Source organism: Pseudomonas sp. CGJS7, assembly GCF_036961695.1.
This window is the reverse complement of record NZ_JBAMDI010000010.1, coordinates 1-57,671: the sequence shown is the minus strand read 5'-3', so window position 1 is coordinate 57,671 and position 57,671 is coordinate 1. Positions and strand designations below refer to the sequence as shown.

Genomic DNA, 57,671 nt, shown 5'->3' with positions numbered 1-57,671 from the left:
GGCCGCTCGGTCGCCGGCCTGGCCGCCGAACTGCCGACCAGCGCGCCCAAGCTGAGCGCCGCACAGGCGCTGGATCTGGCCAAGAGCGCGGTGCTGGGCAAGCGCGCCGGCGCGCTGCAGGTGCGCAACGAAAGCAGCCAGAAGATGATCTACATCGACGACAACGGCCGCGCGCACATGGCCTACGTCGTCAACTACTTCGCCGATGCGGCCAAGGGCGGCGAGCCGACCCGTCCGTTCGTGATCCTGGAAGCCAACACCGGCAAGGTGCTCAAGCAGTGGGAAGGCTTGAACCACGCCCTGGTCGGCACCGGCCCCGGCGGCAACACCAAGACCGGCCAGTACGAGTACGGCACCAACTTCGGCTACAACGACGTCACGCAGAGCGGCAGCACCTGCACGATGACCAACACCAACGTGAAGACCGTGAACCTCAATCACGGTACCAGCGGCACCACCGCCTTCTCGTACACCTGCCCGCGCAACACGGTCAAGGCCATCAACGGCGCGTTCTCGCCGCTCAACGACGCGCACTACTTCGGCCATGTCGTCTTCGACATGTACAACAGCTACGTCGGCACCCCGCCGCTGACCTTCCAGCTGAGCATGCGCGTGCACTACAGCAACAGCTACGAGAACGCGTTCTGGGACGGCTCGGCGATGACCTTCGGCGACGGCGCCACGCGCTTCTATCCGCTGGTGAGCCTGGACGTGTCGGCGCACGAAGTCTCGCACGGCTTCACCGAGCAGCAGTCGGGCCTGGTGTACTCCGGCCAGTCCGGCGGCATCAACGAAGCCTTCTCGGACATGGCCGGCGAGGCCGCCGAGTACTTCATGAACAACACCAACGACTTCCTGGTCGGCGCGCAGATCTTCAAGGCCAGCGGCGCGTTGCGTTACATGGACGACCCGACCCGCGACGGCCGTTCGATCGGCCATGCCAGCAACTACACCTCCGGCATGGACGTGCACTACTCCTCCGGCGTGTACAACCGCGCGTTCTACACCCTGGCCAAGCGGGCCGGTTGGGATACGGTCAAGGCGTTCAAGGTCTTCGCCAAGGCGAACAAGGACTATTGGACCCCGAGCACCGACTTCAACAACGGCGCGTGCGGCGTGGAAAAGGCCGCGACCGACCTGAGCTTGGCCAAGGCCGACGTGACCGCCGCCTTCGCGGTGGTCGGCGTCACCTGCCCGACCGGCCCCGGTCCGGGCCCGGGCACCAAGTACACCAACGACACCGACTACGCGATCAACGACAACGCCACCGTCGACAGCCCGATCACCGTGTCCGGCCGTACCGGCAATGCGCCGACCAACGCGCAGGTGTCGGTCAACATCATCCACACCTACCGCGGCGACCTGAAGGTCGACCTGGTGGCGCCGGATGGCTCGCTGTACAACATCAGCAACCGCGCCGGCGGCAGCGCCGACAACCTCAGCGGCACCTTCACCTTCAACCTCTCCAGCGAACCGCTCAACGGCACCTGGAAGTTGCGCGTGAACGATAACGCCAATGCCGACACCGGCCGCATCGACACCTGGAGCATCACGTTCTGATCCTGGCGGGCGATTGCGCATGATCGCCCCGCGGACCCCGGCTTCGGCCGGGGTCTTTTTTTGCCTGGATCTTGCTCGCGCGCGTCGTCGGCCGTTGGGCGCGGCGGCGATGGCGCGAGCGTTAATCGATATGAATCCATGCCGCGTTCGAACACGCGGATTCTGACTGGCTCATGGCAACAACGGCGCGGACTTCGATTGCATCGATGTCGTCCATCGCGATGAATCGCAAATGCGCAGCGCGTCGCAATCGACATCGATCGCGTGCGATCGTCTGCGCGCATCGATGCCGCGCATTCATGCGATCAATGTCGCGATCTGGAATCGGCTTCGCACTTGAACTCGATTACGCATCGATACGCAGCTTCATCGCCGCCGCGCATGGCGATATTTCTTATCCCGTGGCGTAACCGAACAGCCAGCGCACTCGCGCCGCCATCGCATCGCCACCTCGCCATCGCCTTCCGACCGCCTGCCGATCCTGATCGGCCGCGATGCCGTGGCTTCGCCTGAAAAACCTGAAAACAAGCAGGAAACCACTAAAACAACGGAGTGCTCCCCCATGAAATCGCGCAAATGGATGTATCTGGCCAGTCTGCTGACGTTCGTCGGTCTTGTCGGTTCCGCACACGCGGCCGATAAAAATTCCGTATCGCCCGGCACCGGCGTAAGCCCCATGATCATCGGCGGCGACAACGTCGCCAACGGCAAATATCCGTTCATGGTCACCGTTCAACTCAAGGGCTTCGGCGGCGACAACGCTTACGACCGTCACTGGTGCGGCGCCTCGCTGATCTCGCCGTGGCTGGTGCTGACCGCGGCGCATTGCGCGGAAGGCTTCGAGAGCGAGAACCTGTCGGTGATCGCCGGCCGCACCGTGCTGACCAACGACAAACAAGGCGTCGCCGCCGACGTCGACGGCATCTACGTGCATCCCAAGTATCTGGCCGGCGACCAAGGCTACGATGTCGCGGTGCTGGTGCTGAAATCGCCGATCACCAAGATCAAGCCGATCGAACTGGTGACCGCCGGCACCGATGCGCTGGAACGTCCCGGCACTTTGCTGACCAACATCGGCTGGGGCAACACCATCCAGCAAAATCCGTTCCCGCCGGGCGGCAGCGGCGTGAGTTCGCCCAACCGTCTGCAAGGCGTGGATCTGCCGGTGGTGTCTTACGCCGAATGCGCGTTCGCCTATCGCAACAGCCGCATCACCGTGACCGAAGGCGTCGACATCTGCGCCGGACGCACCGGCAAGGACGCCTGCCAAGGCGATTCGGGCGGCCCGTTGTTCGTCGCCCTGCCCGACGGCAAGCGCTTCATCCAGGTCGGCGTGGTCAGCCGCGGCGAAGGCTGCGGCTCCACCGGTTATCCGGGCATCTTCACCCGCCTGGCCAATCAGGACATCTCGGCGTTCATCGCCAATCCGTTCAGCGGCGTCAAACTCGCGCGCAAGGCGCGTTGATCGCATCGCGCACGCCGGTCCATAAGGGCCGGCGTGCGCGACACCGGCCGTTGCGCCGCCGCAACCGCCCGTCCAGCCCCCCACACCGTCATTCCGGCGAAAGCCGGAACCCATTTTGACTTTGCTCTAGCTCACCCGATCCAGCAGCTTGCGATCCAGGCTTGCCACGCCGCGAGTCACAAGCGACGCCAATCGAAACGGCGCGAATCGCAAGAGCAACCCGAGCTCAAAGCGTCACGATCGGCTTGAACCCGCCATAGATCATCCGCATGCCATCGAACGGCATGCTCTTGGCATCCATATTGGTCAAGCGCGGATCGCTCATCACCTTCTTGTTGATCCGGTCGCGCGCGGCCCGCGATTTGTAGACGATCCACGCGAACACCACCACCTCGCCCGGCTTGCGCTTGACCGCCTGCGGGAACGAGGTGACCTTACCCGGCTGGACGTCGTCCTCGACCGCTTCGATGTAGGCCACCGCGCCGTGCTCCATCCAGACCTTGCCGGCCTTGCGCGCCAGCTTGCGATAAGCGGCGATATTCTTCTCGGGCACCGCGAGTACGAAACCATCGACGTAGCTCATGCGTCCTCCTGGGGACCAGCCCCGTGGCGAATAGGCGACAGCGCCGCGAAACCGCGCTGCCGCGTGCGGGATTCGATACCTGCCCGACTATCCTCCGCCGTTTCTGCGTACCCCAGTGTGATTTGTCACTTCGGCGCGGGCGTGCCGGGGGCGCCAGCGCAAAGAAAACGCCGCACGTGGGCGGCGTTTTCGTGTTCGCTCAAGCGCGTTGCCGGGTGAATCGGGTAGCTGCTTGCGCTTGGAATCGCCGGTAAAGCGGCGGTGCGCGCATCGGTGGAGCGGAAATCAAAATGGCTTCCGGCTTTCGCCGGAATGACGGTATTGGAGGGGAGAAATGACGATTGGTGGACGACGCGGGCTTGTCGGCCGCGCTTATTCCACCGCGATCGCTTCGATCTGAATACGCAGATTCACTTCCATGTTGAACCCCCAATCCTTGCCCGCGCTCATGCCGAAATCGTCGCGCTTGAAGCTGCCGCTGGCGTCGGCGCCGCAGACTTCGCGCTTGTACATCGGGTGCGGCATGCACTTGAACTTGCCGATGGTCAGCTCCACTGGCTTGGTCACGCCGAGCAGGGTCAGTTCGCCTTCGACCTTGCCGGGCACGCCGTCCTTGAAGCCGGCCAGCTTGCCCTTGTAGGTCGCGGTCGGGAATTTGGCGGTGTTGAACAGGTCCGCGCCGAGGGCGTGTTCGTTCATCGCATCGAAGCCGTAGTCGATGCTGGTGGTGTCGACGACGACCTCGACGGTGCCGGTGCCGGCCTTCTTGTCCAGCGTCACCGTGCCTTCGGATTTGTTGAACTTGCCGCGCCAGTTCGACAGGCCCATGTGATCGGCTTCGAAGCTGGGAAAGGTGTGGCTCGGATCGATCTTGTAGGTGATCGGCGCGGCGGTGGCGGCTCCGGCGAACGCGACCAGCGAAGCCAGGGCGCAAAGGGCGAATTTGTTCATGGGGCAGGTCCATGGCGGGAAGTCGCGGGCACGCTACCACCGCCGGCTTGCGTCCCGCAATCGCGTAAATGCGCAAAATCGTAGCGTTCTGCAATGCGTCGCACTGACGGTGCGATGCAGCATTTCCGCTGAATAGCGACGGCGGCGGACTCGGATCGCGATCGCCGCCGCGACTCGCGGCGCCGACACTGCCGGAGCAAAAAAAACGCCGCCCGAAGGCGGCGTTCGATCCGATGCCGGCGGCCGAATCAGGCGTCCGGCTGCGGCGTCTGCGGCGCTTGGGTGGACGCGTCCGCGGCCGGCGCCGCGGGCAGCTCGCCTTCCGCGCCCTCCGCGCCTTCTTCGGCATCGTCCAGCGACGCGTCGACGCGCTCGATGGTCTGCAAGGTCTCGTTGTCGGCCAGGCGCATCAAGGTCACACCCTGGGTGTTGCGGCCGACTTGCGAGATTTCCGCCGCGCGGGTGCGCACCAGGGTGCCGCCGTCGGAGATCATCAGCACTTCGTGGTGATCGCTGAGCTGGATCGCACCGACCAACGCGCCGTTGCGCTCGGTGGTCTTCAGCGCGATCACGCCCTGGGTGCCGCGGCCCTTGCACGGGTATTCGTCGACCGGCGTGCGCTTGCCGAAACCGCGCTCGCTGGCGGTGAGGATGTCGCCGTCGCCGTCGATCACGATCATGCTCACCACCAGCTCGCCGCTGGCGAGCTTGATGCCGCGCACGCCGCGGCTGTTGCGGCCGGTGGAACGCACGCCGCCCTTGCCGCGACGGGACTTGTCGGCGCCTTCGCCCTCGCCCGCCGCTTCCACGCCGTCCTCGGCGCCTTCGGCGTCGGCCGAGTCGTCGCCGGCATCGGCTTCATCCTCGCGACCGCCTTCGGAGAAGCGCACCGCCTTGCCGTTGCTGGCGAACAACATGACGTCGCGTTGACCGTCGGTCAGCGCCACATCGACCAGGGCGTCGCCGTCGTCGAGGCTGATGGCGATCTTGCCGCGCGCCAGACGGAACTTGAACTCGGTCAGCGGCGTCTTCTTGACCATGCCGTTGCGGGTGGCGAAGAACACGAAGTGATTTTCGTCGTACTCGCGCACCGGCAACACGGCCTGGACCTTTTCGTCGGCTTCCAGCGCCAGCCAGTTGATGATCGGACGGCCGCGCGCGTTCGGGCCGGCTTCCGGCAACTGATGCACCGGCAGCCAGAACACCCGGCCGGTGCTGGTGAAGGTCAGCAGCGTGTCGTGGGTGTTGACCAGCCACAGCTTGTCGATGAAATCCTCATCCTTGGTCGCCGCCGCGTTGCGGCCCTTGCCGCCGCGCTTCTGCGCGCGGTAGGCGCTGACCGGCTGACGCTTGGCGTAACCCGAATGCGACAGGGTCACCACCACGTCTTCCGGCGCGATCAGGTCGAGGATGTCGAGGTCTTCTTCGCTGGCGCGGATTTCGCTGCGGCGCGCGTCGCCGAATTCTTCCTTGAGGTTGCGCAGCTCGGTGCGGATCACTTCCAGCAGCACGTCGGGATTTTCCAGAATCTCGATCAGGCCGCGGATGGTGTCCAGCAGCAGCTTGTATTCCTCGGTGAGCTTTTCCTGCTCCAAGCCGGTCAGGCGGTGCAGGCGCATTTCCAGGATCTGGGTGGCCTGGGTATCGGTGAGCTGGTAACGGCCGTCGTGCAGGCCGAACTCGGCGCCGAGCTCTTCCGGACGCGAGGCCTCGGCCCCGGCCGCGCCGAGCAGCGCGCCGACCAGACCCGGTTCCCAGGTCTTGGCCAGCATCTTCTCGCGCGCCTCGTTCGGATTGGCCGAGGTCTTGATCAGCTCGATCATCTCATCGATGTTGGCCAGCGCGACCGTCAAGCCTTCCAGGATGTGCGCGCGCTGACGCGCCTTGCGCAGCTCGAAGATGGTGCGGCGGGTCACCACTTCGCGGCGGTGACGGATGAAGGCCTCGATGATCTGCTTGAGGTTGAGCAACTGCGGGCGGCCGTCGACCAGCGCCACCATGTTGATGCCGAACACCGACTCCATCTGCGTCTGCTGATAGAGGTTGTTGAGCACCACTTCGGCCGATTCGCCGCGCTTGACCTCGATGAAGATGCGCATGCCGTCCTTGTCGGACTCATCGCGCAGCTCGCTGATGCCTTCCAGGCGTTTTTCCTTGACCAGCTCGGCGATCTTCTCGATCAGACGCGCCTTGTTGACCTGGTACGGGATCTCGGTGACGACCACGGCCTCGCGGCCGGTGTCCTGATTGACTTCGATCTCGGCGCGCGCGCGCATGCGCACGCGGCCGCGGCCGGTGCGGTAGGCGGCGATGATGCCGGCGGTGCCGTTGATGATGCCGGCGGTCGGGAAGTCCGGGCCGGGGATGTATTCCATCAACCCGTCCACGCTCAACTCCGGATCGTTGATCAGGGCGATGGTCGCCTCGATCACTTCCGACAGGTTGTGCGGCGGAATGTTGGTGGCCATGCCCACCGCGATGCCGGCCGAGCCGTTGACCAGAAGGTTCGGCACCCGGGTCGGCATGACCGTGGGTTCGAGTTCCTTTTCGTCGTAGTTGGGCTGGAAATCGACGGTTTCCTTGTCGATGTCGGCCATCAGCTCATGGGTGAGCTTGGCCATGCGCGACTCGGTGTAACGCATCGCCGCGGCCGGATCGCCGTCGACCGAACCGAAGTTGCCTTGGCCGTCGACCAGCAGGTAGCGCAGCGAGAACGGTTGCGCCATGCGCACCAGCGTGTCGTAGACCGACTGATCGCCGTGCGGGTGGTACTTACCGATCACGTCGCCGACGATACGCGCCGACTTGAAGTGCGGCTTGTTGCTGTGAGCGCCCAGTTCGCTCATCGCGTACAGCACGCGGCGATGCACAGGCTTAAGGCCGTCTCGAACGTCGGGGAGCGCACGGCCGACGATCACGCTCATGGCGTAATCGAGGTAGCTGCGGCGCATCTCGTCTTCGAGATTGACCTGGATGATTTCCTTGGCGAGTTCGGCCATCAGGGTTCCGTTGCAGGCAGTGATTCGGACGACCCGGACGAACGGCGGCGCTCCGTTGGGAACACCGAGGACGGAGCCGAAACTTGAGTCCCGGCGGGCCGGTCCTGCAGCTCGCTCGGGGCGGCATCAATGAGACATGAAATCATAGCACAAAACCCGGTTTCACGCGGGCCTGATTCCTACGCAGAAACAAGCACTTGGCGGGGATTTTCAGCTGCATTGCAGCATGGCGTGCGGAGGCGGCGGCGGTGGGGCTGGGGGCGCGGTTTACGGGCGTGGATACGGGGCGGTTTTTGAGCGGCGATCCGGGCGGATTTTGCGGTTGGTTTTGGCGGGGTTTGGGGCTGCGACAGCGCCCTGATCTTTAGCGCCATCCACCGGCCGTCATTCCCGCGAACGCGGGAATCCAGTGACTTTGGTGGCAGCCCAAGTACGGAAGACCGACACGGGACTTCAAACGTTCTCGCATGAAAGTCGCTGGATTCCCGCGTTCGCGGGAATGACGGACTGGTGGGATGGCGCTGAAGGCTCTGGATTCCCGCCTTCGCGGGAATGACGGTAGGTGGGTTGCGCGACGCCTCTTCAAGCCGTCATCCCCGCAAAGGCGGGGATCCAGGGCTTCATCGCGACATAAAACTCGAAGTCGTCGAAGCGCCGGCAAAACCGCACGCGTCGCAATCGCCCCTACCCCGCGCCCCTCAGCCGCCGAACGCCGCCTTCATCGCCGCAGCGTCCGGCCGCTCGATCACCCCACGCTCGGTGACGATGGCATCGATCAACTCGTGCGGGGTGACGTCGAACACCGGGTTCCAGGCGCCGACCCGTTCGGCCGCGGTGCGCGTGCCGCCGACGGCGAACAGTTCGCCCGGATCGCGTTCCTCGATCTCGATCAGATCGCCCGAGGCAGTGTCCATATCGACCGTCGACGACGGCGCGGCGACCATGAACTTGACCCCGTTGTGACGCGCGGCGATGGCCAGTTGATAGGTGCCGATCTTGTTGGCGGTGTCGCCGTTGGCGCAAATCCGGTCGGCGCCGACGATCACCCAGCCGACCTTGCCGGTCTTCATCAGGTGCGCGGCCGCCGAGTCGGCGATCAGGGTCGGCGCGATGCCGTCCTGTTCGAGCTCCCACACGGTCAGACGCGCGCCCTGCAGCCACGGCCGGGTCTCGCCCGCGAACACCTGGGCGACGCGGCCCTGGGCCACGCCAGCGCGGATCACGCCCAATGCGGTGCCGAAGCCGGCGGTGGCCAGCGAGCCGGTGTTGCAGTGGGTCAGCACGCCGGTGCCCGGCTCGATCAGGGCCGCGCCGAGCGCGCCCATGCGCCGGTTCGCGGCCAGGTCTTCATCGGCGATCGCCTGGGCTTCGCGCTCAAGAATGTCGCGCCAGTCCGATCCGGCCGCCGCCAGCACCCGCCGCATCCGCGCCAGGGCCCAGGCCAGATTGACCGCGGTCGGGCGCGCGGCGTTGAGCCGCTGCATCGCCGGTTCAATCGCGACCAGCGCGCTGGCGCCGTCGCCCGCTTCGACCCCGCGCGCGGCCAACACCACGCCCCAGGCCGCGGCGATGCCGATCGCCGGCGCGCCGCGCACGGTCAGCGCGTGGATCGCCGCGGCGACCGCGTCGCTGTCGGCGCAGGTGACGTATTCCACCGCGAACGGCAGCTTGCGTTGATCCAGCAGTTCCAGGGCCTGGCCGGTCCAGCGGATCGGACGGATGCGGTCGTAGCGGTCGAAATCGATGGTGTCGTTCATGCCCGCAAGTTTAACGGATGCGGATGTCGGTTCTGTAATCGCACGGCGGGCGGCGCTTCTGACGCGGACAAGGCCGCCGCCGATGCGCCCGTCTGGATCCCACAGCGGTAAAACACCAACCCCGAATACGACAACGCCCCGGCGGAAACCGGGGCGCTGCGAAGAATCAGGCAGGCCGACTCAGTTGACCTGGAACTGGCCGCGGCAACCGTTGCTGACCCACACGCCGTTGCGGTCCCAGCCCCAGCTCTGGCCTTCGATGCACGGCGAGTTGGAGTTCTGCCGGATCAGGCGAACATCGCGGCGCACGGTCACGTTGCAGCGGTTCTGGCGATTCTTGTTGGAATCGCAATTGATCACCTGATTGCCGCCGCCCCAACCGCCGCCGCCGCCGTTCCAGCCGCCACCGCCGCCGTTCCAACCGCCGCCGCGACCGCCGACCACGAACTCGGCGCGGCAACCGTTGCTGACCCAGATCTCGCCCGGACGCGTGCCCCAGCTGCGGCCTTCCACGCACGAGGAATCGGAAATCTGCCGTTGCAGGCGCGCGCGGTTGCCGTTCATGGGGCAAGCGCGGTAGCGATTGTTTTCCGAATCGCAGCGCACCACTTCGCCGTTGCCGCCACCGCCATTCCAGCCGCCACCGCCGCCGTTCCAGCCGCCGCCACGGCCGAGTTCGAACTCGGCGCGACAACCTTCGGCCACCCAGATGCCGCGACGGTCGTAGCCCCAGCTGCGGCCTTGGATGCACTGGGCCTTGGACAACTGCCGGTTCAAACGCACGCCGCCGCGGGTGTCGGCATCGCAGTAACGCTGACGCCCGCCATCGGATTCGCAACGGATCGAATTGCCGCCGTAACCGTAATCCTCGCCGTACTGCGGCGCGGCCTCGACCGCGCCCGCGGACAGCCCCAGACCGACGGCCAAACCCAGGCCGGAAACCATGCGTGCGGACATTTCGTGCTCCTTGTCGTTGTCGATTTGGCGAGGACTCTAGCGGAGCCCGCTTAACGCCAGCTCAAGATTCCGGCAGTTCGAGCGCGGAGTCCGAAACGGCGCCGAAATGTTCATCCGGCACTAATACTGCGCCCCAAACCGCTGCAAAACTCCGCCGTTAGTCGCATGACCTTCGGCCTAGGCGCAGGTATCGCTGCGCGAACCTGCGGAGCGCAATCAGCCGCCGCCGCGCTTGTAGTCGAGTTCGAACTCGGCCCTGCAACCGTTTTCCACCCACACCCCGTGCGGGTCGTAACCCCAACTGCGGCCTTCGATGCATTCGGACTTGGACAACTGCTTGACCATGCGCACGCCCGAGCCGGTTTCGCTGTCGCAGCGGCGCGCGCGGCGGTCCAGCGATTCGCAGCGCAGCACATTGGCCGGCGCGGCCGCGGCGGGTTGCGGTTCGGCTTCCACGCCGAGCAAACGGAACTCGGCGCGACAGCCGCCGGACACCCACACGCCGCTCTCATCCGCGCCCCAGCTTTGGTTGCGCAGGCAAGGTTGTTTGGACAGTTGCTGAGCCAGCGCCACGCCGGCGTCGGTCTTGGCCGCGCAATGGTTCCAGCGGCCGCCGCGAGACTCACACTTGATCACCCGCGCGCCGGTGGTGCTGGTGGCGCCGCTGCCGCCCTTGCCGAACACGAAGTCGGCCGAGCAGCCCTGCGAAACCCACACGCCGCCGCGATCGGCGCCCCAACTGGTGCCTTCCACGCAGGGCTTGCCGGAAGTGCGGCGGATCAAGCGCACGCCGCCGCGGGTGTCGGCCGGGCAATGGACGATTTGTTCGTCGTTGGAGGCGCAACGCAGCACGTCGCCGCCGAACAGCCGCTCGCCCGCGGGATCCGCGTGCGCGCTGCCCGCGCACGCCGCGGCGGCGAACGCGAACCCATGAATCGCGGCTTTCACATTGCGCATGCATCGCCCCCGCACCCGATGCGGTCACTCTAACCGCGAACGGCGAACTTGCAATCAAAAACGCGGGATCGGCCGCTGGGGTTAAGCGGAAGGTTCATCGCGGTCAAGCACGCGTGAAATCGAACGCCAACACCGCCGAGATTCGTTCGCTGTCGAGCATCGCCATCAGCAGCCGGTCGATGCCCATGGCCACGCCTGCGCAGCCGGGAAAACCCGCGGCCAGGGCGTTCAACAAGGCTTCGTCGCGCGGCGGCGCGAGCGCGCCGCGTTGCGCGCGCACGGCGCGGTCGCGGTCGAAGCGCGCGCCCTGCTCTTCGGCGTCGGCCAGTTCGTGGTAGCCGTTGGCCAGTTCCAGCGGGCCCAGATACAACTCGAAACGTTCGGCCACCGGCCAGCCGTCGCCGTCGTCGCGCAGCCGCGCCAGGGCGCATTGCGAGGCGGGATAGTCGTGGATGGCGAGCAGTTCGTCGCGGCCGAACTGCGGCTGCAGGCGATGGGTCATCAGCAGGTCGAGCCAGTCGTCGCGGTTCAAGCCCTGCGGATCGATGACCACATCGCCGAGCGCGGCGCGCAGGGTTTCCTCGCTGGCGCTGAACGGGTCCAGGCCCAGGCGCTCGCGGTACAGATCGCGATAGGCGACTTCGCGCAGCCGCGCATCGCGGCCGACCAAGGCCAGCGCGGCGCGCACCAGTTCGGCGGTCTCGCCGATCAGGCGACGATGGTCCCAGCCGAGCCGGTACCACTCCAGCATGGTGAATTCCGGGTTGTGGCGGCCGCCGGCTTCGCCGTCGCGGAACACCCGGCCCAGCTCATAGCAATCGCCGAACCCGGCGGCGAGCAAACGCTTGAGCGGAAACTCCGGCGAGGTGCGCAGCCAGCGGGTGCGCGGCGCGCCGTCGGTGCGGCCGCTGAACTGCAGAGAGAACGAGGCGATGTTGGGATCGGTGTTGCCGGCCACCGACAACACCGGCGTTTCCACCTCGGTCACCGCGCGCTCGGCGAAGTAAGCGCGCACCACGGCGTTCAGACGCGCGCGCAATCGCAACGCGGCGAAGTCGGCCGACGGCCGCCACGGCGCATCGGCGGACGCTTGCGAACTCATTCGTGCTCGGCCAGGAACGCCAGCAACTTGGCTTCGTCCCAGATGTCGATGCCCAGTTCCTGCGCCTTGTCGAGTTTGGAACCCGCTTCGGTGCCGGCGACCAGGAAACCGGTCTTCTTCGACACGCTGCCGGCGACCTTGGCGCCCAGGGCTTCCAGCCGCGCCTTGGCCTCATCGCGGGTCAAGGCGGCGAGCGTGCCGGTGAGCACCGCGGTCTGGCCGTCGAGCGGTCCAACCGAAGAGGACGAGGCGACAGGCGTCAACGCATCCAGCCGCTTAAGCGCCTCGCCCACCCGCGTCAGCAACTGCGCGTTCTCCTCCACGCTCAACCACGAAGCCAACGCCTGCGCGCTGTCGGCCGGCAAACCGGCGGTGATGTAGCTGTGTTCGGGCGCGTCGCGCAACTTGTCCGCGTCGGCGAACGCGGTGGCGAGTTGATCGGCGCGGATCTTGGTGACCTTGGGGATTTCCATGTCGACCAGCAAGGTCGCCAGATTCAAACCCTCGCGTAGCTTCGGCGACGGCGCGTGGGTGTCGCCGATCTGCACGCCGCGTGCGATCAGATCGTCGATCACTTGCTGATTGCCGGGCTGATCGAAGAAGTGCCCGAGCGAACGCGCGACTTCGCCGCCGACATCGGGCAGGCGCTTGAACACCGGCCACGGCAGGCGCCGGATCAGTTCCAGATCGCCGAGCCAGACCGACAAGGCCTTGGCCGTGCTTTCGCCGACGTGCTGGATGCCGAGCGCGAACAAGAACCGCTCCAGGGTGGTCTTGCGGCTGCTGTCGATGGCTTCGAGCAGGTTGTCGGCCCACTTGGTCGCGACCTTGCCGGCCTTGACCGTCTCCGGCGTGGTGCCGTCGCGCTCATCGGCGCGGCGCTTCATTTCCAGCAAATCGTCCAGGCCGAGTTTGAACAGGTCGGCGACCGATTGCAGATAGCCAAGGTCCGACAGATCTTCGATATAGCGATCACCCAGGCCTTCGATGTCCATCGCCCGGCGCGAAGCGAAGTGGCGGATCGCTTCCTTGCGCTGCGCGGGGCAGCTGAGTTCGCCGGAGCAACGCCATGCCGCCTCGCCTTCCTCGCGCACGATCTCCGAGCCGCACACCGGGCAGTGCGCCGGCATCCGCCACTGCGGCGCATCGGGAGCGCGGTATTCGGGCACCACCCGGACGATTTCCGGGATGACGTCGCCGGCGCGGCGCACGATCACCGTATCGCCGATGCGCACGTCCAGGCGGGCGATCTGATCGGCGTTGTGCAAGGTCGCGTTGGTCACCACCACGCCGGCCACCTGCACCGGCTTGAGCCGCGCGACCGGCGTGGCCGCGCCGGTGCGGCCGATCTGGATGTCGATGCCTTCCAGCACCGTGGATTGTTCCTGCGCCGGGAATTTATGCGCGATCGCCCAACGCGGCGCGCGCGAGACGAAGCCCATCTCGCGCTGGCCGGCGTAGTCGTCGAGCTTGTAGACCACGCCGTCGATATCGAACGGCAGGCCGTCGCGCTTGGCGCCCATCTGCCGGTAATAGCCGAGCAGACCGTCGCTGCCGGCGACCACGTCGCTTTCGCCGCTGACCGGGAAACCCCATTCGCGCAGTTGCTTCAAGGTGGCCGAATGGGTGGCCGGCAGGTCGTAGCCTTCGACCACGCCGACCGCGTAGGCGTAGAACGCCAGCGGCCGTTGCGCGGTGATGCGCGGATCGAGCTGGCGCAAGGAACCGGCCGCGCCGTTGCGCGGATTGGCCAGCACCTTGCCGCCGTCCTTGAGCGCTTTTTCGTTGTAGGCCTTGAACGCGGCCAGCGGCATATAGACCTCGCCGCGCACTTCCAGCACCGGCGGCCAGCCCTCGCCGCGCAGGGTCATCGGAATGGCCTTGACCGTGCGCAGGTTGAGGGTGACGTCCTCGCCAGTGGCGCCGTCGCCGCGGGTCGCGCCCTGGACGAAGCGGCCGTTCTCGTAGCGCAGGCTGATCGCCAGGCCGTCGAGCTTGGGTTCGACCGAAAACGCCGGCGTGGCCACGTCCAGGCGCTCGACGATCTTGCGCACGAAGTCGACCACTTCTTCGTCGCTGAAGGCGTTGCCCAGCGACAGCATCGGCACCGCGTGCACGACTTCGGCGAACGCGCCGGAGGGCGTGTTGCCGACGCGTTGGGTCGGCGAGTCCGGGGTGGCCAGCTCGGGGTGCTCGGCTTCCAGCGCTTCGAGTTCGCGCAGCAGGCGGTCGTACTCGGCGTCGGTGAGGATGTTGTCGTCGAGGACGTAGTAGCGGTAGTTGGCGTCGGTGAGCTGGGCGTGCAGTTCGGCGACGCGCGCTGCGGGCGTGGAGGCGGGCTTGGATTGGGAAGCGGTCACGGGCGGGTTGTCCTGGCGCTGCCGTTCGAGCGGGTCGGTCGGCATTTTGAACGGGTTGGCCGCGATTATGGAGGTGGGGCGTGTCTGAGGGTGCGACGCCGACATCAGGCCCCATTCTGAAAACACGCCCCCTTTGAAAAAGGGGGCTGCGCGCTGCGTAGTTGGGGGGACTGAACTTGAATCGGCGCGCGGGGGATTTGTCGCGGCCGAGGTAAAAGCAAATCCCCCCTAGCCCCCCTTTTTCAAAGGGGGGAACAGTGCGCGGGGGTTGGGGAGTGTGCGGAGCGCATGGGCAATCGCGCCCCGCCGGTTACCAACGCGTCGGCTTGCTCAACGGCGGCGCTTCGCGCTGGCGGTCGTAGGCGCGCAGTTCGTCGCGCAGATGGGCGATGCGCTGGCGGCCGAGCGCATTGCGCTGTTCGTCCAGCACCACCGCGTCGAGCAGTTCGGCCATGCGCTGGGCGGTCGGCAGCATGGTTTCCCAGGCGTCCAGCGCCGGAACCGGCGCCGGCAAGGTCAGGAAAAACGCCACCGCCGGGGTTTCCAGGGCCTGGATCGTGGCCATGTCGAAGCTGCCCGGCTTCATGATGTTGGCCACGCTGAACACCGGGCCGCGCTCGGGATGGCCCTCGACCAGGCGATGGAACACGCCCATGTGGCCGTAGACCAGGCCGGCCTTCTCCGCCGCGACCACGATGTCGGGGCCGTGCAGTTTCTGCCCGGCGCGCGCGGCCAGGTACAGGGTGACGATCTTGTCGAACTCTTCGCTGACCCGCCGGCCCAGTTCGCTGTTGGCGGCCGCGGCGCTGCCTTCCAGGGTCTTGTCGAACAACTCCAGCTCGGCCTGGGTGGTGGCCTCGCCCGGCGGGCCGCCGGTCTGGCCGAGCTCGCTTTCGATCTGCTCGCCCAGGGTCGGCTCCTGGCGCGAAACCGGCTTGCGATCGCCGGCGCGGGCTTCTTCTTCGCGGCTTACCCGCTTGCCCTGCCCCGGCTTGCGCGGGCGGCCGAAGAACACGATGGCGCCGATCAGGATCAGGCCGGCGATCAGGATGCCGATCCTCATCAGGGTCACGTCGGACATCGGTTGCTCCTTGTTGGTACGGGGGATTCGGGATCGGGGATCGGGATTGTCGAGAACGGCGCCGCCGATCTCCGATTCCCTGCCCGCTACCACCGACTCCGAATTGATGATTCAAGGTTTGGCGTCGTAGCTATCGCGACGGACCAACCGCCGCATACGTTGCACCAAACCCAAAAAAATTTGCTAAGGACTCGTTACGACACGCGATCCCGAAGCACAGATTCCAGCCGCGCGATCATGCCGCGCCGGCCAAACGCGTCGCCTCGGCCAGATCCACCGAGACCAGACGGCTCACGCCCGGCTCGCGCATGGTCACGCCGGACAACTGGTGCGCGGCTTCCATCGTCGCCTTGTTGTGGCTGACGAACAGGAACTGTACCTGTTCGCTCATCTCGCTGACCATCGCGGTGAAGCGGCCGACGTTGGCTTCATCCAGCGGCGCGTCGACCTCGTCGAGCAAGCAGAACGGCGCCGGATTCAAGCGGAAGATCGCGAACACCAGCGCCACCGCGGTCATCGCCTTCTCACCGCCCGACAGCAGCGAGATGTTGGACACGCGCTTGCCCGGCGGGCGGGCCATGATCGCCACGCCGGTATCGAGCAAGTCCTCGCCGGTGAGTTCCAGATAGGCGTGGCCGCCGCCGAACAGGCGCGGATACAACTCCTGCACGCCGGAGTTGACCCGGTCGAAGGTGTCCTTGAAACGGCCGCGGGTTTCGCGGTCGATCTTGCGGATCGCGTCTTCCAGGGTTTCCAGCGCGGTGTTGAGGTCGGTGAACTGCGCGTCGAGGTAATCCTTGCGCTGCGCGGCCTCGGCATGCTCGGCGATCGCGGCCAAGTTGACCGGTTCCAGCCGGCGCAACTTGTTGTCCAGTTCGGCGACGGTGCGTTCCCAGGTCTGCGGCTCGGCGTTTTCTTCCAGCGCGTTGACCACGTCCTCGAGCACCGCGCCGGCCTCGGCGATCGCCGCGGTCAGGGTTTCGGCCTTGAGCACCAGCGCCTGTTGTTCCAGCCGGCGCTGGCCGATGGCCTCGCGCTGCTGCAGGGCTTGTTCGTCGCGCTGCTGGCGGGTTTGTTCGAACTTGCGCAGGTCGTTGTCGATGCCGTCGAGCGCGGTGCGCGCGCCCGTGAGGTCTTGTTCGACCACCACGCGTTGCTCCAGCGCGACCTGACGCTGCTGCTCCAGCTCCACCACCGGCTCGTCGCCGTCGCTGAGCTGGGCCGCCAGTTCGCTCAGGCGCGAATCCAGCTGGCCACGCTGGCCGCCCATGCGTTGCAGGGTCTGGCTGAGGCCGGCGACCTGGGCGCGCTGGGTTTCCAGGGTCAAGGTCAGCGCGTGGGCGGCGTCGCGCGATTCGCGCGCGGCGTTGCGTGCGGCGTCGCGCGCATCCGACAACGAGCGGCGCTCGGATTCGAGCTGCAGGCGCGAGTCTTCCAACTCGCCCATGCGCTCGACCGCGGTTTCCTGGCGCATCCGCGCTTCGCGCGCTTGCTCGCGGCCGGCGTCCAGGCCGATCAGCAGTTGCTCCAGATCGGCGTCGATCTTTTCGATCCGGTTGCGCGCCGAATCCAGCCGGCCCTGGTGGCTCTGCAACTGGCCGGCCAGCTCGGACACGCCGCGGTGGGCCATGTACAGAGCGCGCTGGGCGTCTTCGCGGTGTTGTTCGCCGGCCAGCGAGCGGTCGCGCAACTGGATCTGGTTCTGTTCCAGGTCGCGCTCGCGGGACTGCAGTTCTTCGATTTCCACCCGCAGGGTCTGGATCTCGCGTTCGCGCAACAGCGCGCCCTGCTTGGCCGCGCCGGAGCGCAGCACCCGCACCCAGCCCGCGCCGAGGCGCTCGCCGTTGCGGGTGATGACGGTTTCTTCCGCGCCCAGGCTGGGCTGCAGCGCGCGCGCCGCGGCCAGATCGTCGGCGCCGTGCAGGCGCGCGAGCAGGCGACGGATCGCCGCCGGGCCCTGCACTTTGGACGCCAGCGAGGTGGCGGCATAGCTGGCGTTGTCGCGCTCGGGCGAAACCAGGGTCAGGCGGCCTTCGCCGAGTTCGCCGATCGCATCGACCAAGGCTTCCGGCGCTTCCACCAACACGCCTTCGATCAACTGGCCCAACGCGCTTTCCACCGCGTTTTCCCAGCCCGGCTCGACGGTCAGCGACTCGCCCACACGCTGGGCCGAATCCAGGCCGCGCGCCTTCAGCCAAGTCAGCGCGGCGCCCTGCTCCTGGCCCAAGGCCGCGTGCTGCAGGGTTTCCAGCGAAGACAAACGTCCGCGCGAGGTCTGCGCCTGCTTGCGCACTTCGGCCAGTTGGTTCTGGGTGGCGCGCTGCTGTTCCTGCAGGTCCGAGACCGCGGCCTTACGCGTTTCCAGTTCTTCGGTGAGGCTGTCCAGCGACTCTTTCTGCAAGTCGTGCTGGCTTTGCAGCTGTTCGAACGCATCGGCCAACGCCGCCACGTCCAGGCCGCTGCGCTCGGAACTGAGCGACTCGCGGCGGCGGTCGGCGTCGAGCGTCTGCCGGTCCAGGCCTTCGATGCGGGTGCGTTCGACCTCGGCCGCGCGCGCGGCTTCGGATTGCTCACGGCTGTGGGTGTCCCAGCGCTGCTGCCAGTCGCCTAGCTTTGCCTCGGCCTCGCGCAGCGCGTCCTGGCGCGCTTCGTCGTCCTCGCGCATCGCCTCGATCCGCGGTTCGGCGTCGGCGATCGCGGCCAGCAGCACGTCCAGGCGCGATTGGTCGCTGCCGATGTGCTGACCGATCTCGGCCAACTGCGCCATCGCCTCATCGCGCGCCTTGAGCAGGCGGCTGGACATCTCGCGCTGGTGCTGGATCTGTTGTTCGATCCGGGCCAGGGCGCCGCCGACTTCGTAGCTGGCGGCCTGGGCCTTGTTCAACGCCTCGGCGGCTTCCTCGCGGCGCACGCGCCCGGTTTCCAGCTCGCGTTCGGCCTCGCGCTGTTCGGCGATCAGCTGTTGCAGCCGGGTTTCCTGCTGCGAGAGCTTCTCGCGCTGGGCTTGCAGCTTCTGATCCAGGGCGCGGTATTCCAGCGCCTTCCACTCCACGTCCTTGATCTTGCGTTCTGCCTGGATCGCTTGGTACTGCTCGGCCTGCCGCGCCTGCCGGCGCAGGTGTTCGAGCTGCTTGCCCACTTCCTCGCGCAGATCGTTCAAACGATCCAGATTCTCGCGGGTGTGGCGGATGCGGGTTTCGGTTTCCTTGCGCCGTTCCTTGTACTTGGAAATGCCGGCGGCTTCTTCCAGGTAGACGCGCAGATCCTCGGGCTTGGCCTCGATGATCTGGCTGATCATGCCCTGCTCGATGATCGAATAGCTGCGCGGGCCCAGGCCGGTGCCCAGGAACAGATCGGTGATGTCGCGGCGCCGGCACTTGCCGCCGTTGAGGTAGTACTGGCTGGTGCCGTCGCGGCTGACCGTGCGCTTGACCGAGATTTCGTTGAACGCGGCGAATTCGCCGCTGATGGTGTGATCGGAGTTGTCGAAGATCAACTCGACCATCGCCTGCGACACCGGCTTGCGCGCCGAGGAACCGGCGAAGATCACGTCGGTCAGCGAGTCGCCGCGCAGGCGGCTGGCCGAGCTCTCGCCCATCACCCAGCGCACCGCGTCGATGATGTTCGACTTGCCGCAGCCGTTGGGACCGACCACGCCGGTCATGTTGGTGGGCAGGTGCAGCGTGGTCGGATCGACGAAGGACTTGAAACCGGACAGCTTGATCGTGGACAGACGCATGCGGCGTTGGGGCCTCTGGGTGCGGCGGACGCGGCCGTGAATGGGTTTGTTAGGAAGTTCGCCTAAGCGATTGAATCGCTTGGGCCGGACGCGGTTCTCGGCCGCGCTTACCCCGGAGTATAGCGGGCTGGCGTCGAGCTCGCCGTCGACGCGCCCGGTGCGCCGCCAGCGTGCCCAGGGTTCGAGTCCATCGGTGCCGCGGGAACGACTACTAATTCGATAGTTGACCTGCCTCGGTCCGGCGTGCTTCCATCGATCAACTAAAAAACCCGTAGACCGCCATGGCCCGACCCGCCTCGCCCACCCTGACCCAGTCCGAGCAAGCGATCCTGGAAGTGCTGTGGGACAAGGGCGAGGCCTCGGTGCGCGAGGTCGCCGACGAACTGTCCCGGCTCAAACCGGCGGCCTACACCACGGTGCTGACGATGTTCAACGTCCTGGCCAAGAAGGGCTTCGTCAGCCACCGCCAGGAAGGACGCGCCTTCATCTACCGCGCCCGGATCAGCCGCGAACAGGCGCGCAGCCAGGCGCTGGATCACCTGCTCTCGCAATTCTTCGACGGCTCGCCCGATCTGCTGGCCCAGCACCTGCTGGACCAGCACGACATCGACCGCGAGGAACTCAAACGGCTGCGCGACAAAGTCGACGCGGCCAAGGCCGACCGCGACGCCGCCAAGGGGAACGCGCGATGAAAACCCTGATCGATGCCCTGCCCGCGCTGCTGGCGCTGCATCTGCTGATCGGCGCGGCGCTGTTCGCGCTGGCCACGGTGTTCATGCGGGTGCGCGCGCTCGGCGCCGAACTGCGTTCGTGGCTGCTGCTGGCGGTGCTGGCGCTGGCGATGCTGACGCCGTTGGCGGTGTTGCTGCCCGGTCCGCCCTCGCCGGTATTCGCCGGCGTCGACGAAACCCTGGTGATGCATCCGGAAGAAGGCCCGAGCATCGGCGAAGCGGTGTACGACGCCGGACACGACCCCGACATCGTGTACCTGGAACTGCCGCGCTCGCTGCCGACGGTGCTGCTGCTGGTCTGGGCGCTCGGCGCGCTGTGGCAGTGGATGCGGCTGGCCGAAGGCGCGCGCCAGGCGCGCCGGCTGCGCCGTTCGGCGCGTCCGGCGCTGTCGCTGGAGGCGGCGCTGGCCGCGGAACTGCCGGACCGCGCGCGAATCGGCACCACCGTCGCCGACGGTCCTATGGTGGTCGGCCTGCTGCATCCGACCGTGTTGATTCCGCGCGCGCTGATCGGCCGCCTGCCGCGCCAGGCCTTGCACGACATCCTGCGCCACGAGATCGCGCATATCCGCCGCGGCGATCTGTGGTCGACCGCGGCGATCCGCGCCGCGCTGGCGCTGTTCTGGTGGAACCCGTTCCTGCGCCTGATCCATTCGCGCCTGGACCTGGCCCGCGAAATGGCCTGCGATGCGCGCGCCGCGCGCGCTTGCGCGCAGCCGGTGGACTACGCCGGCTCCCTGATCAGCAGCGCGGAAACGCTGCTGGACCTGGGCGAACGGCCGCCGTCGCTGGCGGTGGCCATGCTCGAACGCCGCGGCCATCTGGCCCAACGCATCGACGGTTTGATCGAAACCGAAAACGGCGAGCGCCCGCGCCGATACGCGGCGGCCGCGCTGTGCGTGTCGGCGCTGTTCGCCGTGGCCGGCTTCGCCGTCGCCGCGGCGCCGCGGCTGGATCTGTCCGGGCCGGCGGTGATCGAGCCCGACGCCAAGGTTTCGGCGCTGCTGTCGGCCGCGCGCGCCGGCGATGCCGCATCGGTGCGCAAACTGGCCGGAGGCGGCGTCGATATCGAAGCCCGCGTGCTCGGCCAGGGCACCGCGCTGATCCAGGCGGTGCGCTCGGGCGATCTGGCCACGGTCGAAGCTCTGTTGGCCTTGGGCAGCGATCCCAACCGCGCCGCGCTCGGCGAAGGCAATCCGCTGATCGTGGCCGCGCAAGGCGGCGAATTGCGCATCGTCGAACGGCTGGTGCAGGCCGGCGCCGACGTCAACCGGGTGGTCACTTACGACGAAACGCCGTTGATCAACGCCGCGCGCGAAGGCCATCTGGCGACGGTCGAGTACCTGGTGGCGCGCGGCGCCGACGTCAATCTGGGCGTGGTCGCCGACGGTTGGCTCGGACGCTGGCGTTCGCCGCTGAATCAGGCCAGCGATCCGGACGTGCGCGCCTATCTGATCGCCCGGGGCGCGGTCGCCGGCCGGCCCTGATCGTCGCGGCGTTCTTAAAACCGTTTTAACCGCTCGGTTCGTTCCGGCGCGGGCCCCAGGGCCGGCGCCCACGGCCCCGCTTTGCCCGCGTTCGGGCAAACCATCGGCTTTCGCATCCAACCACAAGGCAATGAGGACGATGAAATCCACGCTGTTCGCCTGCACGCTGTTCGCCTGTCTGACCGCCGCCAGCGCCCACGCGCAAGCGCCCGCCGACCAAGACATCGCGCGCCTGAAAGCGGCGATAGAACGCGGCCTGCGGCCGAGCGTGGTCGAAGCCGGCAAACCGGTGCCGGTGTGGAGCCTGAGCGAGCGCATGGCCCATCACAAAGTGCCCGGCGCGGCGATCGCCATCGTCAAGGACGGCAAGCTGGCCTACGCCGCCGGTTACGGCGTGCGCGAGGCCGGAACCGCCGATGCGGTCGACGCGGACACGCTGTTTTCGGTCGGCTCGGTCAGCAAGATGATCGCCGCGACCACCGCCCTGCGCCTGGTCTCGCAAGGGCGGCTGGATCTGGATCGCGACGTCAACGGCTATCTGAAATCCTGGCGCATCCCCGAGGCGCCCGGCATCGCCAACCCGACGGTGACCCTGCGCATGATCCTCTCGCACACCTCGGGCCTGACCGTGCACGGCTTCGAAGACTATCTGCCCGCGGAAGCCCTGCCGACGCTGCTGCAAACCTTGAACGGAACCCCGCCGGCGAAGAACCGGCCGATCCGCCTGCAACGCGAACCCGGCACCGTCAGCGACTACTCCGGCGGCGGGGTGACGGTGGAGCAGCAAGTGATCGAAGACGTCACCGGCCAGCCGCTGGAAGCGGTCGCGCGCGCGCAAGTGTTCCAACCCGTCGGCATGCGCCGCAGCACCTACGAAAACCCGCTGCCGCCGGCGCGCGGCAACATCGCCAAGGCGCACGACCGCGACGGCGCCGTCGTCGCCTTGCCGCGCGGCTGGCAGACCTTCCCGGAACAGGCGGCGTCGGGACTGTGGACCAACGCCCACGATCTGGGCGAGTTCGTCGCCGCGCTGATCCGCAGCTACCGCGGCCAGAGCGACTGGCTGCCCAAACCCATCGCCACCCAGATGATGACCGAGGTATCGCCGGGCAACCGCGGGCTGGGGCCGGAGTTGCTCGGCAGCGGCAGTTCGCGCCGGTTCTTCCATAACGGCAGCAACGACAGTTATCACGCCGGGATCGAGGGCTACCCGGAGACCGGTTATGGCTTCGTCATCCTCACCAACGGCAAGAACGGCAGGCTGCTGCGCGGCGAAATCCGCAATGCGATTTCCGATGCGCTGGGCGACGGGATCAAGCCGGTGATCCGCAGCATCGCCCTGGACCTGCGCGAGCCGATCTACGCCGACTATGCCGGCGACTATCGCCTGGACCCGTCGCTGCCGATGGATGTGCAAGGCGAATTGGCCGACACCTTCGACCACGCATCTCTCGCGGTGAAGGTGGCCGACGGTGCGGTCGCGATCGAACCGGCCGGCGAGAACGCCACGAGCTTGCTGGCGCTGAGCCCGGCCCGATTCATGGGCGCTGGCGTGGAGTTCGAGTTCCACCGCGACGCGCACGGCGCGGTGCGCGCGCTGAGCGTGCTGTCCGGTACGGCGCATCGCTACTACCGCCGGCAGGCCACGCAGCCGGCCACGCAGCCGGCCGCGCATGCCGATCGTGGCGGTTCGCACCGCTGAGCCGGGTCCGGCGTTCACACCAATGCGACGCCGCGCGCGTCGCGTTGGCGCTACTGCTACCGCCGCTCCTGCAGCCTTTACGCGCGACGTGGTACATAGGCACGGCCCCTCTTCGACCGCGATCCTGGACGATCCGCCCCGCATGAGCCGACCGAGCGCCTCCAATCCGACCCGCAAAGCCGGCGAACACCTGACCATGGCCGATCTGGCCGAACTGGCCGGCGTCTCGGCGATCACCGTCTCGCGCGCGCTGCGCGACAGCCCGCTGGTCAATCCCGAGACCCGCGCCAAGATCAAGCAACTGGCGGAAAACCAGGGGTATCAATTCAATATCAGCGCGCGCAATCTGCGCCTGCGCCGAAGCATGACCGTGGCGGTGGTGGTGGAGATGAAACCCACCGTCGAACGGCAAATGTCCGGCCCTTACCCGCTGGACCTGCTCGGCGGCATCAGCCAGGAGCTGACCTCGGCCGGTTACAGCGTGTTGCTGACCTCGCTGCAGGGCGGCGGGCTGCCCAGCGTGCAGGCCGCCGACGGGGTGATCCTGCTCGGCCAAGGCGCGCACGAGGACGCCATGCACCAGGTCAAACGCTGGGGCCGGCCGATGGTGGTCTGGGGCGCGGTCAGCCGTCACGAATCGGAAGTGGTGGTGGGCAGCGACAACCACCGCGGCGGCAAGCTCGCCGCCGAACGCTTCCTGGCCCTGGGCCGGCGCCGGCCGGTGTTCCTCGGCGATCACGCGCACGGCGAATTCGCCGAGCGCCTGGAAGGGTTTCAGCACGCGCTGAGCGAGCACGGCATCGTCGCGCTGACTCCGACTGTGGCCAATTTCACTGTCAGCGCCGGCGCCCAGGCGGTGCATGCGCTGCTCGATCAACACCCGCAATTCGACGCCTTGTTCGCCGCCAGCGACTTGCTGGCGATCGGCGCGATCCGCGCCTTGATCGAACGCGGGCGGCGGGTGCCTGAGGATGTTTCGGTGATCGGTTACGACGACACCCCACTCGGGGCGACTTATCTGCCGCCGTTGACTTCGATCCACCAGAACTTCGTCGATGCCGGGGTGTCGTTGGCGCGCAAGATTCTGGCGCTGATCGAGGGCGAGCAGGCGCAGTCGGAGATTCTGCCGACGCATTTGGTGGCGCGAGTAACCTGAGTCCGCCGGATTGCCCCTGTAGGAGCGGCGCAAGCCGCGACCGCGCAGCTACCTGTTCGCATCGAGCCCGCGCTCGCCCCCTGCGCGGCCCGAATCCGCTTGCGCTGTGTCCGCAGCGACGTGGTCGCGGCTTGCGCCGCTCCTACAGGAAGCCCTGCGCGGTCGCGCAATTCTTGTTGCGTTGCAACGTTCGGCGGGTGCGGTCGAACCGGCTCGAAGCACCGGCGCACTTCAGCTAAGTCACTGATCTGACAAAACTACCTCGCCGTTATCCGGCCAAGTGCCCGGCTTTGGCCGAGATGCTGGACGGGACACTGTTATCGGTAACTTGACATCGATAACAATCAATCACTACGGTCCGCCTCCATTGAAGCCGCAGCGCCCTGCGGCCCCGCTTCCAGGCTCGCCGCGTGACTGCTCACCCCACCGCTTTCGTTCCGCCCGTCCCTCACCCCGACCCGGCCGCCGCGCCGGACCCGTGGCGCTTGCGTCAGACCGGCCTCGACCCGGCCCGCGCGCGCCGCGACGAAACCCTGTTCGCGCTGGCCAACGGCTCGCTCGGCGTGCGCGGCGGCATCGAAGAAACCGACGGCGGCAGCGACGGCAGCTTCCTGGCCGCGGTCTACGAGCAGCATCCGATCCACTACCACGAACGCTTCACCGGCTTCCCGCGCTACACCGACACCCGCCTGCCGGTCGCCGACGGCCAACGCATCGCAGTGTTCGCCGGCGGCGAGCGTTTGCTGCCGCTCGCCGGGGAAGCGTTCGAGCGCGAACTCGACCTGCGCCGCGGTTGCCTGAGTCGCCGCAGCGTGTTGCGCACCGCCGCCGGCGCCCGCATCGAAGTCATCGCCGAACGGGTGCTGCCGTTCGACAGCGGCGTCGCCGGCGTCGACCTGCTGGCGATCCGCTATCGCGTGCTCTCGCTCGATTACAGCGGCCCGCTGAGCCTGGTCTCGATCATCGAATGCGGCCACCAAGCCGCCGAGCAAGGCGACGACCCGCGCATCGGCGTAGCCTCGGCCGAAGGCTTGCAATTGCTCGCGCGCCAGGCCGACGAACGCGGCGCGCACGTGGTCCAGGCCACGCGCCGCAGCGGCGTGCGCACGGTGTGCAGTCAGGCGCATCGCTGCGAAGGCTTGCAATTCGTCGCCGCCGAACTCGGCGAGGAACGCGTGGCCCAGCGCTACAGCGCGAACTTGCTGCCCGGCCAATCGGCAACGCTGGAAAAATTCGTCGCCTACGTCACCGACCGCAACCCGCACGCCACCGACCTGCCCGCCGCCTCGGCGCAGGCGTTGCAGCGCGCAAGCGAGCGCGGCTTCGACGCCATCGCCGCGGATCAAGCGCAGGCGCTGGCGCGATTCTGGGACGGCGCCGACCTGTCGATCGGCGGCGACGCCGCGGCCGAGCAGGCGCTGCGCTTCAACTTGTTCCATCTGCTGCAATCGGCCGGCCGCAACGGCATCGACGGCACCGCCGCCAAAGGGCTCACCGGCGAAGGCTACGAAGGCCATTATTTCTGGGACACCGAAGCCTTCATGCTGCCGGTGATGGCCTACACCGCACCGGAGGTAGCGCGGGCGATGCTGCATGCGCGCTTCCTCGCGCTGGAGCCCGCGCGCAAACACGCCCGCGAGATGAACCACGCCATCGGCGCCTTGTTCCCCTGGCGCACCATCACCGGCGGCGAGTGTTCCGCGCACTATCCCTCCGGCTCGGCCGCGTACCACATCAACGCCGCGGTGGCCTACGGCATCGGCCTGTACCTGGATGCCAGCGGCGATATCGACTTCCTCGCCGAGTTCGGCGCCGAGATGCTGTTCGAAACCGCGCGCATCTGGCCGCAGATCGGTCACTTCAATCCGCGCCGCGGCGGCGCGTTCTGCATCCACGACGTGACCGGTCCGGACGAATACACCGCGCTGGTCGACAACAACTTCTACACCAACCGCATGGCCCAGCAGCATCTGCTGCGCGCGGTGGCGGCGTGGGAGCAGCTCGAACGCGAACGCCCGCAGCAACTGCAAGCCTTGGCGCAACGCTTGCAAGTGCAAGCGCACGAAGTAGCCACTTGGCGCCGCGCCGCCGAATCGATGTTCCTGCATTACGACCAAGCCCTGGGCATCTACGCCCAGGACGACACCTTCCTCGACAAACCGCGCTGGCCGTACCCGACCCGCGAGGGCGAACACCGGCCGCTGTTGCTGGATTACCACCCGCTCACCCTCTACCGCTACCAGGTCTGCAAGCAGGCCGACGTGGTCATGGGCCTGGTCTTGGCCGGCGACGGCATCACGGTGGACGCCAAGCGGCGCAGCTACGACTACTACGCGGCGGTGACCACCCACGACTCGACCTTGTCGGCGTCGGTGTTCGGCATCCTCGCCAGCGAAGTCGGCCACCCGGCCCAGGCCGAGCGGTTCTTCCACGACAACCTGCGCGTGGACCTGGACGATCTGCACGGCAATACCGACCACGGCGTGCACATGGCGGCGCTGGCGGGCACCTGGCTCGGCCTGGCGGCCGGTTTCGGCGGCTTGCGCAGCGGCGGCGGCGAACTGCGGTTCGCGCCGACCTTGCCGCAGCAATGGAGCGGCTTCGCTTTCGGCCTGCGCTGGCAGGGCCGCCGCCTGCGCGTGGAGGTGCGCCGCGACGGCGTCGAATACTCGCTGCTGGAAGGCGCGCCGTTGAGCATTTCCCACGCCGGCCAACGCGTCGAACTGAGCAGCGGCGCGCCAGTGCTGCGGCCGCTGGCAAAGCCCGAGGTCGATACCCGCGAACGTTTCCCGAAGCCGGCACGGGCGCTGATCTTCGACCTGGACGGCGTGCTCACCGACACCGCCCAGACCCATTACCGCGCCTGGAAGCGCATGGCCGACGAAGAAGGCCTGCCGTTCGATCAACACATCAACGAACAACTCAAGGGCGTGGACCGGATGAGCTCGCTGGAGATCATCCTGCGCAACGCCGGGGTGAACTTGAGCGCCGAGCGCAAACTGGCGCTGGCCGAACGCAAGAACGGCTACTACGTCGAGGCCATCGCCGAGGTCACGCCCAAGGACTTGTTCCCCGGCGTGGAGCGGGTGCTGGAACAAGCGCGCGCACGCGGCCTGAAGCTCGGCCTGGCCTCGGCCAGCCGCAACGCCGCCGCCCTGCTCGAGCGCCTCGGCATCGCACAGCGCTTCGACTACATCGCCGACGCCGCGCGCATCGCCCGGGCCAAGCCGGCGCCGGACATCTTTCTCGATGTCGCCGCCGCGCTCGGCGTGCCGCCGTCGCACTGCATCGGCGTGGAAGACGCGGCCGCCGGCGTGGTCTCGATCAAGACCGCCGGCATGGCCGCGGTCGGCATCGGCGATCCGCTGGCCCTGGCGCGCGCCGACGCCTGTTTGCCCGATATCGCTTCATTCGATCTGAACGCCTTCGTTTCGCCTTGATCGCGCGCGGCACGCACCGCCGCGACAGGGCCGTCATCGATCAACAATCCATAACAATGGGTGGGGAGAACAACATGCAATTCTCGGTCTTCAAGCACACGGCATCCGGACCCAAGCGGTTGCTGCGTTATGCGCTGTCGGCGGCGATCGCCGCCGCGCTCGCGCCCGGTTACGCCTCGGCCCAGGACGCGCCGGCGCCGCAATCCGCCGCGCCGGCCGCGGCCAGCGAATCGGCGACCACGCTCGATGCGGTGGTGGTCAGCGGCACCGCGCGCTTCAAGGGCGTGCGCAAGCGCGACGCCAGTTTCTCGATCACCACCGCTTCGCTCGAACAAATCCAGGAAGCCGTGCCGCTGAGCACCGCCGACGCGCTCAAGGTGGTTCCCGGCGTGTGGGCCGAATCGGCCGGCGGCAGCACCGGCGCCAACATCTTCGTGCGCGGCATGCCCTCGGAAGGCGACGCGCCGTTCGTGACCGTGCAGATGGACGGCGCGCCGCTGTACCCGCCGCCGACCCTGTCGTTCCTGGAAAACTCCACCCTGTTCCGGATGGACGACACCATCGAGCGCATGGAAGTGCTGCGCGGCGGTCCCAGCCCGATCTTCTCCAATGGCCAGCCCGGCGCCACGGTCAACTTCATCCAGAAAAAAGGCGGCGAAGAAACCGAAGGCAGCGTGCGGGTCGGCGTCGGCAGCGACGGTTTCCGCCGCGTGGATCTGTTCAACAGCGGCAAGCTCGCCGACGGCTGGTTCTACAGCGTCGGCGGTTTCTACCGCACCACCGACGGCGTCCGCGACACCCAGTTCCCGGCCGACAAGGGCGGCCAGCTCAGCGCGACCTTGACCCACAGCTGGGACAGCGGCGAGATCACCCTCTACGCCCGCCACACCGACGACAAGAACGCGTTCTTCACCCCGATCCCGCTGCTGTCGCGCAACAACGGCTCCAGCCTGTCGAGCTTCCCGGGTCTGGACGCGCAGACCGGCACCCTGCTCGGCAACGATTTCCGCCGCGTCGCCATCCCGACCGGCCCGGGCACCAGCATCCAGCGCGATCTGGCCGACGGCCGCGGCATCAATCTGGACGTGTTCGGCGCGTCGATGGACTTCTACGTCGGCGACTGGACCATCAGCGACCGGGTCAACTTCGTCACCGGCAGCGCGCCGACCAACGGTTTGTTCACCGGCGCCAGCCCGCAGACGCTGTCCTCGTTCATCGCCGGCTACGGCAGCGCCGGCACCGCGACCTACGTCAACGGCGGCGGCGCGGTGGATCCGAATCAGCAGGTGTTGACCGCCGGTTTCTGGGTGGTCGACAAGGAGATCGAATCGTTCACCAACGATCTGCGCTTCAGCAAGGATCTGTTCGAAGGCAACACCCTCACCGCCGGCGTGTACTTCGCCAAGTATTCGTCCAAGGACACCTGGTATCTGGGCAACAACATGCTGCTGACCGCGCAGAACAACGCGCGGCGGATCAATCTGACCCTGGCCGATGGCCGTCAGGTCACCCGCGACGGCTTCACCGGCACCTCGTTCTTCTCCTTGCGCGGCGATTACGACGGCCAGAACACCGCGGTGTTCCTGGCGGACGAATGGCAGATCAACGACCGTCTGCGTCTGGACGGCGGCATCCGCTATGAGTGGCAGCAAGTCGACGGCACTGTGCACAACACTGCAACGGTCGATCTGGACGGCAATCCGAACACGCTGTACGACAACGCCACCTCGGTCTCGCTGCCGACCTCGCGCCGCATCGACCAGGACGACAAGCATTTCTCCTGGACCTTGGGCCTGAACTACAAACTCAACGACAGCTCCAGCGTGTTCGCCCGCGCCAACTCCGGCTACAAGCTGCCGGCGTTCGACAATCTGCGCGACGGCAACACCAAGGTGCAGGAGATCGACCAGTACGAACTGGGCTTCAAGTCGGGCAATTCGGTCTACGACCTGTACCTGACCGCGTTCTACAACAGCTTCACCAACTCGCCGTTCCAGGCCTTCCTCGACGACGGCAGCAACTTCACCACCGCCGGCGATTCGCGCGCTTACGGCGTGGAAGTCGAAGGCGCGGTGCGGCCGATCGGCGGGCTGGAACTGGCCTTGACCGGTGTGTGGCTGGACGCGCAGTACGAGAACTACCGCGAGTTCACCGGCAATCAGGTGATGCGCCAGCCCAAGCAGCAGTTCCGCTTCACCCCGAGCTATTTCTGGACGCTGCCGTTCGGCGATCTGAAGATCTTCGCCACCTATTCGCGCATCGGCGACCGTTATGCGGACTTGGCCAACACCCAGAAGCTGCCCTCGTACCACACCCTGGATGTGGGCGCGAACATGCATATCGGCGACAGCTGGGAGCTGTCGGTCAGCGGCAGCAACGTCACCAACGAGTTGGGCTTGACCGAGGGCAATGTGCGGGTGCCCGGCGCGGCGACCGGCGGCGTGTTCATGGGGCGGCCGATCGCTGGGCGGCAGTACTTGTTCTCGGCGGCGTATAAGTGGTGATGTGACTTAAAGCCCTCCTCTCCCGCTTAGCTTAAGCCCCTCTCCCGCTTGCGGGAGAGGGGTTGGGGTGAGGGCCAGTCCAGAGGTCGTCGCTACATTTCGCTGTCCGTCGCCTATGACGTAATCCACTCATTCGAGGGCGATTGCTTTTCGCGCGCCCTCACCCCAACCCTCTCCCGCAAGCGGGAGAGGGAGCTGTTGCGCAATGGTCAAAACATACACAGCAAACCGCGACACCCACGGAGCCTCGATGACCTCCACCGCCGCCAACCGCCGCCGCATGATCGCGGCGATGATCCTGACCTACATGATGTTCGGGATCCTGCTCAACAGCGTGGGCACCGTGATCCTGCAGGCGATCCAGGGCTTCGGCATCGACAAGAGCGAGGCCAGCATCCTGGAGGCGTTCAAGGATCTGCCGATCGCGGTGGTGTCCTTCTTCACCGCCGCGCTGATGCCGCGGCTGGGTTACCGCCGGGCGATGATGCTCGGCCTGAGCATCGTCGGCGCCGCCTGCGCGTTGATGCCGGTCCTGCCTTCGTTCTGGATGACCAAGGTCTTGTTCGTCGCCACCGGCGCGGCGTTCGCCCTGGCCAAGGTCTCGGTGTATTCCTCCATCGGTCTGTTGACCGACGGCAAACAAGCCCATGCCAGCCTGACCAGCCTGATCGAAGGCTGGTTCATGGTCGGCGTGCTCGCCGGTTACTGGATCTTCGCCTGGTTCATCGATCCGCAGTCGCCGGCCGATCCGGTGTGGCTGCACGTGTACTGGCTGCTCGCGGCCATCGCCGCGGCCATCGTCGCCCTGCTCGCCAGCTCGGACATGGACGAAACCGCCGCGCGCGACGGCCACGCCGCCAGCGATTCGTTCTTCGACATGTTCCGCTTGATCGCCCAGCCCCTGGTCGCCGCGTTTCTGGTCTCCGCGTTCCTGTACGTATTGATCGAGCAGAGCGTGGGCACCTGGCTGCCGACCTTCAATCGCGAAATCCTGCACCTGCCGACCCGGATGAGCGTGCAGGCGGCGAGCATCTTCGCCGTGTCGCTGGCGCTGGGACGGCTCGCCGCGGGCCTGGCCTTGCGGCGGGTGCCCTGGCATTGGTTGCTGATCGCCTGCGTGCTGGCGATGGCCGTGCTGGTGCTGCTGGCCCTGCCCCTGGCCGGCGACGCGCGGCCGCGGCCGGACATGGACTGGATGAGCGCGCCGCTGGCGGCGTACGTGTTCCCGCTGATCGGCTTGTTCATGGCGCCGATCTATCCGGCGATCAATTCGGTGGTGCTCAGCTCGCTGCCCAAGTCGCGGCATGCGGCGATGACCGGGCTGATCGTGGTGTTTTCCGCGCTCGGCGGCACCACCGGCTCGTTCATCACCGGGCAGTTGTTCGCGCGTATCGGCGGCGGCATCGCGTTCTATCTGTCGCTGGTGCCGATGGCATTGTTGCTGCTGGCGATCATGCTGCTCAAGCGCCAATCGGGCCGCGCCGAGCGCACGCTCGCCGCGGCTTGAGGGCCTCACTGCAACAACGCGACCGCGCCGGGCCGGTTCGCGGCGAAAACGATCCGCGCGCCAAGCCCCCCGCGAATGGACTCGACCTTAGTCCAGCAGCCCGCTGGTTCTGGCGAACTGAAGCAACATGATGGTCTTGCCGTCCCTGATGTCGCCGCAATCGACCATCCGCAAGGCCTGATCGAACGGCAGCTCCAAGACCTCGATGTCTTCGCTGTCCACACCGCCGCCGTCGCCGATTCGGTCCTTGTCACTGTACTCGCCGACGAAGAAAAACAACTTCTCGGTCACCGACCCCGGGCTCATATACGCTTCGAAGACCTTGCGCACGTTGTCGACCGCATACCCGGTCTCTTCCTCGGTTTCGCGACGAATGCAGGTCTGCGGATCGTCGTCGTCCAGCAGGCCCGCGCAGGCCTCGATCAACATGCCGTCGGCATTGCCGTTGACGTAGGTCGGATAGCGGAACTGCCTGGTGAGCACCACCGTTCGCCGCTGTCGGTTGTACAGCAGGATCGTGGCGCCATTGCCCCGATCGTAGGTTTCCCGGCTCGTGGTCTCCCACTGCCCGTCGGCGCGCAAGTATTCGAACGTGGTCGTCTTCAGGATGTACCAGTTGTCCGAAAGAAGCCGCTCTTCTTTTATCCGAATGCGTTCAGTCATTGTCTGACTCCGTGAGGTGCGATCCGGTTTTCATATCCGGGTGTTCAAAGCGGGCGGCCATCTTCAGATTTCGCCGCGTTCCAGTTCGATCAGACTCCGCGCCGCCGCGATCAAGCCCTCGTCGTTCGAACGCGGCGCCCAGCCCAACAGGCGCTTGGCCTTGGCGTTGCTCGCGTTTTTCCTTTGCCCCAGATCCGGCACGATCTGCCGCACCGCCGGATCGAACCAACCGACGATGCGCACCATCCAATCGGGCAGTTGCCGTTTTGGCGCCTTCGCAGCAGCCGTTCCCAAGCCGCGACGCAAGGCCTGAGCGATCTCGAACACCGACATGAAATCGCCGGCGACGGCGAGGAAACGTTCGCCGTTGGCGGCCGGATCGGTCATCGCGCGCAGATGCAGGTCGGCCACGTCGCGTACGTCGACGGTGCCGAAATACAAGGCCGGGCAACCGGGCAAGCCGCCGGCCAGCATCCGCTGGATCAAACCGATGGAGGTCGAAAGCTCCGGCCCCAGCACCGGCCCGAACACGCCGGTCGGATTGACCGTCGCCAACTGCATGCCGCCGCCTTCGCGCTCGATGAAGTCCCAGGCCGCGCGTTCGGCCAAGGTCTTGGATTGCGAATACGCCCCGACCCGCTCGCTCAACTGCGACCACACGGTTTCGTCGAACGGCTCGGTGCGTCCGGGATGGCCGTAACCGATCGCCGCGAACGAGGAAGTCAGCACCACCCGCTTGACCCCGGCGTCGCGCGCCGCGCGCAGCACCCGCAGGCTGCCTTCGCGCGCCGGCACGATCAGTTCGTCCGCGTGCTTGGGCACCCCGGCCGGAAACGGCGAGGCCACATGCAATACGTAATCGCAACCGGCCACGGCTTCGGCCCAGCCGGCATCGCCGAGCAAATCCGCGGCGTAGAACGACAAACGCTCGCCGGCATCGACGCCGGCGCGCGCGAGCGTCGCCCGCACCCCGGCTTCGCGGCGCAGATCGCGCACGCTGGTGCGCACCCGGTAACCCGCGTTCAACAACTGCACGATGCAGTGGCCGGCGACAAAACCCGAACCGCCGGTGACCAACACCGTGGTCGTCGCTGCATTCATGCCGATCGGGCCGAAAAAAGGGAACCCAAGCCTAACCCGAAGCCGGCTACTGCCGCGCCGGCTCGGCCTGCTGTTCGATCAGCACGAAATCGCCCTTGTTGCCGAAGCGCTTGCCGGCGCGGACGCACAACTGGCCGTCGCAGCGGGTCAAGGCGCCGGAACGGGTCGCCTCGATGATGTCGCGGCCGAACTTGGCGCGCTGGATCTCGCGCAGCGAACTGCTGATGAAGAACCAACTGCCGGCGACCGCGATCGCCGAGGCCACCAACAGCGCCAGCGTGCCCTTGTAGATCAGGATCTGCTGGGCGCGGTCGAGCGCCTTGCGCTGATCTTCCAAGGCCTTGGCCGCACGCGTGGCGACCTCGGCGCTTTCGCGCAACTGCGCGCCGATCGGCCCGAACGCCTGCGCGGCGCCGCGGCCGATGGCCTCCTGCGCCTGGCTCTGCACCGCGCCGACCAACTGCGTGGCCAGTTCCTGCGCGCCCGCGCCCATGCCCAGCGCGGCGCGATGCAATTCGTCGGCGCTGCGGTCGACGTGCTGCACCGCGCGTTCGCTTTGTTCCTGCAGATGCTGGGCGAACACCGCCAGATCGGCGGCCAGTCGTTTCAGGTCTTGCGCGTCCTGCACTTCGCTCTCCGTTGAAAGTTACGGGCCCGGCATCCGCAATTGCGGGTTCGGCGGCGTCTCCGGCGGCAGCGTCGGCTGGGTGGACGCCGGGGTCTGCCGCTCGGGCGGTTGGGCCTGCGCCTGGGTCTGCTGCTGATGCCGCTCGCGGCCTTCCTGCAGCCAGGCCTGGGTGGGTTCGGTCTGCGCGTGTTGTTGGGTGGCGGCGCGGAACGCGCCGTCGTCGCGGTTGCGCGCCGCATCGACCAGACGGGCGAAGGTGCGGTCGATCTCGCTGCCCTCGTGGGCGTAGCCGCCGGCGGTGATGCCGCCGGCCGTGAACCGCTGCTCGCCGCCCGGGGTCGGCCCGATCGTCACCGGTCGCCGCTGCATGCGCGCGTCCATGTCGGCGTCGATCGGTTCCTTGTTGCGCGGATCGGCGACCGAACCGTGCTTGATCTGCTCCTTGCTCGCGACCTCATCGACCCGGTCGCGCACGCCGTCGCGGAAATCGCGGGTGGTGTAGAAGAACTGATGCTTGTCGGAACGGTGCACCACGTTGAGCTTGGGGTCGTCGGGCTCGGCGTGCTTGGCCAGATACGGCTTGTCGCTGAGCCCGTTGAGGTAATCCACCATCAGATTGCCGCTGCGCAGCGACAGCCCGTTGAGCTCGTAGCTGCCGCCGATATTGCTGTGGGCGCCGCCGACGGTGACGTTGAGGAAGCGTTTGTCCTCGGCGAAACCGTCGCGCAGGATGCTGGTGGACTTGAACTGGTCGCGGCGTTCGTCCTCGGCGGTGATCTGAAACGCCGACATCACCGACGGCGGCAGGCGCCGGTCGTGATTGCGCGGCTCGCCGGTGCCGACCGGATCGAACAGACCGACCGCCTGCGCGACCTGCCCCGGCGCCACCAACGGCGGCTTGGAATACTCCACCGCGGTGATGTTGCCGTCCTTGTCCTTGCTGTACTTGGCGCCGGCCGGGTCCTGGATGCCGCGCTCGTGCACCAGCCGCGAGAACGCGGCCTCCTGCTCAGCGCCGCGGCTGAAGCCGATCCCGGCCAGGGTGATCTTGGCCTCGGGATCGTCGGCCTTCCACTGCTTGGCCTGCTCGATGAACTGGGCGTACATCTTCTCCACCCGCGGCTCGAAGGTACGGCCGGTGGCGGCGTCGATGGTGCTCTTGAAGAAACCGCTCTGGGTGCCCGGCCCCTCGACGTAACCCACGCCGATGTTGTCGTGCATCCCGTTCTGGATCTGCTTGACCACGTCGGCGACGTTGGTGTGGTTCTTCGGGTCGCCGGCGTACATGCTGTTGCCGGTGCCGTCGAAGGCGGCGACGAACAAACGCGAATGCGGATCGGAGGAATCCAGCAGTTGCGGCGCGCGCAGTTGCGCGAGCTGATCGCTGGCCTGCCGATAGCTGTCGAGATCGTGTTCGTCGGCGGGATAGGTCTTGACGCCGTCGGGATTCTTGCCACCGCCCATCGCAAACTCTCCTTAGCTGGCTGTGCGGCGCGAGCGTCGGCGCCGAAGGCGGCCAGGCTCGCGGCAGGATCGGGTCGCGTTCAGTACGCGCGGCTGTACACCCGCACCAGGTCGGCGCGGAAATCGCTGTTCGGATTGGCCGGATCGCGCGGCTTCTTCAGCGGAATCATGCTGCGCATGTAGACGTTGATGGTGCGGTCGTCCACTTCCAGGATGATTTCCGGATCGTTGAGGCTCACGCCCTCGGCCACGTCTTCGCGCGCGACTTCGTGGCGGATCAATTGGTCTTGAAAGATCGCCGCGATGTCGACGCTGGCCTTGTGTTCGCTCTTGTCCTTGGAGCGCCAGGTGACCTCGGCCGGGCCGGGGAAATTGGCGATATCCAGGTGCGCGGCCTTCATCCGCTGCTGGTAATTCGGGCCGAACGAGGACGTCGGCGCACTCAGCTGCTGCGGGTCTTCCTTACCGTGCGGGAAGCCGTTGTAGACGATGCTGCAGCCGTAAGTATCGAAGCAGAAGCCGCCGAAACGGTGGCGCTGGAAACGCAGCGGCCACTCGGCGGTGGTGCCCGCGGCGGACCCGGACTGCGCGGTGGTGGAGCTTGCGGCGGACGTAGACATGGCGGTTTGACATCCTGTTGCGGCGAATAGAACAAGCATCGCGGCCAAGGCGCGGACGCGGCGGCCATGGGCGAAACGCTGCGGTCGGCAACGAGGCGCGGCATGACGGCGGCGATGGCCGGTCGCGGACTGACTGTCCATCTGGATCCCTCCGATTGCTCCGGCACACTAACATCGTGGGACGAATGCGCCCACTGTACGGACAGGTCCCCTTCCGTACTGCGCGAGTGCCGCCGGGGCATTCGCCCGCAGTTTGCATGCAATCGGCGGTCGGGCTCAACTCTACGGATTGGTGTTCGCGGCTCGCGCCGCTGCGGGTGGTTGCGCGGTCGCGGCTTGCGCCGCTCCTACAGCTAGCCCATGCCGCATCCGCAGCCCCTGCAGGAGCGGCGCGAGCCGCGACCGCGTCAATTCCGCGGCTACGCCGGCATCAACGCCGCACGAATCGCCAAACGCCCATCGCCCCGCTCGCGCCTACCCGCCCTCACAACCGCAATTCGCTCTGCCGATCGAAGAAATGCATGCGCTCGGCCGCGTACGACAAGTGCACGGTGTCGCCCGGCTGCGGCAGATGGAACGGCGGCAGCCGCAGGACCAGATCGCAGCCGCCGCAGCCCAGATTGAGGAAGGCCTCGTTGCCGACCGGTTCGACCACCTCGACCTTGGCCGGCAAGGTGTTCGCGCCGGCTTCGGCCAGATGCATGTCTTCCGGACGCAGCCCGACCATCAACTCGCGCCCCAGATAAGCCAGCACTTTTTCCCGCATCTCGCCCTGCGGCCGCAGATGCAGCTCCACGCCCTCGCCGATGCGCAGATACAACTCGCCGTCGCGCTCGACCACCGGGCCCCAGAAAATATTCATCTTGGGACTGCCCAGGAAGGTCGCGACGAACAGATTCACCGGCCGCTCGTACAACGCCATCGGCGTGTCGATCTGCTGGATGTGGCCGTCCTTCATCACCACGATGCGCTGGCCCAGGGTCATCGCCTCGACTTGATCGTGGGTGACGTAGATCATGGTGGTGCCGAGCTGGCGATGCAGCCGGGCGATTTCCACCCGCATGGTCATGCGCAGCTTTGCGTCGAGATTGGACAGCGGTTCGTCGAGCAGAAACACCTGCGCCTTGCGCACCAACGCGCGCCCCAGCGCGACCCGCTGGCGCTGGCCGCCCGACAGCGCGGCCGGCTTGCGTTCCAGCAGCGGCTCCAGTTCCAGCATCGCCGCCGCCTTGGCCACCTGCACGGCCACCTCGGCCTTGCTCATGCCGCGCAGCTTCAGGCCGAAACCGAGGTTCTCGGCCACGGTCATGTGCGGGTACAGCGCATAGCTCTGGAACACCATGGCGATGTCGCGATCCTTCGGCGGCACCTCGTTGACCACGCGCTCGCCGATGCTCAGCTCACCGCTGCTGATCGTTTCCAGGCCCGCGATCATCCGCAACAGGGTCGACTTGCCGCAGCCCGAGGGGCCGACCAACACCAGCAACTCGCCGTCGCCGATCTCGAAATCGGCATCGGCCACGCCGACGTAGCCGTTGGGATAAACCTTGCGCAGATGCTGCAGCGTGACCTTCGCCATGAAATCTCCGGACAATGCGAACCGGGCGGTGCGTTTGGCCGCGCCCTGGGCTATTCTGCCATGTAACCGTTTTCATGCGAGCGCCGATCGCAAATCCCGCAACCGCCCCAGGCGGCCCGGATTGGCCGGCGCCGAGCCCAGAACCGCCCCGGAGAACCCACCCGCCCGCATCGCCGCACCCGCAGCACCGTTTCGCCCAGGTCGCGACCGCGCGGCCGGACCGAACTCACGATAACGCGCCGATCGACCGAATCGGCGCGACACCGGAGTCGGCTCCAGGCCGCAGCGCCGCGCCGAAGTTCGCCCATCGTCCAAGCAGCGATATGCTTGGGCGATCCGCCGGGGCCGCCACCGTCCCTGCGACTTGAGCGAACGCCACCGCGGTCCCGCTCGACTCCCCCAACTTTCATGGCCCACCCGCTCCATGCACGACACCCTGTTGCTGTTCGGCGCCACCGGCGATCTCTCCCAGCGTTACCTGTTCCCCTCGCTGGTCCATCTGTGGCGCGACCGGCTGCTGCCGCCCGCGTTCCGGATCGTCGCGGTCGGCCGCCAGGAATTGTCCGACGACGAGTTTCGCGCGTGGCTCCGCGAGCGCATGGCCGGCGAAGTCGCCGACGACCCGGCGGTGGTCGAAGAATTGCTGGGCAAGATCGCCTACGTCTCGGTCGACCTGCGCGATGAGGCGGCGATCTCCACCGCCCTGGCCGGCTATGCCGACCGCGCCAGCGTCAGCTATCTGGCCACGCCGCCGGATTTGTTCGTGCCTTGCGCCAAGGGCCTGAAGGCGGCCGGCCTGCTGGAAGGCGAATCGCGCCTGGTGCTGGAAAAGCCGATCGGCCGCGACCTGGCCTCGGCGCGCGAGATCAACGCCGCGCTCAAGGCCTGCCTGGACGAATCGCGGATCTTCCGCATCGACCATTACCTGGGCAAGGCCGCGGTGCAGAACCTGCTGGCGCTGCGCTTCGGCAACACCTTGCTGGAAGCGGTGTGGCAGCACCGCTGGATCGAATCGGTCGACATCTTCGTCGGCGAAACCGCCGGCGTGGACGGCCGCGAAGGCTATTACGCCGGCTACGGCGCGCTGCGCGACATGGTCCAGAACCACATGCTGCAGTTGCTGGCGCTGATCGCGATGGAGCCGCCGGCCGCGCTCGACGCCGACAGCATCCGCGACGAAAAACGCAAAGTGCTGCGCGCGCTGCGGCCGATGAGCGACGCCGACGTCGCCACCCGTACCGTGCGCGGCCGCTACGCCGCCGGCGTGGTCGAGGGCCGCGCGGTCAAGGGTTTCGTGCACGAATCCACGGTCGAGACCTTCGTCGCGGTGGAAACCTATATCGATAACTGGCGTTGGGCCGGGGTGCCTTTCCGGTTGGTGACCGGCAAACGCTTGGCCGAGCGCGCGACCGAAGTGGTGGTGTCGTTCCGTCCGACCTCGCACTGGCTGTTCGAACGCCCGCGCCGCGGCCGCGAACGCCCCAACCGCCTGCGCATGCGCCTGCAGCCGGACGAAACCATCGAACTGGGCCTGATGGGCAGCCTGGCCGCGCCGGAATGGGGCGCGCTGGAACTCAAGCCGATGTCGCTGGATCTGTCGATGTCGGGCTCGCCGCAGCGGCGGATCGCCTACGAGCGCCTGATCGTCGACGCCTTGCGCGGCAACCAGACCTTGTTCGTGCGCGACGACGAAGTCGAAGCGGCGTGGCAATGGATCGACAGCATTGAAACCGCCTGGACCCGCACCGGCCAGCCCGCGCTGGACTACCCGGCCGGTTCCTGGGGCCCGAGCGAGGCCGAGGGCTTCCTGCCGCCCGGCAACGGCTATGGCGGAGGTCAGGCATGAGCGGTGCGTTGCTCGCGGATATCGGCGGCACCAACGCCCGCTTCGCCCTGGCCTCCTCCGACCCGTCGGTGCCGGCGCTGCTGCCCGACAGCGTGCAGGTGTTCGCGGTCGCCGACTTCCCTTCGCTGGCCGACGCCGCGCGCCATTACCTGGACCGGATCGGCGCCTCGCCCAGCCACGGCGTCTTCGCGGTGGCCGGGCGCGTGGACGGCGACGAAGCGCGGATCACCAATCACCCGTGGGTGATTTCGGCCGAACGCACCCGGATCGCGCTGGGGCTTTCGCGGATCGACCTGGTCAACGATTTCGCCGCCCAGGCGATGGCGGTGTCGCTGCTGGGCACCGGCGATGTGGTACCGATCGGCGGCGCCCGCTGGAACGGCTGGAACGACAGCGGCGACCGCACCTACGCCATCATCGGCCCGGGCACCGGCCTGGGCGTGGGCGCGCTGCTGCGCCGCGACGGCCGCTTCTATCCGCTGCAGACCGAAGGCGGCCATGTCAGCTTCGCCCCCAACAACCCGGAAGAAATCGACGTGTTGCAGCGTCTGTCGGGCGAATTCGGGCGGGTCTCGAACGAGCGCCTGATCAGCGGCAGCGGCCTGGTCAACCTGCACCGGGCCCTGAGCCAGATCGCCGGCGAAGATCCCGGCCCACTGCAACCCCAGGACATCACCGCGATGGCGCGCGAAGGCGACGTGCGCTGTCTGCGCGCGATCGACGTGTTCTGCGCGGTGTTCGGCGCCGCCGCGGGCGATCTGGTGCTGACCTTGGGCGCCTGGGACGGCGTGTTCCTGCCCGGCGGGCTGGTGCCGAAGCTGATGCCGTGGCTGGCCCATTCCGGCTTCCGCCAGCGCTTCGAACACAAGGGCCGGTTCTCGCCGACCATGGCGCGGGTGCCGACCTTGGCGGTGACTCACCCGCAGCCCGGATTGCTCGGCGCGGCGGCGTTGGCGGCGCAGTGCGCGGTTAAGAAGGTCGCGGCTTAACCGGGCCGCTGGAGGGGATTCGCTGAGACCACGCTCCCTCCACCGTCATTCCGGCGAAAGCCGGAACCCATTTTGCTGTTGCTCCCGCTTTCGTCGTGCGTGGATAGGAGCACAAGCAAAATGGGTTCCGGCTTTCGCCGGAATGACGGTAGACACTGCGATCGGCGACGCTGAACCGGCGCGCCCCATCCTTCACGCGCGGGTCGACAGGGTATCCCGGCGCTCGCTACCTGTGTCCGCAATCACATCCGGATCAGCACACGCCCTTAAACCCCGGCGTGCGAAGATCGGCCCATGCTCGACGACTCCAACCCCGTCCCGCACGATCCCGCTCAGCCCCCGGTGCGCGCCTACCGCTGGCACGAACACCGCAGCACCGACACCTGGACCTGGGCCTGCGCGGTGGCGATCGCCGCCGAACTGCGCCGCGATTTGGCCCGGCGCGGGCGCGTACGCCTGTTGCTGTCGGGCGGCGTGTCGCCGGCGCCGGTGTACCGCGCGTTGGCGCGGGCGCCGCTGGATTGGGCCCGGGTCGACATCGCCCTGGTCGATGAGCGCTGGCTGCTGCCCGACGATCCCGACAGCAACGCCCGCCTGGTCCGGCAACACCTGCTGCGCGACAACGCCGCCGCGGCGCGTTTCGAATCGCTGACCCAATCCGGGCGCGGACTGGAAGAAGCGGTCGCCTTCGCCAACGCCCACGCGCGCCAGCCGGCCAGCGCGGTGGTGTTGGGCATGGGCGAGGACGGCCACACTGCCTCGCTGTTTCCGGGCATGTCCGCATTGGATCGGGCGTTGGCATCCAAGCAGCCTTACGTCGCCATCGACGCCACCGGCTCGCCGGGCGCGCGGCAATGGACCAAGCGCATCACCCTGACCCCAGCCGGTTTGGCCTATGCGCAATCGCGCTTGTTGTTGATCCAGGGCGCGGCCAAGCGCGCGACCTTCGAGCAGGCGGTGGCCAGCGGCGATGTGCGGCGCTGGCCGGTGTTGATCGGGTTGGACGGGGATGTGGGTCTGGATGTGCATTGGTGCCCGTGAGCGGGACCGCGAAAGCACAGAGCAGAATCAAAATGGATTCCGGCTTTCGCCGGAATGACGGTAGGTAGGTTGCGCGGTTTTTGTCGGCGTCGCTGATTCAATCGCCATCGCTGACTCACCCACCGTCGCTGATTCACTCACCGTCGTTAATTCACTCACCGTCATTCCGGCGAAAGCCGGAATCCATTTTGACTTTGCTTTTGCTTTTGCATTTGCTCTTCTCTTCGCCGCACCGGAAGCACCGCAAAAACAGAGCCCAATTCGTTTCAATCCAACCCAATCGAAACCCGCGCCGGCAATTTATCGATCTTCAACTCGCCACCGCTCCAAGCCCGCTCGCGCCCATCCACCCGCGTCTTCCCCGGCGCCGTCTCGAACGGCCACGTCACCACAACGCCCCCCGCCGGCACGTCCAACCCGCCGTCGATCTCCAGCGTAGCCTGCCGTCCTTCGCGCCTGAACCGATAACTCAGCTCGCCATACGGCGTGCGCAAACCGCGCACGCTGGCGCCCTCGCCGTCCAGCCACGCCGCCGGCACGCCGGCCGCGATCACCAGCGCCCGATCGACATCGCGGGTATAGGCGAACAGATCCAGGGCCGAACGCACATAGTCCGACTCCACCCACGCATGCGGCAGATCGCCGACGAAGAACGGCTTGCGCGGCGTACGCGAAACCACTTCGGCCCATTGGTTCCACCCGCGCGGCTGCTGATCCTTGAAGAAGAACTCCAGCGCCTCATGCGCACGCTCGCGCCAGCCCAGCCGCACGAAGCTGCCGATGGTGCGCAGCTCGTACGGGGTGTAGTCCTTCCATTCGCGGCGCCCGTCGCGGCGATCGACGAATTCCTTCCAGTAACGCTCGAAGGTGTTGTTCAACAAGGTCTTCGGCAACAAACCCTGCTCGCCGCCCGGCGCCAGCGCGATGGTGGTGGAGGTCGCATCGAAATCGCCGAGTTCGGCCGCGCCGGGGATGTAGTCGATGGCGTGCTTGTCGGTGGCGTGGCCGATGGATGCGTACAGATCCGCGCGGAACTGATCGCGCGAAGCCGCAAACGCCTTGGCCTGCGCGTCCTTGCCTAACCACTGCGCGATTTCCACCGCGTCCTTGTAACCGCGCAACGCCCAGAAGTTGTCCCAGTACGAATGCATCGGCTTGGCCGAATAGCCTTCGTGGCTGATCGAGGCCGGCATCATTCCGTAGAAGGCCGGATCGCGCGCGCGGTTGGCCGCGGTGCGCTCGCTCAGGCGCAACTGGTCCATGTAACGCACCGCGCCCTCGACGTGCGGCCACATCGATTCGAGCAAGCCGCGGTCGCGGTTGTAGCGGTACAGCTCGGCGATGGTGAAGATCAGTTCGCCGTGGCTGTCGTTCTCCGGCACCGGGTCGCTGCCGCGGTCGTCGACGCAGCACGGCACTTTGCCGTTGTCGAACTGGTACGGCGCGTACCAGCGCAGGAACTCCTCGGCTACGTCGGCGCGCCCCATCCGCAGCAAGCCTTCGTTGATCATCGCGCCGTCGCGGATCCAGGCGCGCGCGTAGGAGCGCGTGCCCGGTTGCAGGCGCGGGCCGGTGCGGCTGATCAACATATGCGCCAGGCCGGTGCGCAAGGTATCGACCACGTGCTGGCCCGCCTTCGGCACGCGCAACCCGACCCGGTCGAGTTTCTGCCGCCATTGCTCGGCCACCATCTGCTGAAGCGCAGCCACTTCGGCCGGGTCGACGAAACGTCCGTCGTCCTCGCCGATCAGCGCGGTGCTCCAGGCGAATTCGCGCGATTGGCCCGGGCCCAGCGTCACCTCGTACACCAGCGCGCCCGACGCCATCGCGTTGCGGTCCGCTTCGACCCCGGTGGTGGCCGATCCGCCCAGACGCCGCAGCATCCGCGCTTCGGGCGTGCACGTCGCGCAGGTCAGCGACCAATCGGCCTGGGCCAGATACTTGAGCACGTCGCCATGGTCGAAGCTGGAAGCCAATGCGGCATCGGCGGCGCTGGCCTGAATTCGGCGCGCAGCCAGCCGGCCGTCGGCGCCTTCGACGCTGAAGCCGTGCTTGTCGCCGCGCAGCGTGCGGATGCGGCTGACGCCGCCGACTTGACTGAGGAACTGGGTCGGCGGATTCACCTGCAACGGCCGCAACGCCAGCACGAACTGGAACGTGCGCTCGCGGTCGCCGTCGTTGGCCAGCCGATAACGCGCCATCAGCCGCGAACCGCCGCCGACCTGGCGGCGGTCGTCGGCGAAGGCGGTGATGTCGAGCTTGAAGCGCGGATGTTGCCAATGCACCGAAGGGATCGGCAGATAACCGTCCTGCAGCGATTGCGACGCGCGCACGTCGGCCCAGCCGAGCAGTTCGCCGTCGCTGATCACGAACGGTTCCAGACTGAAAGCGCCCTTGCCGACTTCGACCGCGCCGTCCTCGCCGATCAAGGCCGAATCGGTGCCGCCGTCGACGCCGATCAAGGTCCAGTACGGCTGCTCGCCGCTGAAACCGCGCGGAAACCGGCCGCGCGGCGCTTCGGCGGCGACCGAGGCGACGAAGTCGTTCGGCGTGGCGGCGAACGCCAAGGGTTTGACTTCGAACTCGGACAGCGCGATGTCCGCACTCGGGCCGATCTGCGCGGTCAGCCGCAGATAGCGCGCCTGCGATTCGGGCAAGGCCAGATAGTCGGCGCCGCCGTCGCCATCGCCGAGCGCGACCGCGTCGCGCCATTGGCGGCCGTCGTCGGACAGCGCCAGCCGATACGCCGAAGCGTAGTGCTTCCCGGCCCAGCGCAACACCACGCCGCCCAGTTCGCGGCTGCGGCCCAGATCGACCGTCAGCTGTGGCGGCTTGGCGGGGTCCAGGCGCGCGCGCCAAGCGGTGTCGGGGTTGCCGTCGACGGCGCGCTCGGCGGCGCCGCCCGGCAGCGCCGTGTTGGCACTGGCGTTAGCGGTGTACGGGCCGCCCGGATCGACCGGCAGCGGCTGCAGGCTCAGCGAATCGAAGCACACCGATCCCTTGCCGCCGGCGCTGTTGTAGACGGTGAATTCGAGTTTGGCGCTGCGGCGCAGCGCAGGGTCCGGCGCCGGGCCCCAGGCGCGGCTGATGTGGCGCTGCTTGTAGACGACCGGCGTCCACTGCTTCGGGAAATCGTACTTGGGCTTGTTGACCCACCACACGTTGTCGCCGCTGGCGTCGACCAGCTTGAACTGCAGATCGTTGGCCGGCGAATCGCCGCGCAGTTGGAACGCGAACTGGTAGTTGTCCGGATACTCCAGCGGCAACTCGCGCTGCAGGCCGGCGTAACCGGACACGCCGTTGAAATCGTAGTCCAGGCACAGGGCCGCTCCCTGCGCGCCCTCGGTCTTGCGCAGGCTGGCGGTGACTTGGTCGGAGACGACGACTTTCCACGGCGAGGCGGATTCGAAATCGTCGAGGGTGCGCGGGGATGCGGGCGATGTCAGCGCCGGTGCTGCTTCGACCGAGAACGCGAGCGCAGACAAAGCCAGCGCGAGTCGTGCGGCCACTTTCATACCGACTGCCATCATCGCCATCCGTCCTCTCAATCCCGCCTTCTTTGCCTTCATCGTGTCACCGCGTATTGCTTGGCCATGCTGTCGCCGCTCTCACCACCGTCATTCCGGCGAAAGCCGGAATCCATTTTGATTTTGTTTCGCCGCAGCAGCGTCTTCGAGTGCAAAGGCAAGATCAAAATGGATTCCGGCTTTCGCCGGAATGACGGGCTTGAGGGTTGCGCACGATAAAACCAGCGCATTCGAAGGCGTCCGAAGCGCGCCCTGCCCTCAGCCCTTGACGCTACCGACCAGCAAACCCTGCAAGTAGTAACGCTGCAACACCAAAAACAGCAGCAACACCGGCACCACCGTCACCACCGACCCGGCCATCATCATCTCGTTGTCCTGCACGTGTTCGCGCGACAGCGACGCCAGCGCCACCGGCAAGGTCTGCAGGTCCTGGTCGCTGAGCACGATCAGCGGCCACATGAAATCGTTCCAGGCGCCGAGGAAGCTGAAGATCGCCAGGGTCACCAGAATCGGCCGCAGCGCCGGCAGCACGATCTGGAAGAAGATCCGCATCTCGCCGGCGCCGTCGATCCGCGGCGCTTCCAGCAGCTCATCGGGAATCGAGCGCGCGTACTGGCGCACCAGGAAAATGCCGAAGATGCCGGCCATGCCCGGCACCACCGCGCCGGCATAGCTGTTGATCAGCCCCATCTGCTTGAGCATCAGGAACAGCGGCATCATCGTCACCTGCGCAGGAATCACCAGCGCCGCCAGCAACACCCGGAACACGCCCTCGCGCCCGCGGAACTGGAGCTTGGCGAAGGCGTACCCGGCCAAGGTGTTGAGCAGCACCGCGATCACCGTGACCAGGGTCGAGACCAGGAAGCTGTTGAACAGATACCGGCCCATGCCCATGCGCGAGAACAACTCGCGGTAGTTGTGCAGGGTCGGATCGGCCGACCACAACGGCGGCGGGAACGCGGACGCCTCGCCGGGCTGCATCACCGAGACCGCGAACATCCACAGCAACGGCGCCAGGCTCAATCCGGCCAGGCCGATCAACAAGCCGTTGACGATGGCTTTGGCCAACCACGCCGGCATGCCCGAGTCGTTCATTCGACCCCCTTGCGCCGCGCGATCCACATCAGCCCGCTGGTCGCCGCGGTCATCAGCACGAACAGCAAGAACGCCACCGCCGAAGCGTTGCCCAGGTTCCACCACTTGAAGCCTTCTTCGTACATCAGGTACAGCACGCTGACCGTGCTCTGCAACGGCCCGCCCTGAGTGATGACGTAAGGTTCGGCGAACAACTGGAAATAACCGGCCAGGGTCAGGATGCCGACCATCAGCAGCACCGGCCCCAGAATCGGCAAGGTGATGTAGCGGAACTGCCGCGCCTGCCCCGCGCCGTCGATGCGCGCGGCTTCGTACAGATCCTCGGGGATCGCCTGCAGGCCGGCGAGGAAGATGATCATGTTGTAGCCGAAGTTCTTCCACACCGCGAACAGGATGATGCTCGGCATCGCCCAGTGCGGATCGCCGAGCCAATCGACCGGATCGATCCCGACCCAACTCAGCGCCCAGTTCACCAGACCGTAGCGGGTGTGGAACAGATAGCGCCAGATCACCGCCACCGCCACCACCGTGGTCACCACCGGCGCGAAGAACGCGGTGCGGAAGAACGGTTTGAACGCGCCGAGCTTGGAGTGCAGCAACAACGCCGCGCCCAGCGACACGCCGATCGACAACGGCACCCCGACCGCGACGAAGTACAAGGTGTTGCCCAGCGCGCTCCAGAACAGCGGGTTCTTGAGCAGGTTGAGGTAATTGTCGAAAGCGACGAAGCGCAGGTTCTCGATATGCGCCAATGAATAAATGTCGAAATCGGTCAGGCTCAAGGCCAGCGCCGCCAGCACCGGCACGCCGAAGAACAGGCCGATCACGGTCAGCGCGGGCGCGGCGAACACCCAGCCAGCGGTCGAAGGTTTCATCCGCCCTCCTTCGTCGCCGCGCCGGGTGCGGCCTTTGCGGCGTGATCGAGCATCCAGCGGCGCTTTTCCAGGATCTTGTCGGCGCGGCGGTCTAGCTCGGCCGCGGCTTGGTCGACAGTGACGCGGCCGTTGGCCAGTTGCTCGCCGACGACTTTGATCTCCATGGCGATGCGCTCCCACTCCGGCACCTTCGGCGTCGGCCGCGCGCGTTCGAGCTGATCGCGGAAGGCGCGCGCGTACGGGTCGCTGAGCAGCGCCGGCGCGTTCCAGGATTCGCGCCGCGGCGGCAGGTTGCCGGTCAGACCGTGAAAACGCGCCTGCACCTGCGGCTCGGACAGATACGAAATGAGTTTCCAGGCCGCGTCCTTGCGCTGCGAATCGTGGAACAGCACGAAGCTGGCGCCGCCGGCCACCGACGCGCCCGGGCCGTTCTCGCCCGGCAGCGGCATGGTCATCCAGCTCGATTGCAAGTCCGGCGGCAGCCGCTTCTTGAACTCGGCGATGTTCCAGGGGCCGTTGACGTAGAAACTGAAATAGCCGCGGCCGAATTCGTTCCAGACGTTGGCGATCTGGGTGTTGCTGGCCAGCGGGGCCCACTTGTTCTGGAACACGTCGCTGTAGAACGTCAGCGCGCGCTTGAATCCGGGACTGCGGAAATTGCCGTAACGCCCGTCTTCGCGCAGCAACGGCTCGGGCGACTGGATGCCCAGGTTCAACAGCGGCTCGGGTTCGTTGAGCGGAAACAGCACGGCGTAACGCTTGGGACCGACCTCGCGCTTGATCGCGGCCATCGCGGTCTTCCATTCGGCCCAGGTCCGCGGCGGCTCGGCGATGCCGGCCTGCTTGAGCAAATCCGGGCGATAGAACGGCAAGCGCGTTTCCACGTACCACGGCACCGCATACACCTGTCCGCCGATCACCCCGGTGTCCCAGGCGCCGGCGAAGTAGTCGGCGCCGTTAACCGACGGCGTCTGGCGCAAGCGCGGGGCCAGCGGCTCCAGTGCGTCGAGCAAGGCGAATTCGGAAATCCAGGTGTTGCCGATGGCGCCGACGTCGGGCAGCGAGTCGCCGGCGAACGCGGTCAGCAGCTTCTCGTGCGCGGAGGTGATCGGCAGTTGCTGCACCTGCACGCGGATCTCGGGATGGCGGCGTTCGAACTCGGGAATCAGCTGGACGACCATCTCGCCTTCGAAACCCATCGCCCAGAACTTCACCAGCGTGCGTCCGTCGTCGCGGCCCGAGCAACTGCCCAGCAACACCGTCAGCGCGATCAAACCCGCCGCTGAAGCGGCGCGGCGGACGACGCCGGAGCGAAGACTACGCAATGAGACCCACCCGCGCAGACGCTGCGCCATCGCCCCGCCCTCGCGCCACGACGATCGCTTCGCGCTGCGCGCAACGGGCCGCGGGGCCTGGCTCATGCCGTCATTCCGGCTTGGGCGCATTCTGCTTCGCCGGCGCGTTGGTACGGCCGGCGCGCGATTCGGCTTCGCCCAGCGCGCGCGCGGTGGCCGGGTCCATGCTGCCGGCCGGCTTCGCCTCGGGCTTGGCCGCCTCGGCCGCTTTGTTGTCTTTCTCGCCGTCCTTGCCCTTGCCCGCGTCGGCCGGCGTCAACCAACCGCCCTTGAACCCGGCACGCTCCAGGCCCGTGCGGATGTAGGGATTGCGCTTCATCACGTTCCAGACGAACTCGTTGCGGTAGTTGCTGATCATCGCCAGGATCGGCCCCTGGTCGATGCCGATGTAATCGCTCGACACCCAGCCGTGATCGGGCACCAGGCGCCCGGTCTTGAGCGGGATGTCGTACTTGAAGCTGGGATTGAACGAGTCCAGGAAGCCGTAGCTGGAATAGATGTACTCGCCGTAGCGCTCGTGCATGGTCACCGTGGTCGGGATCACGATCTCCGGCGCGAACGGCAACGAAGCGATCGCCGCGGTCGGGGCGATGGTGCCGTCGTCGAAGTTCTCGCGCAGGCCCGCGCCGCGCGCCGAGTAATGGCGGAACTGGCGCTGCTCGCCGCGGTATTCCTGCAACGAGTTCTGCGGACCGTCGCTGGCGGTCAGGCCCCAGACCTCGGGACCGTAGTCCTCCCACTTCATCGGGTTGGCGATGGCGTAGGCGCGCTGGGCATAGGCGGCGCGGCGGCTGTTCTCGAAATAGTCGATGCCGCGCTCGCGGATGTAATCGTCCTGGATGCCGCGGAAATCGATCCAGACGTGGCTGTACTGGTGGCCGAACAACGGCCCGAAGGCCAGGAACTCCTCGCCCTGGTACACGCCCCAGACATCGTTGTAGGTACGCGTCCACACCGTCCACGCTTCCGGACCGACCGGATAGGTCGGCGAGCCCAGCGCCAGCACGTACAGCAGCATGGCTTCGTTGTAGCCCATCCAGTCGTGCTTGATGAAGCCGCTCTCGGGGAACCAGCCCATCGAGATCAGCGGCTTGTTCTGTTGCAGCCAGGTCCAGTCCACGCGCTTGTACAGCGTGTCGGCCATGGCGCGGATTTCCTTCTCGCGCGGGTCGTCGCGGTCGTAATAGGACTGGGCGAACAGCACGCCCATCATCAACAGACCGGTGTCCACGCTGGACAGCTCGACCCAGCTGTCGTAACGCTGGCCCTTCTGCATGTCCAGGAAGTGGTAATAGAAGCCTTTGTACGCGCCCTTGCCCGTCGCCTGCGGGCCGCTGGGCAGATCGCGCAGAAACTTCAAGGTGGTCAGGGTGCGGTCGACCGCCTGGGTGCGGCTGACCCAGCCGCGTTCGATTCCGATCGGATAGGCGGTCAGCGCGAAGCCGATCGAGGCGATGCTCGCGAACGGCCGTGAGGGATAACGGTCGGGCGTCAGCCCGTTCTGCTCGTTGGTGGTGTCCCAGAAAAACTGGAACGTCCGCTTCTCGATATCGCGGAACAACGGCGGCAGTTCCAGACGTTCTTGCTTGAGCGGCTCCACCACCACCGGCTCGGCGCTCACGATCGGCTGAGTCTGCGATTGCGTCTCCGGCTTCTTGCATGCCGACACAACGAGCAACACCGTGCCCAGGACAGCCAAGGAAACTGCGCGTGTTGTCGTTTTGACGCGTTGCATGAAGCCGAAAACCCCTGTGTTCTCGTGGTTGTTGAATCAGACCCGGGCGAGGCGGAAACGTTCACTGTGCCTGGCCGTTGTTACCTACGCCGCTCCGGCCGCCGTGCGGCGGCCGGAGCGAACGCTTACCAGTTGAAGCCCATCGACAGCTTGAAGCTGCGGGTCGGCAGCGCGATGTTGTCGCGACGCTCGCCCAGGCGCGGGTTCGGCACCGCCTGAGTACCGCGGTAGGTGTCGAAGTCGATGTAGTTGCGCCAGTTGAAGACGTTGAGCACATCGCCGCGGGCCCAGAACTTGATCCCGGCGCCGGTGTCCCATTCCTTCTGCAACGCCATGTCGAACTGCTTGAAGCCGATGGTGTTGCCCGGCGTGTACGGATCGAAGTAGCAGTTCAGATCGCCGTAGCGGACGCAGTTGGTCGATTCCTCCGCTTCCGGGCTGGCCAAGGTCAACTTGCCCGACAAGGTCATGCCGTAGAAATCCATGATGCCGGTGGCGACGAAGCGGTGCTTGGACACGCCCAGCGCGCGGGTGAAACCGACCTTGTCCAGATTCGGATAATCGAAGGTGAAGATGTCGGAGTTGTTGCGGTTCTCCTTGGCGTCGGTGTAGGTGTACGCGAAGCTCGCGCCCCAGCCCGATTCCTCGGTGAACGGCTTGTCCAGCGACAGCAGCACCTGCTTGGTCTTGGTCTCCACCGCGTTGTCGCCGATGAAGAACTTGCCGAAGCCCGGCAGGTTGAAGTCGAACGGCGCGCCGCCGAAGGTCCGGCCCGGCGGGAAGAAGCTGCCGTCCGGGCGGCGATTGCCCAGCGCGAACAAGATGCCGTCGTGGCTGCGCACATACACCAGGCTCGCCGAGGAGTTCCATTCCTGGCCGAACATGGCGAAGCCGTTGCGCATGCCCAAGCTGAACTGATCGGAGTACGGCGTCTTCAGATCGTTGTTGAGCAGGAACACTTCGCTGCCCGCGTTCGGACGTTGGCGCGCCAGCGCGGCCAGGGTTTCCGGATCGTAGAAGCTGGGATCGAAGTTGAAGCAGTTACCGGTCGGAGTGACCGTGCACTGATGCCCCGGCGAATTGAACTGATAGGTGATCTGCTGGAACGCCAGGCGATAACGCTCGAACGAGAGGTAGTCGAACTGATTGCGGTTGTACGACCGCCCGGCGCCGCCGAAGATCACATGGCGCTCATCGCCGTTGAGATCGTAGGAGAAGCCCAGGCGCGGCTGCCAGCCGTCCTTGAACGCCTTGCGGTTGTTGCCGGTGCTGATGTAGTCGTTGATGTTGTAGTCGACGCCCGGCTGATGGATGTTGGAGAAGCCCTGCAGCGCGGCGACCAGACTGGCCGGGGTGCGGAAGTCCTCGTAGCTCGGCGTGGTCTCGTAATCCCAACGCAGACCCAGGTTCAGGGTCAGGTGTTCGTTGACCTCCCAGTCGTCCTGCAGATAGATGCCGAACTGCTTGTTTTTGGAGGTCACGCTGGGCGGGAAATCGCTGAAACTCCCGGAGAAATTGACTTCGTACGGGGTGGCGAAGTTGCGGATGTCGTAACGGAACTGCGGCGAGTACGGCTGTTTCTCCATCGCGGTGATGTCGATCAGCTTGTACTTCAGGCCGGCCTTGACCGTGTGGCCGTCCCAGCCGCTCCAGGTGAAGTCGTTCTGCAGCGCGTAACCCTTCTGACCCTTGTCCTGGAAGTCGCCGCCGCCGCCGAAGAACAACACTTCTTCCATGGCCGGATTATTGTTGTTTTCTTCGCCCTGCCGCGGCACGCGCAATTGATAACCGTTGGCCAGCGTCGCCGGACGCGGGCCGAAGGTGGTGTCCTCATAGGTCAGATGCGCGTCGTTGAGCCAGTTGGCGGCGCTGTACTGATAACGCAGATCCAGACGGGTTTCCTCGCCGGCCTTGAGCGTGCCGTACTCGCCCACACGGGCGCCGCCGATGTTGGTCAGCTCATCTTCCTTGCGGTACTTGGCGGTGAATTCGATCAAGTGAGCGTCGCCCGGGCTCCAGTCGATCTTGCCGAAATACAGATCTTCCTTGAACGGCGCGCTGATCGATTGCCGCGCCATGTCCTGGAACTGCGCCGGAAGTTGGTCGACACGGTAGTTGCGGCCGGGCGTGATAGCGCGCGGCGAGTTGTATTCCTTGCCCTCGTAGGTCACGAAGAAATGCATCCGGTCCTGGATCAACGGACCGCTGAAGGACACACCGTACTGCTCTGCCTTCTGTTGCGCCTTGGGCTCGCCCTTTTCCTCGCGCACGGTCTTGGCCGACCACTGGTCGGAGGTGCGATCCCAGAAAAAGCTGCCGTGGAAGTCGTTGCCGCCGGACTTGGTCACCGCGGTGATCGCCGCGCTGCTGAGCTGGTCGTATTCGGCCTTGTAGTTGGAGGTGATCACCTTGTACTCGGCGATGCCCAACTGCGGGAACGGATTGCCGCGGCTGGAGTCCTGACCGGTGATGCCGCCCTTGAGCACGTAGTCCTTCTGGCCGACGCCGTCGATGTAGACGTTGATGCCGCTGCTGAGCTGGGCGCCGCTGCGCAGCTTGGTCGATCCTTCGGTGCCGGTGGTGAGCTGCACACCCGGCACGATGTCGGCGAAGGCCAGGAAATTGCGCGAGCTTTGCGGCAACGCAGCGATCTGCTTGTTGCTGACGTAAGTGGCGATTTCCGAAGTCTTGGTTTCAACCAGCGCAGTCGAGGTCACCGTGACCTTGTCCAGGTCGGTGGCCTCGCCGGCCGGCGCGGTCTCGGCGACGCCGCCGGTGGACAGATTCAAGGTCGCCGACTGGCCGACCGCGACGCTGACGTTGCGGGTATTGGTCTGGCCGCCGGCATCGACTTCGATGCGATAGGTGCCCGGCGGCAAGCCGGCGAGCGAATAATTGCCGTCCGCGCCGGTCTGCACCTTGCGGCTGAAGCCGCTGGCGACGTTGGTCGCGGTGACGCTGGCGTTGGCGGCCGGGCCGCTGTCGCCGCTGATGGTGCCGCGGATGGTCGCGGCGGTGCTCTGCGCCCAGGCCGCGGGCGCGGTCATGGCGATGCAGCCGAGCAGCGCGCACGCGAGCAGGTTGCGGCGCGAGGCGATGCGGAAAACGGATCTGGGGCGGTGATTGAAGTGCGAATTGTGATGAGTCATCTGCGTTCCTCCCTCCAAGGAGCACGTACTGCGCTTGCGTCGATAAGGCGGCAGCGTTCTGTAACCGCTTACACGCGCGACCAAATTTTTTTCGCCGCGATCAGGCACCGCCCCCTCGGCGTGCTCCCGATTCGCGCACGATCAATTCCGGCCGCAGCGGTTCGTTCTGCCGCGGATTCACAAGGTCTGATTGGTTGTGGTGTTGCGGGTTGGGCTCTGGTTCGATCGGTTGCGCGTCCTGCGCGGCGGCGTCCACGTTCAAACGGGTCAGCAACAAACGCGCGGCGCGGGCGCCGAGCTCGGCGATATTGACCCGCATGGTCGTGAGCGTGGGGTGGACGTAGCGCGCGAGCGGGATATCGTCGAACCCGGTCACGGCGATGTCGGCGGGCACTTTCAGCCCCGCTTGAACCAGCGAAAACAAGCAGCCCAGCGCCATCATGTCGTTGGCGGCGAACACCGCGTCGGGACGTTGCGACGCGCTGATCAAGGCCTGGCCGGCGGCGTGGCCGGAGGCTTCGTCGAACGCTCCGGGCAGCACCCATTCCGGCTCGCCGGGCAGCAAACGCGCCAAGGCCTCGCGGTAGCCGCGCAGACGTTCGTGAGCGTCGAAATTGTCTTCCGGGCCGGCGATGAAGGCGATCCGGCGGTGGCCGCTGGCGACCAGGTACTCGACCATCGCCTGCGCGCCGCCGTAGTTGTCCACGCTCAGCGACAACACTTCCGGCGCATCGCTTTGCGCGTTGATCAACACGATCGGCAAGGCCGGCGACAGTTCCTCGACGATCGAGGCGTGCGCGGCGGCGTACGGCGACATCACCAGCAGACCGTCGACCCGGCCGCGCATCGCGCGCAAGGCCGAAACTTGTTCGTCGGGACGGCCGTGATAACTGGAGACCAGCAGATGCAGGCGATGCTCGCGCGCGACCTGATCGACGCCGCGCACCAGTTCGGAGAAGAATTCGCCGTGCAGATCCGGCAACACCACGCCCAGGGTCTGGGTGCGGCGGCTGCTGAGGCTGCGGGCGGCGGCGTGCGGCGTGTAGCGCAAGTCGTTGGCGACGGCGAGCACGCGCCGACGCACTTCCTCGGCGACGTTGCCGTGGCCGTTCAAGGTCCGCGATACGGTCGCCACCGACACCTGGGCCGCGCGGGCGACATCTTTAATCGTCACGCTCACCACTGTCCTGGCCGCCCCTCGCGGTGGGAAAGTGCGACGACTGTAAACGTTTTCAGGAACGAGTGTAAAGCGCTTGTTATGAAAACCGTTTAAGGCCCGGGACGACCGGCGGCGACAGTATCGCCGATGTTGCGCTGCGCCATGCAGCGCATCGCCCTCGCCGCGCTCAGCGCGCGGCTTCTTCCGGCGTCTTGGCGCTGATCGCCAATGCGTGGATGTCGGTGGTCATCAACTCGCCGACCGCCGCATACACCGCGCGATGCCGCGCGATCGGCATCAGCCCGGCGAACGCGGCGCTGACCACCGCGACGCGGAAATGCCCGCGCCCGTCCTGGGCGCCGGCATGGCCGGCGTGGCGATGGCTTTCGTCTTCGATTTCAAGCGCGGTCGGCGCCAACGCGGCCTCGATGGCCGCGCGGATCGCTTCGACCCGCTGCTCGCGCGGCAACGCGCTCACGGCAGCACCTTGCGGAACGGACGCACCTCGACCCGCGCATACACGCCGGCGGCGACGTAAGGGTCGGCATCGGCCCACTCGCGCGCGGCCTGCAAGGATTCGAACTCGGCGACGATCAGGCTGCCGCTGAAACCGGCCGGACCCGGGTCTTCGGCGTCGATCGCCGGACACGGGCCGGCCAGCAACAGACGGCCTTGGTCGCGCAGCGCGGTCAGGCGCTCCAGATGCGCCGGACGCGCGGCAGCGCGCTTGGGCAGGGCGTCGGCGACGTCGTAACCTTCGATCAGATACCACATGGCCGTGCCTCGACTGCTGTTGCGCGATGGGACGCCTAGTGTAACGGCGCGCGGCAGGCGGGCGACGATGCCGTTTGCGGCGGTTGTCGCGATCGCGCTGCGCGCTGGTGTCGATCGAACCGCGATCGGGCCGCTGACGGACGGCCGGTTCGAATAGAAAACGGCCCGCGATCGCGGGCCGTCGTAGGTGACGCTCGGCAGTGACGCGACAGCGGCGGCGCGCAACGCCCCGCCGCCGCCCTAGCCCGCTCAGGCCACCATCGTCTTCGGCGTCTGCGACTGCGCCGGCTCGGCCTTGGCGGCCTCGGGCACGTCCTGCTTCAGGCGCTGAGTCGATTGCTCGACCGTCTGCTGCACCGCGCTTTCCTTGTTGATGAAGGCGCGGTGGCTGGCCGGATCGTTGAGTTCGCCCTGGACCGCGAACAAGCCGGTGCCGCTGGCGTTGGCCACCACGTGCTTGATCTCGGTCAGACCGCTGGCGCGCGCGTCGTAGGTCAGCGAGGCGGCGGCGCGTTCGAGCTCCTGGTGGTTCTTGAACCCGCCCAGCTTCTCCAGGCCGGCGACCGCCTGCTTGTACATCCCGTTATCGGGATGGGCGGCATCCGACAGCAGCGGGCCGTTGGCCGCGTCGCTGTGGGTGCGCGCCGGTTCGGTCGCGGCATGCTTGGGCTGGGCGCTCTTGAGCTCGCGCAAGGTGTTCTTGCCGGCGATGCCGTCGTCGGTCAGGCCGTGATCGCGCTGGAACGCCTCCACCGCATCCTTGGTGCGCTGGCCGAACTTGCCGTCGGCCACCAGCGGCTTGCCCTCGGCATCTTTGTAACCCAGTTGGGTCAGCCGTTCCTGCAAGGCCTTCACCTCGGGGCCGCGTTCGTCCTTGCGCAGCACGCCGTCGGCCATCGCCGCCTGGCTGTGGCCGCCGGGCGCGGTGTGGCTGTGGCCGCCGCCGGGCGCGGAATGGGTGACGCTGCCCTTGGCCGAGACGTCGCCGACCTTGGCCGGGCCGGTGCGGTTGTCGGCATGCGGCGGACGCTTGTCGGTGGTGAGCGCGCCGCTGTCCATGTCGCGGATGTAGCGATCCATCTGCGGCAGGTAGCTGGTGTTGATGTCGATATGGACGTGCTTGCCGAACGCGTCGGACTTGCCCTTGTTGTAACCGCTCTGCACGCCCAGCGATTCGCCGTACTCGATCTTCTGGCCGACCTGCAGCTTGGTGCCGTGCAGTTCCATGTGCCGGTACTGGGCGATCATTTCGCGGCTGGGATCGCTGGCCGGCTTGTCGTAGATCTGAACGATGCCGTTGGCCGGATCGATCTTGCCGATGTAGCCGTTGGCCACCGCCGGCACCGGCACCGAGGCCGAATTGCCGACCTTGAGGACGAAGTCCTTGGACACGAAATGGTCGCCGTCGCGGGTGACCATCGGCTTGCCGCCGGAACCGAGCAGCTCTTCGCGCTCGCCGTTGACGGTGCCGTACACCCGGCCGGGCTCGTTGCCGCGGCTGGGGTGGTGGCGTTCGATGTCTTCCAGATCGTGGACGTGTTGAACGCCTTTGCCGACCGATTCGACGATGGTGTACTTGGGCATCGCACTTCTCCTTGTCGATGACGATTCGCGGCCCGCGACGCGCGGGCGCGCGGATCAGCGCAGATGCTGGGCCAGTTGCCAGCAATCTTGTTTGAATTCGAATACGTAGGCTTCCGGCGAGCCGATCGTCTTGACCACCTCTTCGTCCGGCGAGAACTCGGCCTTGACCAAATCCAGGCGCATGCGGTCGCCGCTGAGCTTGCGGTCGAGCTTGATCCGGCTCAGCTGGCCGGCGTCCTTGCCCGGTTCGTCATAGGACCATTGGTAGTCGACCATGGCGATCCGGAACGGGTCGGCCTGCTGCGGGGTCTGGCTGGCGATCAGCCGGTCCGGATTGTTGATGTCGCGCACTTCGATGGTCGGGGCGCTGTAGCCGGCGCGGATCTCGGGCTCGGAGGCGAACTGTTCGAGGAAGGTGGCGAAGCCGTCCTCGGTCTTGGCGCAGGCGC

General features: G+C 66.7%; 39 protein-coding genes and 1 pseudogene (1 of these 40 running past the window's edge). 12 read left to right on the top strand and 28 right to left on the bottom strand.

Annotated elements, in window-relative coordinates; genetic code table 11:
* Together V7787_RS08865 and V7787_RS08860 are read left to right on the top strand one after the other, a co-directional pair.
* Positions 1-1,560, top strand: partial view of a M4 family metallopeptidase gene (locus tag V7787_RS08865; RefSeq protein WP_336087347.1) — the 3' portion only. 351 nt of this gene lie to the left of the window's left edge; only the last 1,560 of its 1,911 coding nucleotides appear in the window; its start codon lies off the left edge, out of view; its stop codon occupies positions 1,558-1,560.
* Positions 1,561-2,122: 562 nt separating this feature from the next.
* Entirely contained in the window at positions 2,123-3,025 is a 903-nt protein-coding gene (locus V7787_RS08860; RefSeq protein ID WP_336087345.1) for a S1 family peptidase, read from the top strand.
* 226 nt (positions 3,026-3,251) lie between these two features.
* Here the strand turns inward: V7787_RS08860 and V7787_RS08855 are convergent, their stop codons facing one another.
* The 10 genes and pseudogenes from V7787_RS08855 to smc form a co-directional block, all read right to left on the bottom strand.
* Entirely contained in the window at positions 3,252-3,608 is a 357-nt protein-coding gene (locus V7787_RS08855; protein WP_336087342.1) for a DUF1428 domain-containing protein, read from the bottom strand.
* Between the two features lie 372 nt (positions 3,609-3,980).
* Positions 3,981-4,559 (bottom strand): YceI family protein, encoded by a 579-nt coding sequence (locus tag V7787_RS08850; RefSeq protein WP_336087340.1) that lies wholly within the window; start codon positions 4,557-4,559, stop codon positions 3,981-3,983.
* 377 nt (positions 4,560-4,936) lie between these two features.
* Positions 4,937-7,558 (bottom strand): annotated as a pseudogene (gyrA, locus tag V7787_RS08845) (DNA gyrase subunit A); the annotation flags it as partial.
* Positions 7,559-8,256: 698 nt separating this feature from the next.
* Positions 8,257-9,315 carry an S-methyl-5-thioribose-1-phosphate isomerase gene (mtnA, locus tag V7787_RS08840; RefSeq protein ID WP_336087336.1) on the bottom strand — a complete coding sequence of 353 codons (1,059 nt, stop codon included), beginning with the start codon at positions 9,313-9,315 and terminating at the stop codon, positions 8,257-8,259.
* A 180-nt stretch (positions 9,316-9,495) separates the two neighbouring features.
* Complete coding sequence (locus V7787_RS08835; RefSeq protein WP_336087332.1) at positions 9,496-10,272, bottom strand: DUF3011 domain-containing protein; 777 nt, start codon at positions 10,270-10,272, stop codon at positions 9,496-9,498.
* Between the two features lie 216 nt (positions 10,273-10,488).
* Positions 10,489-11,229 carry a DUF3011 domain-containing protein gene (locus V7787_RS08830; RefSeq protein ID WP_336087330.1) on the bottom strand — a complete coding sequence of 247 codons (741 nt, stop codon included), beginning with the start codon at positions 11,227-11,229 and terminating at the stop codon, positions 10,489-10,491.
* A gap of 103 nt (positions 11,230-11,332) precedes the next feature.
* The gene (gene epmA / locus V7787_RS08825) at positions 11,333-12,331 is read right to left on the bottom strand and encodes an EF-P lysine aminoacylase EpmA (RefSeq protein WP_336087328.1); all 999 of its coding nucleotides are present in this window, start codon (positions 12,329-12,331) and stop codon (positions 11,333-11,335) included.
* A complete protein-coding gene (ligA, locus tag V7787_RS08820) occupies positions 12,328-14,691 on the bottom strand; it encodes an NAD-dependent DNA ligase LigA (protein ID WP_336087326.1) in 2,364 nt (787 codons plus the stop codon). The genes epmA and ligA overlap by 4 nt, the downstream gene beginning before the upstream one ends.
* Positions 14,692-15,001: 310 nt before the next feature.
* Complete coding sequence (gene zipA, locus V7787_RS08815) at positions 15,002-15,772, bottom strand: cell division protein ZipA (protein WP_336087324.1); 771 nt, start codon at positions 15,770-15,772, stop codon at positions 15,002-15,004.
* A 235-nt stretch (positions 15,773-16,007) separates the two neighbouring features.
* Positions 16,008-19,511 (bottom strand): chromosome segregation protein SMC, encoded by a 3,504-nt coding sequence (smc, locus tag V7787_RS08810; protein WP_336087322.1) that lies wholly within the window; start codon positions 19,509-19,511, stop codon positions 16,008-16,010.
* Positions 19,512-19,792: 281 nt separating this feature from the next.
* Here smc and V7787_RS08805 point away from each other — a divergent pair, with 281 nt between their 5' ends.
* The 7 genes from V7787_RS08805 to V7787_RS08775 all read left to right on the top strand — a co-directional run bounded on the left by V7787_RS08805 (position 19,793) and on the right by V7787_RS08775 (position 32,038).
* The gene (locus V7787_RS08805; protein ID WP_336087320.1) at positions 19,793-20,203 is read left to right on the top strand and encodes a BlaI/MecI/CopY family transcriptional regulator; all 411 of its coding nucleotides are present in this window, start codon (positions 19,793-19,795) and stop codon (positions 20,201-20,203) included.
* Positions 20,200-21,729, top strand: coding sequence for a M56 family metallopeptidase (locus tag V7787_RS08800; RefSeq protein ID WP_336087318.1), 1,530 nt, complete (start codon positions 20,200-20,202; stop codon positions 21,727-21,729). The genes V7787_RS08805 and V7787_RS08800 overlap by 4 nt, the downstream gene beginning before the upstream one ends.
* A 139-nt stretch (positions 21,730-21,868) precedes the next feature.
* Complete coding sequence (locus tag V7787_RS08795) at positions 21,869-23,431, top strand: serine hydrolase domain-containing protein (protein WP_336087316.1); 1,563 nt, start codon at positions 21,869-21,871, stop codon at positions 23,429-23,431.
* Between the two features lie 142 nt (positions 23,432-23,573).
* On the top strand, positions 23,574-24,587 hold the full coding sequence (locus V7787_RS08790; RefSeq protein ID WP_336087314.1) for a LacI family DNA-binding transcriptional regulator: 1,014 nt from the start codon (positions 23,574-23,576) through the stop codon (positions 24,585-24,587).
* Between the two features lie 410 nt (positions 24,588-24,997).
* On the top strand, positions 24,998-28,027 hold the full coding sequence (gene pgmB / locus V7787_RS08785) for a beta-phosphoglucomutase (RefSeq protein WP_336087312.1): 3,030 nt from the start codon (positions 24,998-25,000) through the stop codon (positions 28,025-28,027).
* A 74-nt stretch (positions 28,028-28,101) separates the two neighbouring features.
* Positions 28,102-30,531 carry a TonB-dependent receptor gene (locus V7787_RS08780; protein WP_336087310.1) on the top strand — a complete coding sequence of 810 codons (2,430 nt, stop codon included), beginning with the start codon at positions 28,102-28,104 and terminating at the stop codon, positions 30,529-30,531.
* A gap of 250 nt (positions 30,532-30,781) precedes the next feature.
* Entirely contained in the window at positions 30,782-32,038 is a 1,257-nt protein-coding gene (locus tag V7787_RS08775; RefSeq protein ID WP_336087308.1) for an MFS transporter, read from the top strand.
* A gap of 87 nt (positions 32,039-32,125) precedes the next feature.
* Here V7787_RS08775 and nudK read toward each other — a convergent pair whose 3' ends face one another.
* The 6 genes from nudK to V7787_RS08745 form a co-directional block, all read right to left on the bottom strand.
* A complete protein-coding gene (gene nudK / locus V7787_RS08770) occupies positions 32,126-32,701 on the bottom strand; it encodes a GDP-mannose pyrophosphatase NudK (protein WP_336087306.1) in 576 nt (191 codons plus the stop codon).
* 63 nt (positions 32,702-32,764) lie between these two features.
* The gene (locus tag V7787_RS08765) at positions 32,765-33,802 is read right to left on the bottom strand and encodes an SDR family oxidoreductase (RefSeq protein ID WP_336087304.1); all 1,038 of its coding nucleotides are present in this window, start codon (positions 33,800-33,802) and stop codon (positions 32,765-32,767) included.
* A 46-nt stretch (positions 33,803-33,848) separates the two neighbouring features.
* On the bottom strand, positions 33,849-34,430 hold the full coding sequence (locus V7787_RS08760; protein ID WP_336087302.1) for a hypothetical protein: 582 nt from the start codon (positions 34,428-34,430) through the stop codon (positions 33,849-33,851).
* Positions 34,431-34,448: 18 nt separating this feature from the next.
* Entirely contained in the window at positions 34,449-35,894 is a 1,446-nt protein-coding gene (locus V7787_RS08755) for a T6SS phospholipase effector Tle1-like catalytic domain-containing protein (RefSeq protein ID WP_336087300.1), read from the bottom strand.
* Positions 35,895-35,974: 80 nt separating this feature from the next.
* On the bottom strand, positions 35,975-36,514 hold the full coding sequence (locus V7787_RS08750; RefSeq protein WP_336087298.1) for a hypothetical protein: 540 nt from the start codon (positions 36,512-36,514) through the stop codon (positions 35,975-35,977).
* Between the two features lie 484 nt (positions 36,515-36,998).
* Positions 36,999-38,093 carry an ABC transporter ATP-binding protein gene (locus tag V7787_RS08745; RefSeq protein ID WP_336087296.1) on the bottom strand — a complete coding sequence of 365 codons (1,095 nt, stop codon included), beginning with the start codon at positions 38,091-38,093 and terminating at the stop codon, positions 36,999-37,001.
* A 424-nt stretch (positions 38,094-38,517) separates the two neighbouring features.
* Between V7787_RS08745 and zwf the strand changes: the two genes are divergently transcribed.
* The 3 genes from zwf (at position 38,518) to pgl (ending at position 41,969) form a co-directional block, all read left to right on the top strand.
* Positions 38,518-39,939 (top strand): glucose-6-phosphate dehydrogenase, encoded by a 1,422-nt coding sequence (gene zwf, locus V7787_RS08740; protein ID WP_336087294.1) that lies wholly within the window; start codon positions 38,518-38,520, stop codon positions 39,937-39,939.
* Complete coding sequence (gene glk / locus V7787_RS08735) at positions 39,936-40,928, top strand: glucokinase (protein WP_336087292.1); 993 nt, start codon at positions 39,936-39,938, stop codon at positions 40,926-40,928. The genes zwf and glk overlap by 4 nt, the downstream gene beginning before the upstream one ends.
* A 294-nt stretch (positions 40,929-41,222) precedes the next feature.
* A complete protein-coding gene (gene pgl, locus V7787_RS08730; protein ID WP_336087290.1) occupies positions 41,223-41,969 on the top strand; it encodes a 6-phosphogluconolactonase in 747 nt (248 codons plus the stop codon).
* A 27-nt stretch (positions 41,970-41,996) separates the two neighbouring features.
* Here the strand turns inward: pgl and V7787_RS08725 are convergent, their stop codons facing one another.
* The 12 genes from V7787_RS08725 to V7787_RS08670 all read right to left on the bottom strand — a co-directional run.
* Positions 41,997-42,239, bottom strand: coding sequence for a hypothetical protein (locus V7787_RS08725; protein WP_336087288.1), 243 nt, complete (start codon positions 42,237-42,239; stop codon positions 41,997-41,999).
* The gene (locus V7787_RS08720) at positions 42,236-45,496 is read right to left on the bottom strand and encodes a discoidin domain-containing protein (RefSeq protein WP_336087285.1); all 3,261 of its coding nucleotides are present in this window, start codon (positions 45,494-45,496) and stop codon (positions 42,236-42,238) included. Before V7787_RS08720 ends, V7787_RS08725 begins: the two co-directional genes overlap by 4 nt.
* Before the next feature lie 258 nt (positions 45,497-45,754).
* Positions 45,755-46,591: a carbohydrate ABC transporter permease gene (locus V7787_RS08715; protein WP_336087283.1), complete on the bottom strand. Its 837-nt coding sequence runs from the start codon at positions 46,589-46,591 to the stop codon at positions 45,755-45,757.
* Positions 46,588-47,466 carry a carbohydrate ABC transporter permease gene (locus V7787_RS08710; protein WP_336087281.1) on the bottom strand — a complete coding sequence of 293 codons (879 nt, stop codon included), beginning with the start codon at positions 47,464-47,466 and terminating at the stop codon, positions 46,588-46,590. Before V7787_RS08710 ends, V7787_RS08715 begins: the two co-directional genes overlap by 4 nt.
* The gene (locus tag V7787_RS08705; RefSeq protein ID WP_336087279.1) at positions 47,463-48,791 is read right to left on the bottom strand and encodes a sugar ABC transporter substrate-binding protein; all 1,329 of its coding nucleotides are present in this window, start codon (positions 48,789-48,791) and stop codon (positions 47,463-47,465) included. Before V7787_RS08705 ends, V7787_RS08710 begins: the two co-directional genes overlap by 4 nt.
* 100 nt (positions 48,792-48,891) lie before the next feature.
* Entirely contained in the window at positions 48,892-50,520 is a 1,629-nt protein-coding gene (locus tag V7787_RS08700) for a glucoamylase family protein (RefSeq protein WP_336087277.1), read from the bottom strand.
* 161 nt (positions 50,521-50,681) lie between these two features.
* Positions 50,682-53,705, bottom strand: coding sequence for a TonB-dependent receptor (locus tag V7787_RS08695; RefSeq protein WP_336087274.1), 3,024 nt, complete (start codon positions 53,703-53,705; stop codon positions 50,682-50,684).
* Between the two features lie 100 nt (positions 53,706-53,805).
* Positions 53,806-54,879 (bottom strand): LacI family DNA-binding transcriptional regulator, encoded by a 1,074-nt coding sequence (locus V7787_RS08690; RefSeq protein WP_336087272.1) that lies wholly within the window; start codon positions 54,877-54,879, stop codon positions 53,806-53,808.
* A 172-nt stretch (positions 54,880-55,051) separates the two neighbouring features.
* Positions 55,052-55,342, bottom strand: a complete 291-nt coding sequence (locus V7787_RS08685; protein WP_336087269.1) for a BolA family protein — start codon at positions 55,340-55,342, stop codon at positions 55,052-55,054.
* Entirely contained in the window at positions 55,339-55,638 is a 300-nt protein-coding gene (locus tag V7787_RS08680; RefSeq protein WP_336087267.1) for a YciI family protein, read from the bottom strand. Before V7787_RS08680 ends, V7787_RS08685 begins: the two co-directional genes overlap by 4 nt.
* A 249-nt stretch (positions 55,639-55,887) precedes the next feature.
* Positions 55,888-57,222: a peptidoglycan-binding domain-containing protein gene (locus V7787_RS08675; protein WP_336087264.1), complete on the bottom strand. Its 1,335-nt coding sequence runs from the start codon at positions 57,220-57,222 to the stop codon at positions 55,888-55,890.
* 54 nt (positions 57,223-57,276) lie between these two features.
* Positions 57,277-57,671, bottom strand: a 395-nt coding sequence (locus V7787_RS08670) for a hypothetical protein (protein WP_336087262.1), incomplete at its 5' end; no start/stop codon positions are given.

Coding starts and splice junctions, on each gene's coding strand:
- zipA (WP_336087324.1), bottom strand. CDS start 15,772: ATGTCCGACGTGACCCTGATGAGGATCGGCATCCTGATCGCCGGCCTG.
- V7787_RS08695 (WP_336087274.1), bottom strand. CDS start 53,705: ATGACTCATCACAATTCGCACTTCAATCACCGCCCCAGATCCGTTTTC.
- V7787_RS08675 (WP_336087264.1), bottom strand. CDS start 57,222: ATGCCCAAGTACACCATCGTCGAATCGGTCGGCAAAGGCGTTCAACAC.
- V7787_RS08800 (WP_336087318.1), top strand. CDS start 20,200: ATGAAAACCCTGATCGATGCCCTGCCCGCGCTGCTGGCGCTGCATCTG.
- zwf (WP_336087294.1), top strand. CDS start 38,518: ATGCACGACACCCTGTTGCTGTTCGGCGCCACCGGCGATCTCTCCCAG.
- pgl (WP_336087290.1), top strand. CDS start 41,223: ATGCTCGACGACTCCAACCCCGTCCCGCACGATCCCGCTCAGCCCCCG.
- V7787_RS08835 (WP_336087332.1), bottom strand. CDS start 10,272: ATGTCCGCACGCATGGTTTCCGGCCTGGGTTTGGCCGTCGGTCTGGGG.
- V7787_RS08755 (WP_336087300.1), bottom strand. CDS start 35,894: ATGGGCGGTGGCAAGAATCCCGACGGCGTCAAGACCTATCCCGCCGAC.
- nudK (WP_336087306.1), bottom strand. CDS start 32,701: ATGACTGAACGCATTCGGATAAAAGAAGAGCGGCTTCTTTCGGACAAC.
- epmA (WP_336087328.1), bottom strand. CDS start 12,331: ATGAGTTCGCAAGCGTCCGCCGATGCGCCGTGGCGGCCGTCGGCCGAC.
- glk (WP_336087292.1), top strand. CDS start 39,936: ATGAGCGGTGCGTTGCTCGCGGATATCGGCGGCACCAACGCCCGCTTC.
- V7787_RS08750 (WP_336087298.1), bottom strand. CDS start 36,514: ATGTCTACGTCCGCCGCAAGCTCCACCACCGCGCAGTCCGGGTCCGCC.
- V7787_RS08805 (WP_336087320.1), top strand. CDS start 19,793: ATGGCCCGACCCGCCTCGCCCACCCTGACCCAGTCCGAGCAAGCGATC.
- V7787_RS08720 (WP_336087285.1), bottom strand. CDS start 45,496: ATGGCAGTCGGTATGAAAGTGGCCGCACGACTCGCGCTGGCTTTGTCT.
- V7787_RS08775 (WP_336087308.1), top strand. CDS start 30,782: ATGACCTCCACCGCCGCCAACCGCCGCCGCATGATCGCGGCGATGATC.
- V7787_RS08765 (WP_336087304.1), bottom strand. CDS start 33,802: ATGAATGCAGCGACGACCACGGTGTTGGTCACCGGCGGTTCGGGTTTT.
- smc (WP_336087322.1), bottom strand. CDS start 19,511: ATGCGTCTGTCCACGATCAAGCTGTCCGGTTTCAAGTCCTTCGTCGAT.
- V7787_RS08745 (WP_336087296.1), bottom strand. CDS start 38,093: ATGGCGAAGGTCACGCTGCAGCATCTGCGCAAGGTTTATCCCAACGGC.
- V7787_RS08715 (WP_336087283.1), bottom strand. CDS start 46,591: ATGAACGACTCGGGCATGCCGGCGTGGTTGGCCAAAGCCATCGTCAAC.
- V7787_RS08850 (WP_336087340.1), bottom strand. CDS start 4,559: ATGAACAAATTCGCCCTTTGCGCCCTGGCTTCGCTGGTCGCGTTCGCC.
- V7787_RS08710 (WP_336087281.1), bottom strand. CDS start 47,466: ATGAAACCTTCGACCGCTGGCTGGGTGTTCGCCGCGCCCGCGCTGACC.
- mtnA (WP_336087336.1), bottom strand. CDS start 9,315: ATGAACGACACCATCGATTTCGACCGCTACGACCGCATCCGTCCGATC.
- V7787_RS08830 (WP_336087330.1), bottom strand. CDS start 11,229: ATGCGCAATGTGAAAGCCGCGATTCATGGGTTCGCGTTCGCCGCCGCG.
- V7787_RS08795 (WP_336087316.1), top strand. CDS start 21,869: ATGAAATCCACGCTGTTCGCCTGCACGCTGTTCGCCTGTCTGACCGCC.
- V7787_RS08780 (WP_336087310.1), top strand. CDS start 28,102: ATGCAATTCTCGGTCTTCAAGCACACGGCATCCGGACCCAAGCGGTTG.
- V7787_RS08680 (WP_336087267.1), bottom strand. CDS start 55,638: ATGTGGTATCTGATCGAAGGTTACGACGTCGCCGACGCCCTGCCCAAG.
- V7787_RS08855 (WP_336087342.1), bottom strand. CDS start 3,608: ATGAGCTACGTCGATGGTTTCGTACTCGCGGTGCCCGAGAAGAATATC.
- V7787_RS08860 (WP_336087345.1), top strand. CDS start 2,123: ATGAAATCGCGCAAATGGATGTATCTGGCCAGTCTGCTGACGTTCGTC.
- V7787_RS08790 (WP_336087314.1), top strand. CDS start 23,574: ATGAGCCGACCGAGCGCCTCCAATCCGACCCGCAAAGCCGGCGAACAC.